Consider the following 57,671-nt stretch of genomic DNA (forward strand, 5'->3'; position numbering starts at 1 on the left):
TCGTCTGTTTCGTCTGCGATTCAAATTGTAGCTGCGATTCAAATCGCAGCCTGATCGCAAAAGCCGGCTGAAGCCGGCAGGGATTGTTGTTGACGGAAAGGCCAATGGTGATGATCTATGTCTCTCCAACTCTGCGTCTTTGAAGATGAGTATTGCAGTCAGCTCCATCCTCTCAGCCTCACGCGGCCGGTGTTTGATCTGCGCTGCGGCATGACCTCCTTGCTCGAAAAAGTCGTACGGCATTATCCCGGCGCCGGTTTGCATCTATTCGTGCGTGCGTATTTGGTGGAATTGGTGCGGGAGTCGCGGCCGCAGGCAAGGATCAACCAAGCACCGTCCGGGCCGTGTCTTTTCGTGAATGGCCGCTTTTTGTTTGAGACCTGGCCGGCTGCGGAAGGCCGGCCGGCGATTTGGCGCCATGCCGGCAAAATCGTGGCCATGTGCCTGCCGGAGGGATTCTCGGCGACAAGCGTGTTGGCCGCGTCTCCGTTTGCGCTGCCCCCAACCCCGGCCAACGCCACAGAACATGAAATCGCGGGACGCTTCGTCGATTACCCCTGGGATTTGGTCAACAATAATCCCAAAGAATTGGCGCGGGATTTTGCAGAGGCGAATCTCGGCGGGCAGATTCTCGGCAGCATTTGCCCCGGCGTGACGCTGCTCGATGAAAAGAACATCCACCTCGCCGCCGGCGCGACGATCAAGCCCGGCGTTGTGCTCGATGCGGAAGAAGGCCCGATCTTCATCGACGCCGGCGCGACGATTATGGCCAATGCTTCCCTGCAGGGACCGTTGTATGTCGGCAAAAAATCCATCATCAAAATGGGCGCGAAGATTTATGAAGGCACAGCCATCGGGCCGGTGTGCAAAATCGGCGGGGAGGTGGAAGAGACGATCGTGCATGGCTTCAGCAACAAACAGCATGAAGGTTTCCTCGGCCATGCTTATCTCGGCGAGTGGGTCAATATCGGCGCCGACACCAACAACAGCGATTTGAAAAACAACTATAGTACGGTGAAAGTCTGTATCAATGGTGTGATGGTGGACAGCGGCTCGTTGTTCGCGGGTCTGTTCATGGGCGACCACGCCAAGACCGGCATCAACACGATGTTCAACACCGGCACGGTGGTGGGCGTGATGAGCAATGTGTTCGGCGCGGGCTATCCGGACAAATTCATCCCCTCGTTTACCTGGGGTGGCGTGGAGGCGAGCGAAACATATGCACTGAACAAGGCACTGGAGGTTGCGAGGCGGGTCATGGCCCGCCGCAAGCAAGCGCTGACGCCGGCACAAGAGAACGTGTTGCGGACCGTGTTCGAGATGACGGCGCAGGAACGCGCGGACTTCAGTGGTGGATAGGCTTTGCAAGGTAACAGAGGACTCACCCAAGTCCCACTGCAGGCCCAAGAGTCCTCCGGCATTTCTCGACACAGCCCGGCCGGCATTCTGTTCGCGCCGGGCGGTTTTCATTTGACAGCAGAGTTGTGGCCCGTCGGCGCCGTCGGAACGAAATGGATGTTCGGCAAAGCGTGTTCGAGACTGCGGTGCCGAGGTTGCTGCCACGAACGCGGCATTCGCGGCAGAGCCTGCGGCCATCTCACTTCGAGGCTGTCGTCCGGGGCGACACCCGCGGCGTTGCTGCGGTCGACGTCGTGGTCGTTGCCGGGCCGGCGCCGGCCGTGCGCACCACCACCACATCGCCGGCCATCGCATTCAGGCTGTCAGCCGCGCTGTCGAGATTGCGCGCCAATTCCAAAAAACCTTGATGATTCAAAATCAAAATGAAAGCGCCCCGGGCAGCAGCGCCGCGGCGCTCGACGAAGGTCGCCGGAACGAACTGGCCTTTCACCAGGCATTCCAGCTCCATGCCCGCGCGCCAGCCCGCCTTTGCCAGCATCGGCGCCTGGATGTTGGTCACCAGATTGCCGTAGTGATCGCGATGCAAAATTTCCCCCGTAATGCCGGTGTCCGTGAAGCTCGCCGGCGTGCGGTCAAACTGCACCGGATCGAAAATCTGCTTGCCGGCATCGCTGATTTTTCTCCCATTTGACAAATGCGCTGCCGCCGGGCCGAAGATGTCGCGGCCCTCGAACGTGGTGGAGGTGACGCCGCGGCGGTACCACAACACATTGCTGATCTCCACCGCGCGTTTCAGTCCGGAAGTCTTAATGACGTCGGTGAATACGCCGTTGTCCGGGCCGACGAAGTACTTCTTATCCTGCGTTTCGACGATGATGCGCCGGCGGCTGCCGCCGGCATCCGGATCGACCACTGCCAGGAATACCGTGCCGGCGGGAAATTCATTGGCCACTGTCGCCAGCATGTAACTCGCTTCACGCACGTTATAATCCGGCGCCGCATGCGTAATGGTGGCCACCCGCGCCTCGGGGTTGATCGAGAGAATGGTGCCATACAACGCGCCGACATAGGGGTCATTCCAGCCGTAGTCGGTGAGCACGGCGATCGTCGGCGGGGAGCCGCAGCCGTAACCCAACAGCAACGCCATTACCCCCGCCGGGAGAATTCGGGATAACATGTTTTCCTCCAGTATGGTGGATCCAAGGGCCGCTGCAACGAACCGGCGCAGCGCGCCCTGCCGCCGGCACCGGCCAGCGCCATGCTGGCGGTGCGGGCCGATTCAGGCTCGTTCCCGTATCGTGTTGTCGTGCTGAGCTGTGGTGGGGAAGGGGGAGCATTGACGATTCCGGCCGATCTCCGGAATCGCGGCACAGATTGTCGTCAAGAGAGGACAGCGGCGCTGCACCAGTTTGAGCCGGTAGTCAGCGCAGGAATTTTTTCAACAATATTTCCTGCATGAGTTGCTGCAAATCGAGCTTGCGGTAGTCCGCCGGCAGCTCGAATTTCGCCGCCGCCACGGCTTGCGGCTGGATGCTGGTGATTTCGAGCACATGCATGCCGCCGCGCTGCGAGATTTGTTTGGCGAGAATCGGCACGCCTGCGATCGCCTGACGCCACCAGGCCTCGCTTTGCCAGCCGGCGAGATCGCCGAGCTTCATCTCGCTGAGCAGAGTGTCGAAGGCGCGGCGCAACCCGGGATGCGCCGCGGTTGCCCAGAGCTCAGCGGCTTGTCCCGGACCTTTGGCGAGATAGCGCAGGCAGGGCAGGCCGTTGATCGTGGCCTGTTCGCCGGTTTTTTTGAATTCCGGCAGTTCGTCGGCGCTGGTGGAAGCTGAGCCTTGCTGCGCCAATCCCTGCAGCACGTCTTTGGCTGAAATGAGCACGGACTCGCCTTCTTCCGCGCTCAACTCCAGGTAAGCCTGCTGCGCCGGCAACAGCACCCAACTCTGTTTCTGCTGCGGCCGGGCAAGGTAGATGATCTTTTTACCGAACAGGCTGTGGCCGCTGTTCAAATCGACCTCCACCCGCACGCCGCTTTCGCCAAAATAGTAGGTGAACTGATCCGCCGGCAGCGCGGCCCCATTTTTTCTTGCAGCCGCGCGCAATTGCTCGAGCGGCTGCTGCAGCACTTGGGCGGGCGAGAAACCGAAAGCTTCTTCCTCCGGCGTGGGCGTGCCTGCAATGCCGCCGGCCAGCGTAAACAGGATTTCGCGCGGCACGGCAAAGTGGCGCTGTTGCACAATGCCGGTAAAGGTTTGCGCCCGCTGCGCAGACGTGAGACCGGCGGTCAACATCAAGAGGGCGAAGCAGCTTGTCGCTCGCATGCAGCACTCCGGCAAAGTAAACTCCTGACGCACGAAAGGCCAGCGCGGTGGCCTCGCTGGCCTTTGGAATGAATCACATCGTTGCGGCGCGCATGGCGCTGGTCAATTCATCGTCTCCAAAACCTTTTTGATGCGCTCGAAGGCCCAGTCCAGATCTTCACGGGAAATCACCAGCGGCGGTGCGAAACGAATCACGTGTTCGTGGGTCTCCTTGCAGAGCAGCGCTTCGTGGCGCAACGCTTCGCAGAAGCGGCGCGCGCCGCCGGCCTCGGGCTTCAATTCCACGCCGATGAACAAGCCGCGGCCGCGCATTTCCTTCACGTGTTTGCTCTTGATGGTGCGCAGGCGCTCGAGGAAGTAGTGGCCAAGCTCGGCCGAACGTTCCACCAGTTTTTCCTCCTGCAAAACCCGCAGCGCTGCGCGCGCCACGGCGCAGGCGAGCGGATTGGCGCCGAACGTGCTGCCGTGATCGCCGGCGCGGAAGTTTCCCAGAATGGCTTTGCTGGAAACCACCGCGGACACCGGATAGAAGCCGCCGGACAGCGCCTTGCCCAAAATCAGCACGTCCGGTTTTACGCCGGCTTCGTGTTGATAGGCGAACAGCTTGCCGGTGCGGCCCAAACCGGTTTGAATTTCATCCATCATGACCAACACCTTGTTCTGCTGGCAGATCTCCTGCACTTTGGCCAGATAGCCCTTGGGCGGAATCAAGATGCCGCCTTCGCCCTGAATCGGCTCCACCAGAAACGCGGCGGTGTGCGGCGTGATGGCCCGCGCCAGGGCCTCGCTGTCGCCATAGGGCACGAACACAAAGCCGGGCGTATGCGGCCCGAAATGCTGGCGGTATTGCGGCTCGGAGGAGAACGAAATCACCGTGGTGGTGCGGCCGTGGAAATTGCCGGTGCACACGATGATTTCCGCTTGATTGTCCGGAATGCCCTTGCTCATGTAACCCCATTTGCGCGCGGTTTTCACCGCGGTTTCAACCGCTTCCGCGCCGGAGTTCATTGGCAGCACCATTTCCATATCGCACAAATCCGCCAGCTCTTTGTAGAGCAGGCCGGTTTGATTGTTGCGAAAGGCCCGCGAAGGCAGCGTCAGCTTCTTCGCCTGCTCCACCAGGGCCTGGTAGATGCGCGGATTGCAGTGCCCCTGGCTCACCGCAGAATATGCACTCAAGAAGTCGAGATAGCGGTTGCCCTCGACGTCGTACACCCACACGCCCTCGCCCCGCTCCAATACGATATCGAGCGGATGGTAAATGTGGGCGCCATAGTTCTCTTCCAACTGAATGTATTCTTTTGCCGTCACCTCGAGCTCCTTTCTCTGTTGCGGGTTCGCCACTATCCGTCTTCCACTCTTGCTAGGTGCATCGCCTCGCGAACGCGCCCCCAGCCGTTTGGATTGCCAGAATCCCGCGCGGAGACGATGTTTTTTAGGCCGATCAATGTAAGGCAAGCGGCCACAAAAAGCAAAGAGGAAAATACCCGCCAGTTATGTGGATCGGTGAGCCGCGGCGCAGTTTCAGCCTGGAATTTTGTTGCGCAGCATTGCGAGACTATGCAGGCGGCGGCGTGCACAAATACCTCGCACCGGCTGGCTTTTCAGTTCCCCAGCGCGCGATCGATCACCACATAGATGGTCGCCACTTGCGCCATCACCGTTATCACATCGCGCAGTGTTCTCCAGGTGCTGCCTTCGCCGCGCGTCGGCACCCAAATAGTATCGCCGCTCGCGAGCGTACCGGCGGCTTTCTCCTCCACGACTTCGCCGGTGGCGCGCACCACTTTGATGCGGTTGTGGCCGGCGTTCCAGCCGAACCCGCCGGCGCGGGCAATATAGTCATGCACCCGGCCGCCGGCAATCAGCGGCACCCCGCCGGGCTGTCCCACCGCGCCGGTTACATACACCAGCCGGCTCGCGCGCGGGAACTCGATGAGGTCGCCCGGCTCGAGCAGAACATCCTCGCGGCTGTCGGCCGCGCGCAGCAGTTTTTCGAAATTCACGCTGACGAGCGTGGCCGCTTCCTGGTTGAATTCGAATTTCAACCTTTCCTGCTCGAAGGCCGTGAGCATCTCGACCGGAATCGGACTGGCGACGGCACTCTGGCCTTGCGGGCTGTTGCTGCGGCGATGCAAGCGCGCTTCGCGCAGCGAGGCCTCTGGCGTCGGGCCGCCGGCCCGGGCGCAAATCTCCGCCAGCCGCGTTTGCCCCCATGCGATCGCATAGAAGCCGGGGAATTGCACTTCGCCGCGCACTTCCACCAGCGGACCGAGGCGCCATTCCGGAATGCGGCGGATAAAGACCTGATCATCCGCGCCCAAAATCGGACCAGGCGTTGCCAGCGCGTCGTCTTTCCTGGCGAGCGTGATGGTCTCGTGCTGCGGCGGTTGGCCGGGATCGATGCGCACCACCTCTGCTTCCAGCAAATACGCGGCGCGTGTCAGCCCGCCGGCGCGCTTGATCAAATCACCGACGCGCAAACTCTCTTCAAAAGCATACACGCCCGGAGAATTCACCTCGCCGTAGATGGCAACCGTGGCGCGTGCGATATCCTGCAATTTTGAAAAGATGATGACGCGATCGCCGTGGCGCACGCGCACACCGCCGCTTGCGGCCAGATCGATCATCCGGGTTGCGCGCCGGCCGTCCGGCTCGAGGCGGCTCCATTCAACCTGCTGCCAATTCGCCAGGGCCGTGGTGCCGCCGGCCAGTTCGATCAGCCCCGCCAATGAATCCGACGCATCATCGCGCAACTCGAAGATGGCCGGCCGATGTACCTCGCCGGCAACTGCGGCCCAGCGCTGTGCCGGCGGCACGAACAGCCGATCGCCCGCCTGCAACAAAAACGGCGCCGCCGGCTGCAATTGCAAAAGAGTCTGATAAAGATCGGCGCGCGTTTCCGCGCCCAGCCGGTTTTGCACGCGAATGTTGCGCAAGGAGCCTGAAGGCAGCACGCCGCCCGCAAGCTGTATGGCATCGAGCACGGTTTGCAGGCCGCTGAGCGAATGGCGGCCGGGATGGCGCACTTCACCGGCCACTTCCACGACCACGGTTTTGGCTTGCAATAGCGTGGCGGCAAACTCGCGCGTGTTGAAATAGCGCGACATCTGCTGGCGCAGCCGTTCACGCGCCTGCGTCAGCGTCAAGCCGGCGACCTCCACCAGCCCGGCGGCGGGAATGTAGACCGCGCCTTCGGGCAGCACCGGCACCTCGAAATCACGCTGCGCCTGGCCGAGCAAATAAATCCCCAGCACGTCGCCCGGCCCGAGACGATAATTCTCCGGCAGCAGAATCTGGCCGAGAGCAGGCGGGCGAACGGGCGCCGGAGAGAAGAGATTCCCGCCAAAAACCACCAACTCGCCGCGGGGATTCAACCCAATGCCCGCCAGGCGTTGCGCCAGAAATTCACGCCGCGGATGCGAAAAGACCGAATCTTCTTTGGCAGAGGGAGATTGTGCCTGGACGGCAACGGCCAACCCGGCCGCGGGCAGGAACAACAGAATCATTCGCAGTACACCAGCGTGGCACTTGGAGAGTCGCATGGCAACTTTTCGAGAAAGGTGATCCGGAGTTTCGTACGCGCGTGCGCCCGCAGCCGATTCAAAGTGCTTTGGCAAGCACCACCACCACCGCCTTGCCCGCCAGCACGTGGCGATTCTCCCCAACCGAGATGAGATTCTTTTCGCCATACAACGTTTGATGGGACTGAAAACGCGCCGGCAAAACCACCTCTTGCGGGGTGAGCACGCGATTGAACAAACACAGAATGCTCTCGCCAGCGTGGTTGCGACTGAAGGCGACCACATGGTCGCTGCCGCCGGCTTCCTCAAAGCGGTGATCACCGCGGCGCAGCGCTTCCTGCGCGCGGCGCAGCGCCAACAGAGTTTGGTAGAAGTCGAACAAATCCCAATCGAAATAAACCAAATCCTCCGGCCGTTCGCCGCCATCGGGCAGCGCCTGCTCCGGTGCGTAGATCAGATCCGGCCACACCATGGGCTTGCGGTTGTCGGGATCATCCGCGCCCCACATGCCGGCTTCATCGCCATAGTAAATCATCGGCGCGCCGGGAAAGAGCATCTGAAACGCGATGAGCAGCTTCTGCGTCTCGCGCTCTTCCGCCGTGGGCCTGCGTGTTTGAAAGTTGGAATGGCGCTCCACACCGCTGTCATGATCGATCACGCGATTGGGATTCACCACCATCGAGGCCAGCCGCTCGGTGTCGTGGCTGCCCAGCAGGTTCATCATTCCCGCGTGCACCGCGGCCGGATAATCCGTGAAGATCTGCTGCAGATGTGCCTGCAAATCCCGCGTCGCGTAACGGTTGTGCGTGTCGACGAAATACCGCAGCAGTCCGTCGGCAAAGCGGTAGTTCATCACCGCGTCGAAGATGTCACCCTGCAGCCAGGGCGCGGCGTTGAACATCTTGTTTTGGCCGTAATCCTCCCACCACACTTCGCCGGTGAGATAGGCCTCAGGATTGATCGCGCGCACCCACTGCCGAAACTCGCGCCAGAAGCCCTTGGGCACCAATTCCGCAACATCGAGGCGCCAGCCGTCAATGCCGTCGGAGGGATCGCCGTCGCCGTTGGGATCCATCCAGCGCTGCACCACCGCCTGAAAGAGCCGGCGCGGCCCGGCGGCGAGATTGTCGCCCTCGCGCCGCACCTCCGGCAGGTCTTTCACGCCATACCAGCCTTGATACTCGAATTCGTTCGCGGGTGTGGCCGGGTCATCCCAGCTTTTGATGATGAACCAATCGGCATAAGGCGACTGCCGGCCGTTCTTCATCACGTCACGAAAAGCCGGATGGGTCACGCCCATGTGATTGAACACGCCGTCGATGATAATGCGCATGCCGCGGCGATGCACTTCCTGAATTAGTCTGAGAAACAGGGTATCCGCCGTACTCCACTGCCAGGTGGTGGGGTCCGCGAAGTTTTCGCTGGCCCAGAGGGCACGATCGCTCTCAGGACGCGGACCGAAATTGTTGTCGATGTGATGATACAGTTCGGTGTCGTATTTGTGCAGCGTCGGCGATTCGAACATGGGATTCAGATAGATCGCGGTGACGCCCAGCTCGTGCAGATAATCCACTCCGTCGATGATGCCCTGCACATCGCCGCCGAACCGGCGCCGGCCGGCGTTGTAGTTGAAGCTCCGGCCGTTGGCTGTTTCCCAGGGCTGAAGCTGGTACCAATCCGCGGTCCATGGACTGCACTGCCAGGCCGACACCGTGTCGTGCGGCCACGAGCCGAAGGTATCGCGAAAGGTGGGATCATTGGCGGGATCGCCATTGCGAAAGCGTTCGGGAAAAATTTGATACCACACGGCGCCCCGGGCCCATTCCGGCACCTCGGGACCAACTGGCGGTTTGTGAGATTGGCAGGCAACCAACAGAAAGCTCAGTAGCAGGAACGAGGTGCGGCACAGCGGGAGTGCGCGTCGGCAGCGGCAAAAGGCGGGCATCGGTCAACCCTCCGGCGTGATTTCATCCGTGAGAAATTTGCCCTCAAGATATTCAAGCAGCATTGAAAAAGCAACGGCAATGACGGCGCCGGCAAGCGCCCGCACGCTCACGGCCGTGAGCGCAGTTTGCCGCAACTGCCGGTAAATATCCTGCAACTTCCCACCGCCGCAGAAGCGCACGGGCAGCGGACGGCTTGGCCGTTGGCAGGCGACAATCTCTGGACACCAACACATGCGAACCCTACTCACGCTGCAAACACTCGTTCCGGCGGGAAATCCCCGGCCGGTTGCATTCGGCACGATCGTGACGGGCCTGCTGCTCGCGCTGTTACTGGCAGCGCCCGCCGGCCGGAGCCAGTCTGTTTCACTCACCAAGCCGCAGATCGCGGTGTTGAACTTGGAAAGCCGGGGCGTTGACGAAAACGAGACCGCCACTCTGAGCGACCGATTGCGCAATGAATTGGTGAAAACGGAGGCCTTTGTGGTCGTCGATCGTGAGTATATGGATCGGACGCTGGCGGAGCAGGGCTTTCAAATGACAGGCTGCACCCTGCAGCAGTGCGCGGTCGAGGCGGGCCAGATTCTGAATGTGAGAAAGATCGTCATCGGCTCGATTGGCAAAGTGGGCGGCACCTACGCCATCAATATTCACCTGATCGATGTTGCCTCGGGCCGGATGGAGCAGTCCTTCAAACAGGACCATCGCGGCAGAATCGACGGCTTGTTGCCGGTGCTGGAAAAACTGGCAGTCGAGATGGCCGAGAAGGCGGCAGGCTCCTCCCCAACGAGTGGCCAGGCACAGCGCAAGTATCGCCTCAAGATTTTTTCCCACCCCTCGGGCGCGGAGGTGATTATCAACGGCAAAGCCATGGGCAAAACGCCGTTGGCCGGCAATGTGCCGCACGCGCGCAAACTCAATCTCGTCATTCGGCGCGCGGGCTATACCGAGTGGCAGAAATCAATCACCATGGAAGATAATCTGCAAGTGAATGCCGAGCTGGCGCCGCTCAAGACAGGATCATCCAAGACTTGGTTGTGGGTGGCGGGCGGGGTGGGCGCCGCGGCGCTTGGCACGGCCGCGTATGTGTACCTTGCCGGCCGCGAATCAAACGGAGGGAACAACGAAAGCTTGCCGGCCTTTCCCTGGCCGCCGAAGTGAGGTAGCTGGAGTCCGAAATCGCGAATTCTTGAGAAAACGTTCCTGCAACGGCTTGGCCGTGGCATCAAAATCCACAAAGTTTCCGCGGCACTTGAAATTTTGAAAACCTTGGCTTAACCGAGGCGGGGACATTTACGGACGGACACTTACTACGCGCTGAACAGAGCCCTGGTATCAAATGCGCCTTGTGTTGTATTAAGCGGCAGCTTCAGAATTCAACAGCAGCTCTGCGGCGGCTCAACACTATAAGGGAATTGATGCGGATTACCAAAATGAGCACATTGGAAGTCCCCAAATTCAACACCTACGAAGAAGAAGCCGCTTTTTGGGATAACCTTGATACCGCGCCCTGCATGGAAGATGGCGGCGAGTGGTTTCGCTTTGAGACGCCGAACAAGCGGGCGTTGCGCGTGGCGATTTTGCCGGATCTTGCGGCGGAGTTGGCGCAACGCGCGCGGGCGCAAGGCGTTTCGCTTGAGACATTGGTCAACACACTGCTGATCGATCGTGTGCGCGAGTCGACTCTTTCGAGTTGAATATGAGACTCAAAAAATCAAGGCGAATCCAACAGCAAGCTGTTTTGTCTATTCATCTGTTTGCCATGAGGTGAAGCATGTTGTCGGTAAAGCTGCCCAAAGCCGTCGAAAAACAATTGCGGGAAGTCGTGCAAGACAGCTATCAGGGTGATCTGAGCCTCGCGATACTGGCCTTCCTGCGATGGCACGAGAAGTATGGCTGGAAAGAACAATTGCATGACGACATTCGCTCGGTGCGCGCAGAAGTTCGCCGCCGAGGCGGCATCAAGGCAAAAACCATCGATGCTGCGATCAAAAAGCATCGTAAGCATACCAGCCAAACGCACATATGAGATCCCTGCGCGTCGTTATCGATACCAACCACATCATTTCGGCCATTCTGAGTTCGCGGGGCGCTTCTGCATAATTGATAGATTGGATGACGCGCGAAGATGATTATTTTCAGTTGTTGCTATCCCAGCCGATTTGGAGTGAATATCGCGCTGTCGCCGATTGGCTGATCCCCGCGTCAAAACAACCGGAGAAGGATCGCATTTTGGAGATTTTGCGCCTTCAAGCCGCCTGGATTCAACCAGCCAGCCGGCTGCAAGCCTGCTCAGACATTTCAGACAATCGTTTTCTGGAATGTGCTGTTGACGGCAAAGCGGATTACCTTGTAGCAAAGAATATTCGTCATTTTCCTCCGCAGGAATATGCCGGTGTGAAAATTGTTCGAATCCGTAAATTCCTGGAGGTTCTCGAAAGAATGGAGAAGGAAATTTCATAACTTTGAGCCATTACGTACACCGGCCTTTCTCGCCTTGCAATAGCGCTATCTCACCATTAACCAACTAACCGTCATCATATCCTCCCGCGAGCTTCACCATTTCTCCAACCGGCAGACTCCGCTTCATCAAAAGAACCCACACAAACGCCCGGCTTTGCCAGGTTTCTCACACGCATTCGCCCACTTTTGCGGATATACTGTACCACAGTTCAGGGTGAATTGGGATCGCGTGGAATCGCCGTTTGTCCGCCAAAGCCGTGATAAATTTGCTGTTGTTTCAATGACTGCTTTGGGAAATGGCTTGCCTTTTGATGCTCCGATTGCTACTTTGCTTCCGGCATGACAAGCAAGGATGGACTGCGCCAAAACAAAATGACAGCCTCACGAAGCAAAACGGAGGATGCCGATGCTAACGACAGTTGAAGCGGTGATTGACAAGAACGGCAAAGTGTATTTGCTGGAGAATATTACGATAGCCAAGCCGCGGCGCGCTCTGGTCACGATTTTGGATGAAGAAGCGCTCGACGAAAGCGTAAACATGACTGCCTTGTTGAGCGAGCAAGCCTTAGCCGTTGATTGGAATCGACCGGAGGAGGACGAGGCATGGGCGCACTTACAGCAGGGACAGTAGTTTTGGTTCCCTTCCCTTTCTCGGACTTGTCGAAATCAAAACTGCGGCCGGCGGTCGTATTGGCGGGAGCAGGACATGATGATTGGATTTTATGCCAGATCACCAGCAATCCTTATTCTGATCCCAAGGCTGTCATGATTACTGACGACAGCTTTGTTCAGGGTTCCCTGCACAAGATAAGCTATGCCCGTCCTGGAAAACTCTTCACGGCTAATCTCCAACTTATCAAGAGCGAAGCTGGCTTCTTGAAAAGAGAAACGCTGGAGAGGGTTATCGATGAAGTTGTTGGAATCCTCAGAAATGAACCTGCCAAGCATAAGAGCGTCCCTTAAGTACTCATCTCTGCCGTAACCCGTACGTTTCCCCACCACATACACATTCTGTCTGATCAAGGACAACCGCATCCCCGCGCACCGCTCCCATCGTTCCCCTTGCCGAACTGGTCCATCCTCGATCAGGAATGCATAGACAGGCTTTGATCTTGAGACGCGGCTCTCGAACAGATATGATATGTGCAAGAGGCAACTTACCGCATTCTCACTTTTTTGCGCGGATATTTTTCGGCAGTTCAAGGTGAGCTGGGATCGCGTGGAATCGCTTTCTGTCCGCTAAAACTGGACCCTTCCGGGGCTTCGACTCTTCAAACTCTGTGAGGGCGCCGTGTTTGTCGCGGCAAATTCAAAAACCCAACTAGCTGGATGATTGTTCTTGTGACTCAAGGCGGGAGAGCTGCGTCACGCGGAAAGGTGTTTCTGCCTTGCCACGTATTCATCGACGAGGCGGCGAATCATCTTTTGATACTGCGTATGATGCCTCTCGGCTTTCTCTTTGAAGAAATCGAGGCTGCTCTTGCTGAGCGCAATCGTTATCTTGACGGTTTCTTCCTTGAAGGCGAGTTGTTCCGGTGAGGGGAGGGAGTCCGCAATAACCTCGGCCTGGTTCATCGGCTCGTCGGTATACTTGATTCCTTTTCGCGTTTTGCTCTTCATCGATTTTCCCACCTCTGTTTCAGGCATTTCAAAATCCCGCTCAAAGCCAGATTTCTTGATCTTGTGACGAAGCTAAAGCGCTAGCTGAGAAGATGCAGTATCTTTGTGAGGCCAGGCTGGCTGCTGGACAAACGCCCGGCTTTGCCAGGTTTCTCACACGCATTCGCCCACTTCTGCGGGTATACTGTACCTCAGTTCAGGGTGAATGGGATCGCATGGAATCGCCCTTTGGCCGCCAAAACCGCGCTCTTCCGGGGACTCGACTCATCAAACTCCGCGAGGGGTGCCGTGTTTATTGCTGCAAATTTTTCTTGTGAAACATCACAGCCGCCTGGGCGGTGGAATTGTGCATAGCTTTAGGTGGCAGGTGAGGTAAGCCTTTGGTGATTTCAGAAAGTGCCAGTTGATCAGGTTATTAATCAAGCCAATTTTGGCAAGGGTGTGGCATGATCTACGTGAAGTTCACAGAATTGCCATTTAATAGCAAGGCTGCAGAAAGACTGAAGCAGATTTACGCTGTGCTTTATTTCATGCGACAAGGACATTCTCATACTGAGGCAATACACAAGGCAAAGGCCAGCTTCCCCAATGTGGCTGACTATCAAACAATCACAGACAAATGCGCCCGGCAGTTCGCCGGTGATATAGGCACTTTCGTGGAATGGTACAAGGCGGGTGTTATGTTGTCCAAGCTAATTGAACTAAACCGACTTGATGAATATGACAAACAAATATTTGCCGAACTGCTGAACGGAACAAATCAAACCATTGCGAAGGGTGTCAATCAACCAACCTCACCAGCATCGTCTCAATTGACAGACTTTGCCACGGAGGTTGATACGGCCTTTGAGATCGTTCTTGAGGAAATCGAAAATGCCATTGAAGGGCTGAATCGAACTGGTGCAAAGGCTTTCGAGTCCAGTGACTATGATCTAGTCCAGCGTCTTAGACAAACAGGATCGCAGATGACTAGCTTTAGAGACAAAGTCTATACCCTTCAGAAGGAATGGAACAACATTTTTGTCGTGGAGAAAGCACATATTCCCCGAAAGATCAACAAGCCAAGACGCCGGACGAAACTAAGTCAAGGGCTGCGTACTCGCGAAGCTGCATTTCGCATTCCTATTCTTCAGGCATTAGTCAAAGCAAACGGTTCGGCGACTTCGACTCAGGTTTTGAACGAGATCATAAAGCCCATGAAGGCCGTGCTGAATGAATACGATTTGTCCAAGCTTCCATCTTCTGGAGTAGCAAGATGGGAGAACACGGCACATTGGGCGCGTTATGAAATGGTCAGAGAAGGATTGCTGGCGCCAGACTCTCAGCGAGGGATCTGGGAAGTCACGGACAAAGGCAGATCGTGGTTGGCATCCTTTAATGATGGCGCTCAACCATCGATCCCAAGATAGCAGTACTAATGCAAGCACGGTTTCTTCGATTGAACAAATCAGTTTTGATATGCGAAAGACGATACCTTTGTACCATAGCGGGGTACTAATCCATGGAAATTTTGGCGCTCAAACTTAGATCCTATCTGGAGATTTGTAGAACAATCTTCGATAAATATCGGATCAGCAATTCTACCAATAAACCACTCTCAGAAGAATGGAGGCTTTCCGAAAACAACCGGTCAAATTTTAGAAATGCTGTCGTCGCGGCAGAAGCTACTGATGCGTTTGCAGCCTTTGCACAAGACCTTGATTCGCACTGTCTCTCAGATGATTTGAATAGACTTTCCAACGAAGAGAATGAACGCAGGGTCAAACGACAAACATCAGGCTCACAAAGAAACAGAGTCGATATAGACATCAGCCAATGGCGTAATTCTGAAGTTCGTAAAGCGGCCCATCATTTCTTTGTGAATACGGGCGCATATTTGTCAATTTGGAGCGGAGAAGAATTCGACGAATCAAGATTACTCCAAAGCATCGAATCGAGTAAGATTGATTCAGAATATCTTCGGCTGTTTGTGTTTGATGGTTTTGTGTTCTACGATGATGAGAAATTGCTTAAGAATATCAGCTTGCCAGTAGGAGACCTCAGAATTTATGACGAGAAAGAGCTGGCTGATCTGTTCAGATTGCCCAAAATTTCCTGGCATGACCACAAAGATACACTCTTACTGCAAAAAATAAACTCATGGCACGTTCTAACTGTACGAAAGCATGAAGAGTATCGAGGAAATGTGAGTTGGTGGCACAACCTATTTGATGACACGTTTTCGAATAGCGAAAGCGACATTGGATTCATTGCACCAATTTTTTTATGTGTTGGCGAGATTGCAAATCTTGCTGAAGAGATTCGAGTTAGAACAAATGTGTTTGATGCTACGCCTGTTGACAGAAATCCAAGAAATGGTTATCTGACTTGGGACGATTTCGATTCTGAAGGGAATGAGCGTCCAAGACGGGTCATTAAAAGTATTGGCAACGAAGGTATTGTCCTCCGAAAATTTTTTAGCGTATGGGAGGCTGTGAATCGTTTGTCAAGTAAAGGATTTCTACTTTATCCTAGCCAAAGTTATGTTCGGTCACTGATGAATTGGCATACATCGAATAATTTCATGGATATTTTTGTCAGCTTAATAACTACGATGGAGTCGTTGCTCACTCATGGAGATAGTGCAGACTTAAGCTATAAATTAGCTATACGCGCTGCTGCTCTCTTATCCCATGATGCCACGAAAAGGATGGATATGTTTCAGAAATTAAAGGAATGGTATAGGATTCGATCAAAAATCGTCCATGAAGGTCATAGCAAAGGAAAAGACCCGTATGAAATAATTAAGCCAGATTTGCTGCGTATTTCACGACAATTATTTTTGAGATACATTACACTGCTTCACTTGGCAGGTGAGAATGACTTGCAAAACTCTTTATTGCCGAACGCTGAATTTTTAAAAAATTGCAAGAAGAGACCTGAAGCGGTATCCAAAATTCTTGACGCAGCTGTTATTGATCCTCGCTTAACAATTAAGATAGAGGAAGCCCTTGAACAATGGGGCATGGACGATTGCTAATAAATGAGAACTCAAGTCTCTCCAGCAAGGCCCTTCGAGTTGTGGAGTTTCAACGGCGACTGGCAGCTCAATCGTGCGGGGCTGGAGCCGTGGCAGGGCTATGCCATTCGCCTGAATCGCGCGGCGACACTGTTCCTCAGTCCGGGCGTGGCGGGTTTGAGCGAGGGCGTTGCCGTGCATGCGGTGGCAAACAACGAGGGCGAGAACTGGCTGCTGCAAATCATCGCCAGCAATGGCCGCAGCGAGAGCCGCTTCAACTTCGCGGGCCAGCATGCGGATGCCGCAGGCGAGGTTGATGCTTGGGATTTACACCAGCCGCCGCGGCTGGCAGATGAGATGCAAGTTCAGTTTCGGCGGAGTGAAATTGCGGGCGGGTTGAAAGCGGATGTGCGCCAGCCTTCGGACGAGGGGCACACGTGGGAATTTGCCTGCATCGTCAATCCTGAAGATGAATTGCTGCGGCTGACATTCGAGGGCGTGAAGCAAATTCCTGCTGGATTTGAAGTATTTCTGGTTGACGAGGAAACCGCAACTGCTTTTGATCTGCGCAGCAATAATCAATTGGAATTCGCCATTAAAAACCTGACTGAAAAGAAATTCAAATTGCTGGCGGGCAATAAATCATACGTGACCGCGCAAGCGCGCGAGGTGGAGCTTTATCCGCAAAACTACGTTCTCTTGCAGAACTTCCCGAATCCGTTCAATCAGGCAACGCAAATCATCTATTCGCTGCCGGAGGCGGGAATGGTGGATTTGAGCGTGTACAACGTTCACGGCCAGCTCGTGGCGAGACTCGTCAATGAACTACAAAGCGCAGGCTCGCACACGGCGGTGTGGCAGGCGCGCGGCGCAGGCTCGGGCGTGTATTGGATTCGGTTGCAGGCGGGGAAGGTGAGGGTGTTGAAGAAGTGTTTGTTGATCAAATGAAGACGATGATCGCCATTTCGGCACACCGTTACCAATAAGAAAGTCTTTGTCTGTGTCTGTTGATCGTTGTGGCTTTAGCGCGGGCTCGGTCGAAAGAAAGAATCTTGTGAAAATGCCGTTCGGGCAATAGATTTCACAAGATTCCTTCGGAATGACATATTCGATGGAGCATTGACTCACGGCTTGAACAATCCCTTCAGCTTCTTCTTCGCCTCTTCTTTCAATCGCTCCGCTTCTTTTTTCGCGCTGTCGGCGGCGGCTTGCTTGCGTTTCTCCAGCTCCAGCTTCTGTTTGGCGAGCGCGGCGCTCACCGTGTCGGCGGCGGCCGCCTTTTTCTCCTCCGCCTTCTGCGAGAGCAGCGAGGTCACTTGCGCGGTCGCGCCTTTGATGACATCCGCTGCGGAGAACTTGACCTGCGGATCCGTCACGCTACCGCCGATGTTGCCCACCAAATCGACATAATCATTCTGCAGCAAGTCAACTTTGCGATTCAAGAGATTGCTCACCACGGCGTTGGTCTGCGCGTTCATCTCTTCCGCAGGCACGCGCAGCTTGACGGAATAATCCACGGATTGGTCGATGCCGTTCGAGCCGGAGACGACGAACGCCATGTTGCCGACGTTGAATCCCAGGGGCTCGAGGAAAAAGCGGCCGTCACGGATTTTGTACGAAGGCTTGAGATCGACGAGCGCGAGCTGTTTGAGACGATCGAGCTTGAGCACTTCCGCCATTTTGGTGAGCGGCTTGAAATCCTGCAGCGCGGCGTTGGCAATGCGCAACGAGCCCAGGCTGGTCAGGGTTTTCATCACCGGCGTCAGCGTTGAATCCAAATCCGACATCAACTCGAAATCCGCGCTGAACGTGCCCTGCAGGCTCTGCGCGATCGGGGCGAATTTCTGCACGGTCACAAAACTCTCGAAGGTCTGCGGGAAGCCGAGGCCGGCCACTTTCATCGCAAAGAACGAGCGCGGCAACGCGTGCTCGGGCGTGCTGTAGGAGCCGTTGGCCAGCACCGACCCGCCCAGCATGTTCATGTTCAAATCGACGAGATTGAGCGTGCGGTCTTTCAACACCAACACGCCGCTGACATTTTGGATCTTCAACTTGCCATAGGAGATTTCGCGGAACGCCGAATTCATGGTGAATTCGATATTGCCGGGCAGGGGCACGGCCTGCAACTCCGAGCTTTCGCCCGCCATCCAGGGATTCAAGTCGAAATAGTCCGATTGCAGCGAGAGGGCGCCTTTCAGCGTTTGACCTTTCATCACGAAGGGCAGTACATTGTCGAGCGTGCCGTGGGCGCGCAGATCACTGTTGCCGAGCCGGCAGTCGAATTCGCTGAGCGTGACCTTGGCGGGTGAGAGCGCCAGCCGCGCCTGTCTGATCTGAACTTTCACCGGCAGGTCAGCGGTGTTGTAAACGAGATTCGTGACGGCAACATTGCCGGCTGCCTGAAATTTGTCAAACTGATTTTTTTCGATGCTGGAAAGGTTGCCGTTTACGTTCAGATCCAGATTGACCAGCCCGCCGAGTTCGGTGCCCGGCGCGAGTTGAACCAGATTCCTGATTTCGTCGAGATTGATCCTGCCCCTGGCGTTCGCCTTGACATGCGGATCGGAAACCGGCGTTTGTACCAGTGCCGTGGCGTCGAACGGATCCCTGCCCAAGTCCACGTGGAATTTTTTGAGATCGATGATCGTGCGGTCGGGATCGCCGCCGGGATTGTTCACCAGCAGATCGACGTTGACGTTGTTCACCGCGGTGGGCAGTTGCGGATACTGAAACATGCCGTCGTTGATCTGCAGCTTGATCTCGAAAGCTGGCACTTGTTTCTCGTTGTAGAGGCCTTTGGCCTTGCCCGCCAGTGCCAGTTGTCCGGAGGATTTCAAGGAAGCGAAGTCTTTGCTGTAGATCACGGGTATGAGCGAGATGATGTTCTTGAAATCCGTTTGCGGCGCGCTGAAGGTGAGATCGAGATCAGTGTCTTTGCCTGCCATGGCGATCGTGCCGTCGAATTTCAGCACGAGTTCGTTGAGGCGCAATTCGTTCTCGGTGAGGGTGTATTTCTGGTTGGCGGCGTCAATGTCGAAATCAGCCTTCAGGCGGGTATGCACGTTGTTCAAATAGTTCACGCCGCCGGCGCCGAAGGTCACCGCGGCGATGTCGGTGTTGGTGCGCAGGCGGAAGCGCTCGCTGGTAAAATCGCCGCTGCCGCGATGGTTGAGGCCTGCGATCAGGGCCGTGGTGCCGGAGGTTTCGTCGATATAGCTGAGATAGCCGTTTTCAATCGCATAGGAACGCAAGGCGAGCTGATAGCCGCCGGCAGCGGTTGTCTCGGGTTGCTCTTGCGCCGCGGCTTGCATGATGTCCCAATTCGCGGTGCTGTCTTGCAACATGATCAGTTGCAGGCGCGGCTCGGTCAAAGTAAACGAGCGGATTTCGAGCGGGCCGCCGCCAAACAAGCTCATCAGGTTGATGCTGGTTTCGAAATTCTTGAGGGCCACCAGCGTATCGCCGGCAAAGGGGGCACGGTTGACGAGGCTCAGCTTTTCGAGATTCACCGTCAAGGCGGGGAAATTCTGAAACAGGTTCAAGCCGAGATCTTCGAACTCCAGCGTGGCGTTGAGGTTCTTGTTGGCCTCGCGCTTGATCAGGGCGACAATGTCATCTTTGAAAAAGATCGGAATGGCGATAAGGGCAAGCACAACCACGGCCAGCGCGAGGCCGGCGATCAGCAGCAATTTCTTCATGACTTCTTCTCCAAATCAAGTCAACTCATGGCTCGTTTTTTCGCCCCGTCCGCTGCGGCGCCAGGCGATGCCGAAATGCCATGCCGGGGGAATTCTGCGGTGCTCGGCGATGCGCCTGCCTCTTCACAAGATCCCGCCGGGATGACGGCGGCGGTGGACCTCGCTGGCGGCGCCACAGCACGCTAGGGTTTGGACTTCTTCACCCATTCGCCTCCGGCGAGCTGGATCCATTCGCCCGGCTTGGCGCTCTCGCGGTTCAGATTGGCAAATGCCTGTTCGACCTCCGCCTGATCCGAGGCCTCGATGGCCGGGTTGATATCGATGATGCGTTGCATGATGAGGCGGCGATCGCGGTTTTCCTCGGCCAGGATCTTTTCGAGCAGGCGGGCACGTTCGGGATCGGCGGCCACGCGCTGCGGGTCGCGGATTTCGAGATAGCCGCGGGCATTCTCCCCCACGAGACCGGCGCGCTTGAACTCGTCGACATCGTCTTTGTTGAATTCGCGATTCTGAATCGCGGTGAGCACCAGGCGCTTCTCTTCCGAAAGCACAATTTGGCTGTCGGGGCTCACGGCGCGCACGGAGGCCACCATCCACACATCTTCCTTGACCTGGTTGTAGGTGCCCAGGATTTGGTTTTCCAGCGCGGTCTTTTCGCCGGTGAATTTCATTTCCGGGGTGTAGATCGAGCAGGCCGCGCTTCCCAACACCAACAACGGCGGCAAGCAGGCGGCGAGTTTCCTCCGGAGGCGGCGGGTCCTGGAATCATGATCTGGCATGGCGTACGCTCACTTGTTTTTGCAGCAGGCTATGTCACGGGCAGCCGCCGGCGATTGGAGTGATTGAACCGGCTGACGCCCGGCATTTCCAGCGAGAGAGATGATAATGACCGTGCGGTTGTCAAGCAAGAGTTTTCATTTGGAGGGAAGAGTCGAATTGGCTATTTTCCGCCATGTGACCGCATGGTAACACCTCGCACGATACGGAAACAGAAACATGGCCACCGCGATGCAGTCTGTTGCCCTCTTCATTCCCTGCCTGGTTGATCAACTCTATCCTGAAATCGGACTCAGCATGGCGCAGGTGCTGCGCCGCGCCGGGTTGCAAGTCACCTATGACTCGCGCCAAACCTGTTGCGGCCAGCCGGCCTTCAACACCGGTTATCACGCCGAGGCGCGCCGGGTGGCGGAACATTTCATCGAAGTGTTTCGCCAGGCGCAAGTCATCGTGGCGCCCTCCGGCTCTTGCGTGGCCATGGTGCGGAATTTTTTTCCGGAACTGTTTGCCGGCCATCGGCGCGAGGCGGAGGCCAGGGCATTGGGCAAACGGGTTTTTGAGTTTTCCGAATTTCTGGTCAAGCAGGCCGGCGTCACGAAGCTGGGCGCGCGCTATCCCCGCAAAGCGGTATTTCACAATTCCTGTCACAGCTTGCGCGAACTGCACGTGCAGGCCGAGCCGCTCGCTTTGTTGCGGGAAGTGGCGGAGCTGCAGTTGCTCGAGCTGCCCGGCGAGCCGGTGTGCTGCGGGTTCGGCGGTTTGTTCTCGCTGAAGTTTGCAGCGATTGCCAACCGCATGGCGGACAGCCGGCTCGCGCAATTCGAAGCGTTGGGCGCGGAGGCGGTGATTTCCAATGATCCGGGCTGTCTCATGCAAATGCGGCAGGAGGCCCGCATGAAAGGCAGCACGCTGGAAATCCTGCATCTCGCGGAAGTGCTGGCGGGCACAGTGGTGAGGAGTTGAGTCCTGCTGCCCGGGGCGGCGCGGTAGATGGTCTGGCCGTAGAATCTTGTGAATCGCTGGGCGCTGTACCAGACCTTCACAAGATCTTTGCTGGATGACAGGGGGCTGAGGTTGTTTCGAGAAAAGTGGGCTGGACACCAAGGCATCGGGCCTTTTCTGGGTGCTGGGCAATGGAGCATTGCGGCGAATTCTCGGCATGCTCTGCGGCATGCTGCGACAACGCCTTGCGGAGAAGACATGTCTGAACCTCGGCAGTTCCTCGCGCGCGCGGCGGTGAAAGCCCGCGACGACCAACATTTCTATCAGCTCGGCAAGGCGATTGCCAGCTACGACGGCATGGTGAGCCAGACCAAGAGCCGGCAATTTCAAAATTGGACGCAGGCGCGCGCGCTGGCGGCGACGATCAAAGACCATGTGCTGGCTCGCCTGCCCGAGTTGCTGGAGCAATTCGAGCAGAACCTGCTGGCGGCGGGCGGCAAGGTTTTCTGGGCAGAGACTGCCGAAGATGCCCGCTCTTATGTGCTGGCACTGGCGCAGAAACACCAGGCGAAACGGGTGGTCAAGTCCAAATCCATGGTGACCGAGGAAATCGGTTTGAATGAACATCTCGAAAAGCACGGGGTGGAAGTGTGGGAGAGCGACCTGGGCGAATTGATCGTGCAGCTCAATCAGGAGAAGCCCTATCACATCGTGACACCGGCGATGCACAAGAGCAAGGCGGAGATCAGCCGGTTGTTTCACGACAAGCTGCAGGCGCCGCTCACCGACAGCGCCGAAGAGTTGACCATGGTGGCGCGCCGGCATTTGCGGGACGTGTATCTCAGCAGCACCATTGGCGTGACCGGCGCGAATTTTTTGGTGGCGGATCTCGGCGCGGTGGTGGTCACGGAAAACGAGGGCAATGCGCGGCTGACCATGGCCTGTCCGCCGGTGCACGTGGTGATTGCCGGCCTGGAGAAAATGCTGCCGCGGCTGTCGGACTTGAGCCTGTTTCTGCCGCTGCTGGCGACCAGCGGCACCGGCCAGGAGATTACCAGTTACAATTCCATCATGCTGGGCCCGCGCCACGCGCATGAAAGCGATGGCCCGGCCGAGATGCACGTCATTCTGCTCGATAACGGCCGGTCCGCGCTGTACCAGCAGGCGGAGTTCCGCGAGATTTTGCGCTGCATTCGCTGCGGCGCGTGTTTGAATGCCTGCCCGGTTTACCGCGCCATCGGCGGGCACGCCTACAACACCACCTATCAGGGGCCGATTGGCGCAGTGATCACGCCGCATTACAGCGGCTTCGGCAAGTATCAGCATTTGGCCTATGCCTCTTCGTTGTGCGGCGCGTGCAGCGACGTGTGTCCGGTGCAGATTGACATCCATCATTTGCTTTTGAAGAATCGCCGGGCGGCGGTGCGCCGGCGTGAGCAGCCGTGGTTTTGGCGCGCGGCGTTGCGCGTCTATGCCTGGGTGATGGCCGATGCGGCGCGGTTGCAGCGGGCGCGGCGCTGGCTGCTGCGGTTGTGGCCGTGGCAGCGGTTGTTGCGCCGGCCCAACGAGCAGTTGCCGCCGCTCAGCCCAAAATCATTTCGGGAATTGTGGAGCGCACATGAAAACCAGCCGTGAGCGGATTTTGGAACGCTTGCGCGCCGGCCGGCAGGGCAGTCATTTTCTGCCGTCGCGCAGCGATGCCGACATTTTCACGTGGCATGCGCGCGACCGCGAAGTGGCGATCGCGGCCTTTGCCGACAAACTCACGGCGCTCAAGGCCGAGTTTTATCGCGTGCCTCATGCCGCTGCCGCCGCGCAGCAACTGAAGACTCTGCTGCTGCCGCTGGTGAGCAGCGACGCCGACGCGCGGCCGCAATTTTTGCGACATGCCGCGGAGTTGTTGGAAAGTGTCGTGGCGCAAGAGGCGTGGCTGCAGACGGCGATTACCGTGCTGGAGGCGGACCTGCCGCATCGGGAATTCGCGAGCTACAAGGCGGGCATTACCACCGTGGAATTTTTGGTCGCGCGCACCGGCAGCCTGGTGGTCAGTTCGGCGGGCAGTGGCGGCCGCCGGCTCTCGGTTTTGCCGCCGTTTCATATCGCGATCGCGACGGCTGAGCAAGTGACCAGCTCGCTGGAGGAGGCGCTGGCCGGCTTCCGCAAGTCCGGGCGCGAGCATTTGACCAGCGGTTTGACCATCATCACCGGGCCGAGCCGCACGGCAGACATCGAGAAGATTCTCGTGCTCGGCGCGCACGGGCCGAAGCGGCTGGCGGTGATTTTGATTGGATAGGCTGGGCCGATTGCGTGGGAGACAGAGCTGCGAAGCGAATTGCGGGCGGTTAGGGGGAATGAAATACCTGCGATTCAAACTGCGAATCAAACCTGCGATTCACCTGCGATTCAAAACCTGCGATTCAAATCGCAGGCTGGTAGCAGAAGTCGGCTGAAGCCGACTGGGATGGCGGTGGTTGGTGCAGCCAGAAGAAGAATCCCATGAAAGGCCTGCGATTCAAATCGCAGGCTGGTAGCGCAAGTCGGCTGAAGCCGACTGGGATGGCGGTGGTTGGTGCAGCCGAAAGAAGAATCCCGCGAAAAGGCCGATTCAACCTGCGTTTCAAACTCAAATCGCAGGCTGTTAGCGCAAGTCGGCTGAAGCCGACTGGGATGGCGGTGGTGGATTAGGCCAAAAGAAAAATCCCACGAAAGGCCTTTGCCTTTTCGTGGGATTTTTGTTTTCGTCGCATCTCTGTTTCGGTACTCGAATGAGTCCGGGCCTGTCACAAGGCAGGATTGATCTTGCGTGCCGTCCGGCTCAGAGTGTCAAGGACGCTTTGATGCCCGCCAGCGCCTGTTGCGTGCGCGCTTCACTCTGAATCAACGCAAAGCGCACGTGGCCGTCGCCGTGCTCGCCGAAGCCGAGGCCGGGCGATACCGCGACATTGGCCTTGTCGAGCAGGTATCGGGCAAATGCCAGTGAGCCCAGATGGCGAAATTTCTCGGGAATAGGCGCCCAGACGAACATCGTGCCTTTGGGCGGCGGCACCTCCCAGCCGATCTGTTGCAAACCGTGGCACAAAGCATCGCGGCGCCGGCGGTAATTCTCCACGATTTCGTGCACGCTGTCTTGCGGGCCATTGAGCGCCGAGATGGCCGCGATTTGCAGCGGCTGAAAGATGCCGTAGTCGAGGTAACTCTTCAAACGCTCCAGCGCCGCCACCAGCGCGGCATTCCCCACCACAAAACCCAGACGCCAGCCCGCCACGTTGTAGCTTTTCGAGAGCGAGAACAGCTCAACGGCATGTTCCTTGGCGCCCGGCACCTGCAAGAGCGAAGGCGGACGATAGCCGTCGAACACGAGATCAGCGTAAGCAAAATCATGAACCACCAGCAGACGGTATTCCCGCGCCAAATCGATCACGCTCTGCATGAAGCCGAGATCGACGACTTCCGTGGTGGGATTGTGCGGGAAGCTGATGATCAAAAAGCGCGGCGTTGGCCGGCCGGCACTGCGCTCGCGTTGAATGGCAGCTTCGACATTTCCCAGAAAACCGGAAACCGGCGAAACCGGCACCGGACAAATGCGGCCGCCGGCAATGATGGGCGCGTAGAGATGAATCGGATAAGAGGGCGCCGGCACCAGCACGGACTGATCGTGCTGCAGCGTCGCCAGCATCAGATGGGACAGGCCTTCCTTCGCGCCGATGCAGGCAATCGCTTCATGTTCGGGATCGAGGGTGACGCCAAAACCGCGGCCATACCATTCGCAGATGGCCTGGCGCAGATGGTTGATGCCCCGCGAAACGGAGTAGCGATGATTCTGCGGCACCTCGATGGCACTGTGTAATTTTTCCACCAGATGGCGGGGCGGCGCACCGTCAGGGTTGCCCATGCCGAAGTCGATGATGTCGCGGCCCTCCTGCCGGGCCTTGTCCATCAGGACCGCGACCTGGCGGAACACATATTGCGGCAGTTTTTGCAGGCTGGGGAATTCGGGAGTCGGGTTCATGTGGCTCATAGTTCGATCCGTGGCAAAACCTGGTCTTGCAGTGAAATGAATTTCAGGTGAAAATAAGTCGCCCACAGAAGCGGAATCACGGGAGAAAGCGGCTGCGAGCCGGCTGTGGAAGATTCTGCTTCGGTGGGCGAGGGATGATTGCGGCAGCTTTGCCGGGCCGCCGCGAAACACGTTGCATAATGTAGAAGCAAAGCCCGGTTTTTGGCAATTTTCGGCGCCGCGATTGGCCGGGCAATAGGGCTGATTTTCGCCGAAATAAATTTCCGCAATCTTTCTGTTAGCTCGTACTTGCACTACATAGACAGGAGAGATTGAACTCTCCCTTGCTGTCTGCGGCGAGACCGGCGCTGCCTGTTTCGCCGCGAATTGCTGGGTAACCCGGACCGCTGCCCGCGCACGCCAACACGCACTCCACCTTGCCAGCGTTCCACTGCCAGCGCATTACTGGAGGCTCAAGGATGAGGCTTCGAGAAATCTTTCGGTCGTTGCAGCCGCCGATTTGGTCCACTCTTTCCCTGCCCCGGCTGGCGTTGCCGGCTGCGGCCCTCTTGGTCACGAGTTATTTTCTATTCGCGTTCAGCCCGCAGCTCCTGCAGCCGGTCGTGACCTGCCTGGTTCCCCTCGCAGGCATCGGGCTGGCCATGGCGATTGTCGCGCGTCTGGGCGAGCCGCTCTCTGCTGAAATCGAAGCGGCTCCGGAACGGCTGCGGCCGCGCGCCCGTTTGGGCCGCATTCTGCATCGCATGGCCGGCCTGCGCGGCCCGCACGCGACGGCCCCGGAAAAACGTTTCCTCCACGCCTTTCGCAAAGCCCGCGACTTGATGTTTCTCGCCAACGGCGAGATGCAGTTGGTGGAGGTCAATGACAGCTTCTGTGAATTGTGGGGCCGGCGGCGCGCCGATTTGCTGCGGTGCTCCCTCGCGGAAGTCATGGCCGAAACCAGTCTTGATCAGGAAGATTTCAGCGCGCTGCTGGCCGCCGCTGATTTTCGCGGGGAGATGACCGTCACGCAGGCCGACGGCGCCCTGCGCGTTTTCGATTTGATCGCCACCCCGCTGTCGCGCGAATTGTATCTCGGGATCGCGCGGGAAGTGACGGAACAACGCCTCTATCAAGATGAATTGCAGCGCGCTGCCGAGTGGCGTGAGCTGGTGTTGCGCAACCTCGATGACGGATTGTTGGTGATGGATGGCGAAGGCCGGCCGGCGATTCACAACCGCGCGGCGGAAACGCTGCTGGCCCTGCGCGCGGAGGATTTCGCCGGCTTGTCATTGGTGGAGGGCGAGCTGCGGCATGCCTCCCAGCGCTGGGCCTTGCGACCGGCGGAAGGGCAGGGTGATCCTTTTCAGCTTGCGCTGCGGCAGGCCGCCAAAGTGCAGGATCGCCGCGTGTGCGTCTGGCGGGAAGGCCGGCGCGAACGCGAGCTGGCGATCAACCTTTCCCCGCTCTTCGACGCGCGCCAGGAGTTGATCGGCGCCCTGGCCAGCCTGCGCGAAGTGCGCACGGCGGAGCCGGGGACCGGGAATCAGCATCATCTCGCCCGCCTGACGGAATTGGTGGATCTCGCTGCTCACGCCGGCCATGAGATCATCAATCGCATGACCGGCATCATCAGTTACGCCCAGCTCCTGCACGAGCGCATGCCCGCGGAAACCGAAGAGGCCGGCCTGCTGCGCGGCGTCATTGCCGAAGGCGAGCGCGTCACCGGCATCTTGCGCCATCTTCTCGCCTTTGCCCGGCCGCGGCCGCAGGAGCGCCTCACCACGCCGCTGGAGGGTGTCATTGCCGCCGCGCTCAGTTTGATGCAGCCGCGTCTGGCCAAAGACGGCATTCGGGTGAACAACACCGCGACGCCGGATTTGCCGCCGGTGAGCTGTCACTGCCAGCAGATTCAGGAAGTCTTCGTCAATCTGCTGAGCAATGCCCAGTATGCCCTCAATCTGAAGTATCCGGGCGAGCATCCGGAAAAGGTGATCGCCATTCACACCGCGCTGGTGGCCAAGCCGGACGGCAACAAGCGGTTGCGCGCCACGGTGGTGGACGCCGGCATCGGCATCGCGCCCGAAAATTTGCCCCGCATTTTTGCCCCCTTCTTCAGCACCAAACACAAGGATGAAGGCACCGGCCTGGGCCTGAGCTTGAGCCAGCAGATCGTTCGCGATCACGGCGGCGAGATTCAGGTGGAAAGCGAATTGGGGAGCTACGCGAGATTCATTGTGGAATTGCCTGTCGCCGAGAACGCGCTGGAGGAAGCATAGCCGGCGCGCCACGGCACCACCTCAAATACAAAGCCCCGCCCGATTTCCCTGGGAAACCGAGCGGGGCTTGTTTATTGCGCTTGCTGCGAATCCGGCTGTCAGGCCACCACCTGCTGCTGCCGCGATTGCGCATGCGTGTGCAGCAGAATGAGAAACGTGAGATCGATGAGCGCCTTCTCGCGGTGGCGCGGGCGATAGTAGAGCTTGCGGCCTTTGGCAAACGCCAGGAAGTTGAGCAACTGCTGATAGAGCGTGGCGTAATCCAAGCCCGCCCATTCCGAGTCGGAGCGCCGGTTCTTCAAGATCGGCGCGATGCGCTTGAGCAGCAGATCCGAAACGTGCTTGCCGTTCTTGACATCGCCGAACATGCTCACCAGGGCATCCGAAACCGTCAGCAGATCATTCGAGCTTTCGCGCAGCCGGTCGAGCACTTCGGGATTGGTGAGCGGCAGCGCCTTCTGCGCCAGGCGCAGCGACTTCTGCGTGCGCGGTTCCATCGCAACGGCGTAGTAGCTGCCGGCGCCGGAGGCCCTGTCATAACTCCACCACCGCCGCAGCAACTCCGTGCCGGATACGCGGTAGATCTTCGCGCGACGGCTGCTGCCGCGCTCGGGGTCGAGCACGAAATACGAGCGGCTCTTCGAGCCGGCCACCAGAATCCAGTGCTCGAAACGATCGACACACAGAATCACCGGGTGGCCCTGGCTGTGTTCTTCGCGCACCCAGGCGAGCGCCTGCCGGCCGTGGCTCTTGCGATCCCAGCTTTGCGCCCTGCCTTCATAGCCCAGACGGCGCAGGCCGCGTTGCAGACCGTTTTCCGTGGTGCCACTGGTAGGGCGGGTGCCGCACGCCTTTTTGATGCGGCCCAAGGAGATATCTGCATTGCCCAACAAGCGCAGCGCATTGTAGATGCACGTCGGGCCGCAGCTATAGTCATCAGGTTGGATGGCGAATGCCATAGTGGTCTCCGTCACCGGCGAACTGTTAGATGATCCTAAGAACTCTCACCTGGTCATAACGCGATTCAGTCTCGAAAACGCAGCAGCAGGAGTACAGTTTCAAATGCGGGCCAAAGGGTGTGCTTATTGTTTTTTAAAGACTTTGATGAGAGAACCATCCATCCGCCCAACCCCCATTTTTTGCGTGGCGCAATATAATACGCCCCCGGTTGAGAAGCAATGGATTAGTTGGTGATCAAAAGTTGCATGGTTTGTATCTGAAGCTTTTCCAGAGGTCTAGTTTTGCTAAATTTTTTTTCTTGCGGTGGGTGGGCGAGATAGGGCTGCGGGCTTCGCCAGATTGGCAAAGAAACGCAATATCTACTTTGTCAACATCTTAAGGCAGGCGCTTGGAACCGGAGTTGTCTGGCTTTCAAAGTTAGCAACAGGTATCACCGTGGCATGTGAAGTTTGGTGCGCGTCGAACACTTAAAAGATTATTTTGAAACTTGACAATGAGTACCAAAATTGGTACATATGCCGATGAGCATAGAATTCCGCTTAACAGTCATATTCTACAAAAGTGAATCAGGTAATGAGCCTGTTCGAGAATGGCTCAAGAACTTGCCCCGTGGCGACAGAAAAATCATTGGAGAAGATATGAAAACGGTGCAATTGGGATGGCCGTTGGGAATGCCTTCAGTCCGAAAATTGGATGTTGGTCTTTGGGAGGTTCGCTCAAAATTAGGCAACCGAATTGCTCGCGTCCTTTTTACGGTTGAAAAGAATGTGATGGTGCTCCTGCACGGATTCATCAAGAAATCAGAGAAGACACCATCAGATGATTTGAATCTCGCGAAAAAACGACTGTCGAATTTGTGGAGTTGAGTGATGAATAAGAAACACTTGGGCAGCAATTTTGATGATTTCCTCAGCGAAGAAGGCTTGCTTGCCGAAGCTGAAGCCGTCGCGGTCAAGCGCGTGGTTGCTCTTCAAATTGCGAAATTGATGGAATCCAAGAGTATTTCAAAAGCCGCTCTGGCAGAGCGAATGCAGACAAGCCGTTCAGCGATTGAGCGTCTGCTTGATCCTGCCAATGATTCCGTTACTTTGCAGACTTTGGGACGTGCGGCACTGGCCTTGGGAAAGCGGCTTCAAATCGAGCTGATTGATTGATCCCTGACCTCAGCGCGATTCTGGCGGATAGTGATAACGGAAATGCCTGGCGCACTGGCTCAATTCGGCGCGATTCCTTTCTCCGCCACCGCAGGACTCGGCGGCGGCTTCATCGAACTTCATCCCGAGCTCGAGGCGGCCGGACAATTCATCCCGAGGCGTTCTATGTGGAACAAGCCAAAACTTCCGCGGCTTCGAAGTGGATCGCGACCTGGATTGGCAGCCCAGGCGCTTCGGCGATATCCCCTGATCCCGCCCGCCGCCGCATTCGCTCTTTCCGCCACCCAATAAAAAAGGCCGGAGGAAAACACCTCCACCGGCCGACCGACCAACCCATGCTGCGCGACTGATTCCAGCGCAACCTCTCGCTCTTTCCACGCACACCCCCGCGGACACCTCCCGCCCGACAAAAACTCGGGGAAACGGACGCCGGCTCTGCTGGCGAGCAACCGGCCAGGGATACCCGAGTGCCGGTGATTGAGTCCTTACTCAACCACCTTTTGCGGGAAGACCCCCTTCGTGGTCTTCCCGTTTTTTCTTTTCCGACCCAATCATTGGCGCATGCCTTGAAAAACGCAACCATCGTGCGCCCCGGCGCCACCATTTTTCAAAAAATTTTCGAGGTTTCTACCCGGCACCGAGGGCTGCACACAAAAGAAAATAATCAAATGATTCAAATGACCAAATGATCAAGATTGTCCGGAACGCACCGCACGGACGTAGCAGGGGACGCCCGTGAAGTAGCGGTGGCACGTGCCATCGGTAAAAGAAACGTTCCACGCCTCGCCCAACTTGTCTTTGTCTACCGTCCAGATCCACTCCTGCCTCTTGTCAAATACAGAATTGAGATATGAGCCTGTTAAGCCATTCTCCGGGGCCATCAACGACATCGCCTCCTCGAGCGTGGGCAGACGCCAATCGCTATAGCCAGCAAATTCCTGTCGATTCAGCAGATCCAAGTAGACTTGCACTGCCGAGAATCTCATCGGATCATCAGACCCACCCTGCTGCCACGTAAGCCCGGTGGCATCGTCTATCACCAGCAACTGTCCCTTGCTTGTAGTTGACCGGAACTGATGAATGATTCCTTTCCCACGAGGATTGTCAGAACTGTCAAAGAAATCATTTGCCACAAGCATACGTTTTACTTCATCATCGGAAAGCGTGGCGCCAGCGCTTCGAAAACGCAGACCGGGCGATGGAATAACCGGCGGCAGCGTCGGAAACAAAAACTCGCCCTGTTCATGACCCGGCAAGGTGGCAAACCCCGGCGTTTGCAGCCGGCTGGTGGCTGCCGGGGTGATATAAGCAACCAGTTCACTGAAGGTGATCCAGGAATCCTTATTGAAATCAGCCAAGCCTTGCTGAATACCTTTGAGCAGATAACCGGTAAAGATGCTGTGACCACCCGGCCCGCCGTCTGTCACTTGCTGGTTTTTGCCGCCGGCCGTCAGAATTTGCCGGGCAACACGGGTGCTCACTTCTCGCAGGTAGTTTGGGATGTTTTCCGACAACTTCACGCCGCGCACGCCGAGCTGGCCGCCGTAGCAACAGTCCATGATGAACGCCTGGTGTTTCGCCCGACTCATCTTAGCGGACAGCGTGCGCAGCTCTTCCATGGAAATCAGCGTCGAGGCTTTGTTGGTGGCATCGTAGGGGACAATGTAGCCATAATCCTCGTCGTTGTATCGCCGCGTCGTGCCATGGCCGGCGAAGAAAAACAGAATGGCATCGTTGGCCGCCAGGCTCGGCGCCAAGTCGTCTTCCAAGAGTGAGACAATCTTGGCGCGCGAGGCGTTGGCGTCATAAAGCGGATAGACCGTGAACCCCAGCTCCTCGAGCAGCTCACCAAATCCCGCGGCGTCCTTTTGGGCATAAGATAGCTTCGGCCAGTGTGAGTGCTGATAGGTGTTGATGCCGACCACCACCGCATAACGTTTGCCGTAGAACGGCGTCTGCGCGTTCGCCGCTGCCGTCCAGCATACGAACGCCAAGAGCACGTGCCAAGTCCATCGAACATGTCCCGATTGCATCATGCTTCACCACCCATTTTGAGCAAGCTGTTGCAATTGCGAAGTAGTTCAGTAATCTGAGGTCCTAAATGACCAAATGATTCAAATGACCAAATGATCAAGATTGTCCGGAACGCACTGCACGGATATAGTAATTAGTAGTGGCAATACTATTGTTGTTGCAGCGGCCTTCATTGAAGTTGGCGTCCCGAGCTTCGCCCAACACTGGCACATCTGCAGTTCGAATCCATCGCTGAGTTCCATCAAATTCTGGATCAATATGTAAGCCACCATTCTTTTTTGTTGGCTCCATCAATGATATTGCTTCCTCCAGTGTCGGCAGGCGCCAGTCACTGTAGCCCCCGAATCGATCTCGATTCAGTTGTTCGAGGTATTGTCGCGCTTCTTCAAAGACTATGAGTTTCTCGGATCCCGCTTGCTGCCATATCAAACTGGTCGCGCGGTCAAATACAAGCTTGGCGTTGTTTTGTTCAATAGCCTCGTATAGATGTTGCAGCCCCTTGCCCATCTTGTTCAAACCTGCATCAAAGAAACCCATCTCTATGAGCATGTTTTTAACATCTTTCCGCGAAAAATTGTGTCGAGGACGGGAACGTAGCCGCACTGGTTTCATCAGGTTGGCGTACGACTTCGTCCCACTCGTGGAGAGATTGCCCACTTTCTTGGAAAACCTAAGGGACCGACCACTGGCTACAGATGCATTGGCTTGCCTCCGCTTACTTGTTTTCGGTTCGGCGCGTATGGCACGACAGATCTTGTCCAAGCCACCATCGTCAAACAGATTACAGTATTGCAGTTCACGAAAACGGTCAGGGACTGAACAATTGTCGAGCCGTATCGGAATCACACAAATCTGCCCTTCGGGAATCTCTTCCAGTATCTCCAAAGCTAATTTGAATTCTCTTTGTACATATCCTCGCTTAGACACTGAAATTTGAGAAAGGAAAATCAAAACAAAATCCGAGGCCTGCAGGGCTTTGGGGATCTCCTCGTCCCAGCGCTGCCCCGGCAACAAATCTTCCTTATCCAGCCACGGCTTGAAACCCTGCTGCTGGAGGAAGCGATAGACTTCGACGACCTTCGGCTTGTCTTCGCTGGCATGACACAAGAAAATCTGCACCGGCTTGCTCATGGAAAAACCTCGATGAATCGCCCCGCTCTCGGCAAGACAAGCATTACGCCCGCATGCGTGCAGTGCTGGCGTGTCTCGCATCTGGCTGCTGGTGGATCACCCGAAAATATCCAAAAAACATCCTTGCAGTGAATCGCGCGGAAGCCGCGTTTGGCTTCGCATTCCATCTCAATTCCTCGCCACTGCTTTCTCCCCCACTGCAGAACTCGGCGGCGGCGCCTCGGTTGCGGCCGGGCTGGCCGGTTCGCTCTGCTGGCTGGGCGCGGCGGGCGGCTCCGGCGTGGCCGTGGGTTTGCGCGCCGCCGGCTTTTTCCCCGGCAGGCCTTCAATCGCACCGCTCTCGCGCGACAGCTCGAGATGGGATTTGAATTCGACGCTGTAAATGTCCAAAATGGTCAGAAAGAAAACCGCGATCACCGGGCCGACGATGAAGCCCATCACGCCGAACACGCTGATGCCGCCCAGCGTCGAGAAGAAGATCATCAAATCGTGCATGCCGGCATCGCGGCCCACCAGCCGCGGCCGCATGAGATTGTCGATGTTGCCGATCACCACCATGCCCATGAACGCAATCGCGAGTCCCGCCCACACGCTGCCGGTGGCGACCTGAATGACGGCAATCGGCACCATCACCAGCCAGGCGCCCACCGAGGGCAGAATCGACAGCACCACCATGATCACGCCCCACAGAATCGGCGAGCTGATGTCGAACAGCCACAACGTCAAGCCGCCGAGAAAGCCCTGGATCATGCCGATCAGCAGCGTGCCCTTCACCGTGGCGCGCGCCACCGAGGCAAAGCGCAGGATCAATGCTTCTTCATAAACGTCATCCAGTGGGCTGAGGTATTTCAACCGCTGCACCAGCCGCTCGCCGTCTTTGAAGAAGTAGTACATCGTGAACAGCATCACGAACAGATTGGTGATCAGGGCGATGGTGCCCTGCGAAGTTTCATTGATGAATTTTGCCAGCCAGGTGCCGATGGTCTTGGCGCTCTCCTGCAGGTAGGCGTGCCAGTCGATTTCCTGGAGATTCAGGAACTTCGCCAGTTGTGAGTCCATGATCCGGGCCAAAACGCTGGCTTCGCCTTGCGCGAGGATCTTTTGAATTTCCACCTGCGCGGTTTGGAAGAAGGCAATGGCCTCCTGGGCCACCATCGCGGCCAAAATGTAAACCGGGATCAGCAGGCCCAGCAGCAGGATGACGCAGCAGGCGAATGAGCTGAGGCTGCGATTACCCCGGAAGAGCCGGCGCAGCCGCTCATAGAAAGGATAGAACAGCGTCGAGAAGACCGTGGCCAGCAGCACCGGCAGCAGAAAAATCTTGACGACGTTGTAGAACATAAACATCGTGCCGACCAGGACGATCAGCAGAAAATAGCGGCTGAACTTTTCGGCCTTCAGCTTGCGGTACAGCAGTCTGCGCTCATCCGCGTGGGTGGGGGCGCCAGTAGCCATGATCTGAGCTTCCGTTTGTGACATTTGCGCAATCAATGCTCACAACTCGCGCCAAGATAGCGCCGGGTGAAAGTGAAAGCAAGTGAAAATCAGGCCGGCACAGCGTTCATCCGCGTTTTGTTGTTGGCTGAGAGGCCAATGCCGCTGACTTTTCGGCGTGGTTCTTTCCACGGCTGCGCCGTGGAATGCTGTCGGTGGATCCGCGTTGCAAAAACGATCACAAAACCCTGGCCCAGCCAAGGTTGGAACGGATTCTCCCTCAAAAGTTGACGACATTGGGCTGAGCGGCGGTGCGCGCCTCACAGTCCGCGCAGCAGCGCCAGCCAGGCGTGATTGACTTCCAGCCAGGCAAAAGGCGGCCGTTGCAGGAAGCCGGGCGCGCAAATCAGCCGGCCGAGCAGCTCTTCCTCCTCTGCGAGATCGAGCGTGAGCTGCGCGAGATCCTGTTCTTCAGCGAGCGCCACTGCGAGCGCCTGCAACTTGTGGCTGTAGTTGCGCACCACGTTCATCGCTTCCGGCAGATTGCCCACCCAGCACAGCCGCACGACCCGAAATGCCACGCGCTGCGCGAGATCGCAATCCTCCGCCGCGACTACGGTCCACGCGGTGTCCGGCGGTTCGTAGAGCACGACGTTTTCGCCCGCCGCGCGTTGCGCCCGCCATTCGCCGCGCCATTGCTGAATCATCGCCTTTTCCGCCAGCGCCCAGCCGCCGGCCGGCCAGCGGCTGGTTTCTTCCGCCAGAATGCCGGCGAAATGCAGGGCAAGATTTGCCACCTCGTCCCACGTGTCCGCAATGACGAGCACAACTTGCGGGGATAGGCAGCCTTTGCCGTCGAACATGAAGTAGTCGTAGGCCAATCGGCGCAAGGTTTCAGGCCGGGCAGCAGAGGCCTGCAGCAGCACTGCGCTGAAGCGATCGCCCAACGGCACATACTGCGGCGGCGCGACGGTGCGTATTTGCGCCACGGTGTCTTCATCCCCAAAAGCGACCACCGCGGGCTGAGCCGCGAGCACCGTTTGCGTGAGGGCAGGTTGCGTGCGCGGCCAGCTCAGCGCGGCCAGGCGTCCGGCAATCGCTTCATCTTGTTGCGCCAACGTGGCCAGCAGCGCAGGGAGCAGATGGGACTCCTCACTGGCGTTTTTGACCAAAGTGGGAATGCCGAGCAGAGAAAGCTGCACCACCGGTTGCAGGGCAACGCCGGGAATGTTGCCTGCCGCAATGATGAACGCCAAGTCCGGCAGCGCTTTTTCGGGCGTGACGCCGGCGCGCGCCTCGCGGATTTCGGCCAGCCAGTCTCGCATGTCATCCGCCACCAGCACGCGAAAATGATTGGCAATACTCTCGCGCAACACCGCCCGGCTCATGCGGGTCGCGGTTTCGAGCTGAGCCAGGACTTTTTCTGCGCCCGGAAAACTCCAATTCTCCCAGGCGCGGGCCACGGCGTGCCAGGCGGCGAGGGCACGGCGCTGCCAGGAGTCTGAGTCGGAACCAAAGCCAATCGTGGGCCGCTGCAAAGCTGCAACGAGCGCGGCCACTTCAGCCGGAGAAGGGTGTTGGAAGTCACCCAGTTTGGCGAGCAAGGGTGGTACGAAAAACGGTTGCGGTGGGATTGCGGTGTTTGCAGAATTCATGGTTGCAAGCTAGCCTGGCGCTTACTATATTTCACAACAATCGCATCACGTCAAACAGATGGAACGCATGCCTTTTGAGCCAAGAGTCCGTTACGGTTTCGAGCACGAAACCATGGAAGCGAAGATTCGCTGGTTTCTGCAATTCACGCCGGGCGAGCGCTTCGAGATGATGATGGCCGCCATCGAGTTGGCGCTGCGGGCGCAGGCCTCCCTACGAGAACAACATGCTCGAAAAATATCTGGAGCTGCTGCAGGCGCTGCACGAGGCGAGGATTAGATACCTGGTGATCGGCGGCTTTGCAGCCATCATGCACGGTATCCCTCGTTTCACAAAAGATCTGGATCTTGCCATCATACCCGACCTCCAGACCTGCGCAGGCATCTTGACTGTCCTCAAGAGCCTGCGTTTCGGAACGGCCTACCTGACGACGCCGGAGGATTTTGCAAAGAGCAAGATAACCATTTTTGAAGACTACTTGCGGTTGGATGTTCTCACGGAGGTCCCGGGGCTAGATTTTGAAGCCGCGTGGCTCAGGCGTGAGGTCGCCTACGTAAAAGAAGTACCGGTTAACTTGGTTTGCCTTGATGACTTGATTGCATTGAAAGCCGCGGCCGGCCGCAAGATTGATCTTGAAGGCTTGGAATATCTTGAAAGAATTCGCGCCGGCAAGTTTTAGATGGGTAGGATACGTTTCGTTCAAGCTCTGTCTCATTGTCCCTGCCGTTGCGGCTCGCCCTTATTGGGATGACAGGGCCATGATAGCCTGCCATCAGCAAACCACGATTCATTTCTTTTCCTGCTGCGCTTTCTGCCAAGTTCTCTAGCCCTCAGCCGCGGCGAAATTTCCGCCGGCAATTCTTCACTCAATCCTCTCCGTCAGCAGCGAGCAGCCGCGCAATTCTGCCGCGCTCGCCCGGCCCTCCAGTTCGATGCGATCCTGCCAGGCGCGGCCCACGTCTTCGGTTTGAATCGCCATCACCGAATCAATGTTCGCCAAATCGAAAATGCGCAGCAGGCCGGTTTCGCCCGGCGGCAGCGGCTGCAGGTTTTCCGGACCAACTGCCAGCACCCGCACCCACGGCGGCATGAACTTGACGTTGGGGTTGTGATCCTGCAGCGGCACGCCCGGCAACCGGCTGGCATAGAATTGCGAACTCAATTCGGTCATGCCGTATTCATTCAACAAGCATTCCGGCGGCACACCGAAAGCCGCGCTCAGCATTTGCTGAAATTCCTGCCGCGGTAGCTCGCGCGTCCGGCCTTTGTAGCCGCCGGTGTCCAAAATGCGGCTGTGCGGCGGCAACTTCGGCTCGAAGTCCTCGGCCACAAAGGCCTCGAGAGCTTCCAGCAGCGCGAAGGCCGTGCCCAGCAGGAAGATCGGCACCCGCTCCTGTTGTGCGCGCACAATGGCGCGGCGAAGCCCGGCTAGATCAAGTCCGGCGGGCGTCATGAACGCAGCGCTGCCGCGCGCGCCCCATTCCTCGCGAATCGCTGTGAACATGCAGCCCAGCGAGGAATGGGGAAAGTGTTCGGCGGTGGGACCGAGGAACAGCATGCGCAACTGCGGCCGATCGGGCAGGCAATAAGCTTGAAAGCTGCGCAAGGCCGCGGTGCGATAGTATTCCAGCGTGCGAAAGTAATGCTTGCCGCTGCGCGCTTGCGTGGTGCCGCTGGTGTGAAAGATGAATGCGGCTTGTTCGGTTGGAAAACACACCAGAGGCACCTGCTTGAAGGCGCTGGTGGTGACTGCGGGAATTTCCAGCCAGTGGCGGGGAGCAAGCGCGGCCGGTGCAATCTGTTCGCAATACTTGCGGTAGACCGCGTTCTCCCGGATTTGATGGGCAAAAATTTTCAGCGCCAACCGGTTGAATTGGGCCTCATCAAATGCGGTGAGGGGGACCGTGGAAATGAACTCGAGCAACTCGGCATGCGGACGCTGGGCGGCGGAAGAATGGTGAACTGCCGGCGGTGAGGAACGTTCGCCTTCCACTTGCCGGCCGGCCTCCGTGGCCTCGAACTCTCTCACGTTCATGCCTCTTGCAATTAGTTTGACCAGGTTGCAGCGCTTTTCAATTGGGTGGCAGGTTTGTAGTCCCCGCCCCTGGTGGGCGGCTGGCAAAGCCAGTAAATTCGCGGTTGCCATAGTGCCCCACGAGGGGGCAAGGCTACGATTCCTGCGCACGCATTCGAAAAACGCGCTAGGTTGGGAAACTCGCCCCGTAACGCGAAAAATCTCTAGCTCAAAGAAAATCGCCAACCGATAGCAACAACCCAACCGAGGGAAATGACTTGTATCAGTTGGGTCGTTTCGATCAGTTGGAAATACTTCTTTGCTTTTGAGGCAACAATTTCACCTTGCAGGAGCCAACTTCCCCTCTTCTTGAACGTGCTCAAATCGGATCAGACGCACTCCTGTTCATCAAGAAGCGCCAGGGCGGTGGTGATTGCAGACGGACACCAATCAGGCAGGCGATTGCTCCGTGCCTGCCGGTTCCACCCACTTGCCATGTGCCTTGATCAGCTCGATCAGCCGCTGGTCCGCCTCTTCTTCGGGAATGTTGCGCTGCACGCATTCCTTGCCGACGTACAGGCTCACCACTTTCTGGCCGGTGCCCACGTAGCCGAAATCGGCATCAGCCATCTCGCCCGGGCCGTTGACGATGCAGCCCATGATCGCGATCTTCACACCCTTCAAATGGCCGGTCTTGGCTTTGATGCGCTCGGTAGTGGTTTGCAGATTGAACAGCGTGCGGCCGCAACTCGGGCAGGAGATGAATTCGGTCTTGGAAATACGCAAGCGCGTCGCCTGCAGCAGATTGTAGCTGAAGCGCAGCGCTTCCGCCGGTGCGATCGCGCCCGCGATGATCAGCGCATCGCCCAGGCCGTCGCACAACAGCGAACCGAGCTGGCTGCTGGCATCGAGGCGCCAGTCCTGGCCCTCGGCATCCGCCTTGGCCCTCTCGCCGGGAATTTGATAGCGCCACACCAGCGGCACGCTCACGCCGATGCGCTCGAGATAAGCAACGAACATGCGCACCAAGCCAACCTGGCCGAGGCGATTGCCGGGAATGGTGAGGCCGATCGACCACGGGCACTCCGCCGCGAGCAAGCTCTTGAGCAAATCCACCTGCGCGAAGGCGGAGCCAGCGGCAATCGTTTCCGTTGTGAATACGGCCTGCACGTGGCCGCCGGTTTTTTGTGCCTGCTGCCGGCTGGCACGAATCGTTTCCGCGGTGGCCGCAGCCATGGGCAGCAAGACGATGATTGGCTCCTGTGCGCCAGTCACGTTCTGCCAATTCGAGGCGAGCGGCGCCTGTTGCCGGGTGGCTTTCAGGCAATCTGCGGCGCGAGGCAAATCCCAGCTCTGGCCGCCGGTCTCGAGCCACTCGGCGAAATTCTCCGCCGGCGGCTCGGGCGCGCCCAGCACTTTGAATTTTCCCAAACCCGCGGCAGGCACCAGGCTGCGCACTTCTTCCGCCGCGACCTGGTTGTGTGCCAGCGAAATTCCCACGCGCACCAGCTCCTTGCCGCCGAAGGTCAAGCCGGGCATTGTCCCCGGCTGCGTGACACGGCGGTTGTACTCGTAGGGTTTCACCACGCGGCCGAAATCCTCCGGCGAAACCGGAGCATGGAGGACACCGGCTGGAACTGTCTCTGTGCGCGCTGCCGCGGCGTTGAACTTGCGCACCAGCGCCTGCGCCACCGGGATTTCGTAAATCGAATCCTCGGTCAACGACACGCGAATGGTATCGCCCAGCCCGTCTTCCAGCAGCGCGCCGATGCCCACCGCGGATTTGATGCGGCCGTCCTCACCGTCGCCTGCTTCGGTCACACCGAGATGAAAAGGATACGTCATGCCCAGTTCATACATGCGCGCCGCGAGCAGGCGATAGGCCTGGATCATCACCTGCGGATTCGAAGATTTCATCGACACGACGATGTCCCGGTAGCCGTGCGCCTCGCAAATGCGGAGGAATTCCAGCGCGGACTGCACCATGCCCTCGGGCGTGTCGCCGTAGCGGTTCATGATGCGATCGGCGAGCGAGCCGTGATTCACGCCGATGCGCATGGCCACGCCGTTGGCCCGGCATTTCCGCACCAGCGGCGTGAAGCGTTCGGCGATGCGCTCCAGCTCGGCCTGATATTCCGCGTCGGTATACTCGCGCACCTCGAATTTCTTCTTGTCGGCATAGTTGCCGGGATTGATGCGCACTTTTTCGACGATCTCGGCCGCCACCAGCGCGGCATTGGGCGTGTAGTGAATGTCCGCCACCAGCGGCACGCGAATGTTCTGCCGCCGCAGCTCGGCTTTGATGGCGCGCAGGTTTTCCGCCTCTTTCATCGAGGGTGCGGTGATGCGCACGATCTCGCAGCCGGCTTCGTAAAGCTGGATGGTTTCCCGGACGGTGGCGGCGGTGTCCATGGTATCCGCGATGGTCATGGACTGCACACGGATGGGATGGTTGCCGCCGATGCCGACCTCGCCGACTTTCACTTCATGCGTCGGCCGCCGGCGATAGAAAAAAGGATGCTCACAATATTGCAGAGGGGTTGCGATCATAAGGTGCTTCCAATGTTCATTTACTCTCCCAGGTAGAGTTTGCGGTGGTATCGAAAACCGAACAGACGGTGCTGCACCATTACCTTGAAAAGCTCGCGCCGGTCGCGGTCACGATCCACCAGCAGCACGCCGGAGTCGATGATGTGGTTGTGCAAATAAAGATTCTCCAAGCGATCTAGAAACGTCACCTTGAGATTCTACAGGCCGGTCTTCTTTCCCAGCCGTTGCATGATGGCAAGGCGTTCGTCCAGGCTCAGCCGGCGATCGGGATGAATGGCCACGTCGACATCGCTCAGGACCGAAGTTTCGCCGGTCACGGTGGAGCCGAACAGTTAGGCAAACACGATCTCTGCCTCAGTGGCCAGCGCCTGTTTCAAATTTTGAAGGTTGAGTTGCGTCATCGTCATCGTTCCGGGAATCCTGCCGTCCGGCGGCCTTGGCAAGGCTGCCGCAATTTTGCGGCGGTGGGCGAATATAACATTTGTGAGCAGGATAGTCAATGAGGCGCGTGGCGTGATTCCTCCCGCCCTCATGGTGTCATGCCGCAGGTCTCTTCCCCGGCATGAGCACTCGTCCGAGGTGGGGGACGCCGTTCTGAAAACTATTTGCGCTTGACGCCAATTTTTGCTAATGGGACACGTGAAATTCACCATGAGGAAGGACAACTCCTGCAACGCAACAACGCTCTGCTTGCCCCATCGGACGGCGCACGCGAACTCTTCATCTCCCATCATATGCCCTCATTCAAAAATCTTCTACTGAGTTTTTTCTTCCTCACGCTGGCTGTTGCCGGCCGGGCGCAAGATCAGGCCTGGGTCGAGAAGACGCTGGCGGCGATGTCGCTGGAAGAAAAAGTCGGCCAGCTCTTTGTCGCGGATCTCGTGGCGCTCTACAGCCACCAGCAGAGTCCCAATTTCCGCTACGCCAAAGAAATGGTGCAGCGTTATCACGTCGGCAGCTTCATTCTCGGCGGCGGCACGCTCACGGACATCGCGCTGATGACCAACGCGCTGCAGCGCGCCGCCAAAATTCCGCTGCTCATCAACTCCGATCTCGAAAGCGGCCTCACTTATCATTTGCCCTGGTGGTGGACGCGCGGCCGCATGCCGGAAGTGCCGCGCTTTGTCTCCGGCGGCGGCACCGGCTTTCCTTCGATGATGGCGTTCGGCGCGACCGGTGATCCCCAACTCGCGTATGAATTCGGCCTGGCCATGGCGCGTGAAGCGCGGGCAGTGGGCATTCATTGGACGAATTCGCCGGTCGCCGACGTCAACAGCAATCCCGACAACCCGATCATCAACACGCGCTCGTTCGGCGAAGATCCGGCGCAAGTTGCCGAATTCGTCGCGGCCTGTGTGCGCGGCTTGCAAGAGGGCGGCATGATCGCCACCCTCAAACACTTTCCCGGCCACGGCGACACCGAGCACGACACGCACATGGGATTGCCGGTGTTGCCGTTCGATGCCAGGCGGTTGGCCGCGCTCGAGCTGGTGCCGTTTCAAGCCGGCATTGCCGCGGGCGCCAAGGCCGTGATGACGGCGCATATCGCGCTGCCGCAATTGGATCCTGCAGGCCGTCCGGCTACTTTGTCCGCTCCGATTTTGACCGGACTGCTGCGGCAGCGACTGGGTTTTCAAGGAGTCATCATCACCGACAGCATGGTCATGCAGGGCATCACCGATCACTACGGCGCCGCCGCGTCAGCGGTACTTGCCTTCGAGGCCGGTGCCGACGTTTTTCTCATCGCGGCAGATTTCGATGATTCCTTCAACAGTGTGTTGCACGCGTTGCAATCCGGCCGCCTGAGCATGACGCGTTTGGACGAATCCGTGCGCCGGGTGTTGCTGGTCAAGTCGTGGTTGGGCCTCGACCGCTCCCGTGTCGTCGAGATTGAAAAAATCTCGGAGATCGTAGCGGCGCCGGAAACCGAGGCGTTGGCGGATAGAATTTCGAACGCCTCGGTGACGCTGTTGCGCAATCAAGGCGATCTGCTGCCTTTGCCCGCGACGGCGCACCTCAAGATCATCGCGGTCTCGGACGAGCCCAATGCCGAATTCGGGCGCGCACTGCAGCATCAACTTGAATCCCGCCTGGCGGCAGTTTCCCTGGTGCGATTGTCGAATGAATCGCCGCGCGAGCTGGTGCAGGCAGCGGCGCAAGCTGAAGCCGGGGAGGTGATTGTGCTTGGCATTTATCTCTCGATCGGCGCGTGGAAGGGCAAAACCGGATTTTCGCCGGCATTGCAGGAGTTGCTGGCAGGCGCGGCGGTATTGCCCCAGCCGGTCATCACCGTCGCGTTTGGCGATCCTTACGTGCTCGCCAAGCTGCCGGCGACGGCGGCGATCCTGACGCCTTACAACGGTGCCCGGGTCGGCGAGGCCGCCATTGCGCGTGCGCTCACCGGCGAAATCAATCTCACCGGCCGCTTGCCGGTCACGATTCCCGGCAGGTACAAAATCGGGGAAGGGCTGCAATTGCGTTCACGCTGATGGCGATTTTACTTTTTTGCGAAAGTGCTTTATGGACTCGGACAAACTCAATGCCTGGGCGGGCCTGCTCGCAAAGATTTTCTGGTTGATTGTTGTACTCCTTGTCGCCGCCGCGCTGGGCAAATGGTGGCTGGGCCGCGAAGTGGCAGTGCCCGCACGCGTGACCAAGCCGATTCCGGCGCCGCCGATCGACTGGTCACAAGTCGATGCGGCGATCGTGGCCTCGCTCCGGCAGGCGCATGCCGCCGCGGAAACCACGGCAACGCAAAAGCTCGAGGCCTGGAGCGCAGACTTGATGTGGCGGGTCGATCATGATTTTCTCGATTGGTATTTCGGCTATTGGAATCAGCAGAAACTGGGGCTCAAGGCGCTGGGCTACGCGGTGAAGCATTATGTTTTTGCCGACGAACCGGACGCGGCCGCGCGCATCACCGAAGAAGTGCAGCAGGAGTTTGCCCAGCGCGTGCTGCGCCCGCAAATCGCGCAGTTGGAGCTGGAGCGGATCACCACCGAAGTTTTGGAGGTGTACGTGAGCCGCTTGACCGCCGGGCTGGCCGGCATTCCGGAAGAATACAAAATTCCCCAGCCGGAGTGGGAGCGCTATCTCAACGACATCGCTGTGCTGACGACGCAGGTCGAAGGCAATCGTGAAATCGCGCTTTCGCTCAAAGCCGCGACGGTGGCTTCGGTGGGCGGCGGCGTGTTCTTGGCGCAAACGCTCAGCCCGGCGCTCACCAACCTCGGCAGCAAAGTATCGGGCAAGCTGGCCGGCAAAGCCGCGGGCGAAGCGGCCGCGGAAGTGGCGGCGAAGACCGGCGGCAAAGTGACGGCGAAGACCGGCGGCCGACTGCTGGGGTTGATTGTCGGCTTCGGCATCATCATTTGGGACGTGTGGGATCACTATCAAACCGAAGAAATCGAGCGGCCGAAACTGCGGCAGACAATTGCGGACTATTTTGTCGAAGTCAAACACAGCCTGCTTTATGAGCCGGAAACCGGCATCATGTCCCTCATTCACGGCATGGAAGGCAACATCGTTTCCTCGCTGCGCACGCAGCCGCCCGCCGCACAACCTTGAATTCTTCTCATGCGAAGCGACATGTCAGACAACCGCAAAACTGCTTCCTTTTGGCTCCTGCTGGGCGGAGCGGCGCTGTTCTTTTTGTTGATTCTGATTATCGGAAACATACTGGTCATCGGCGCCAAACTCGGCGCGCTGCATCCGGCAGCGGAAGCCGGCTTCTATCTGCTGACGCTGCTGCTCGCCTTTTTTCTCTTCGTGCGTCCAGTCTTGGCGGTGCTCAAAGCGCCGGCCATTCCGCTGCAGGCCTTTGCCGCGAACGGTAATGTGCCGGAGGCCGCAGCCTGCCGGCGCGTGGCCCGCAGGCTGCTCAAACACGGCCGCTTGAGTGCGGAAGAACGCGCGCATCTGCAGGAAACCCTGCAGTTGGGCGGCGATCTGTGCGAGCCGTTGCGCGCCCTCTTCGCGCAGCGCGCACAATTGATGACGGCGTTGGTGGCGCGCAACGCCAAGCTGGTGTTCGTGGCCACCGCCGTTTCGCAAAACGGCCGGCTGGACGCCGTGATGGTGATCGCCACCAATTTTCGCATGCTGCGGGAGTTGGTGGAGTGTCTGGGTTTTCGGCCGCCGCTGCCGCAGTTGGTCAGAATGTATGCCACGGTCCTGGCTGCGGCCTTGATTGCGGAAGGCCTGGAAGACCTGCAGTTGGAGCAGGTTTTCCCCAATCTCGGCATGGGCGTGTTGGGCGCGATTCCCGGATTTCAACTGATTGCCGCTTCGCTGTTGCAGGGTATCGCCAATGCCTTTCTCACCCTGCGGCTGGGCGTGCTGGCGAAGAATTACCTGCTCGCCGGCGGGCAAAACTTCGTGCGCCAGCAAGCGCGCCGTGTCGCCAATCGCGAGGCCGTGAAGCTGCTCAGTCCGGTGGTGAAAGACGGATTGGTGATGATGCCGGTGTCGCTCAAGGAGGCGTGGGGAAAGTTGTTTTGAGTGAGGCGTGTGCTTGGAGACAAGAATCACCGCGGCGAAGCAGAGTCGGCTGGGCGCAAGGACTGGAACGGCGCCAGGAGGTGGATTCCTTTCACCGGCAACCGCTGCCCAGGCTTGCTCGTTTTTCGACAGACAGCGATTCCGCCGGGCAGCACAGAAATTTTCCAACGAATAGAAAAAGACCGATCGATGGAAAGGATTTGTATCCGTCGGGTCGTTTCTATCAGTTGGCAAGAGAATTTGGAATTCGATTTCAACTTTGACAAGCCCAACGCCTACCCCAACCTCTCCAGCATCGAATAAAGCTTGCGGCGGGTGATGCCGAGCAGTTTGGCGGCGCGGCTCTTGTTGCCGCCGGCTTTTTCGATCGCGCGGTGCACCAGCCGCCGCTCCATGTCTTCCAGGTTGATGCCTTCCTCCGGAATGTCGAATGACGTCGGCAGCTTTTGAATGCCCTGCAGGTGCGGCGGCAAATCCGCCATGCTGATGGCCTGGCCGCCCGCCATGATGAGCGCGCGCTCGATGACGTTCTCCAATTCGCGCACGTTGCCCGGCCAGGAATACAGACGCAGCTTTTCCATGGCCTCGGGCGTGATTGCCGCCGGCGTCTTGCCGGCCTTGGTGAGAAAGTGGCCGATGAGATCGGGCAGATCTTCCAGCCGGCGGCGCAGCGAGGGAATCGTGATCGGAAAGACATTGATGCGATAGTAGAAATCCTCGCGAATCAACCCGCTCTTCAAGCCCGCTTCCAAATCGCGATTGGTGGCGGCGATGGTGCGGCTGCGAATGGTGATCGCCTCGGTGCCGCCGAGGTGGATGATCTGGCGGTTCTGCAGCGCGCGCAGCAGCTTCACCTGAATGGCCGGGGAGATTTCGCCGATCTCATCGAGAAAGATCGTGCCTTCGCCCGCCACTTCGAACAGTCCGGGTTTGCGCTTGTCGGCGCCGGTGAAGGCGCCTTTTTCATAGCCGAACAACTCACTCTCCAGCAGATTCTCCGGCAGCGCCGCGCAGTTGATGGTCACAAACGGTTTGTCGGCGCGCGGGCTGAGATAGTGAATCGCCTGCGCCACCAGTTCCTTGCCGGTGCCGCTTTCGCCGCGAATCAACACCGTCGCATCGCTGGGCGCGACTTTGTGAATCATCTTGTAAACTTCCTGCATCGCGCCGCTCTTGCCGATCATGTTCTCCACGGAGTAACGCTGCCGCAGCTCGCGCTTGAGGCTGCGGTTCTCCTCCGCCAGCGCCCGGCTCGCGGCCAGCCGCCGGATTCTGAGCTTGAGTTCATCAAGCTCGAAGGGTTTGATGATGTAATCATACGCGCCGCGCTTCATCGCCTCGACCGCGGTTTGCGCCGTGGCGTAGGCCGTCATCAAGATCACTTCGCACTGCGGGTGGCGCTGCTTGGCGAAGACCAGCACGTGCAGGCCGTCCGGCCCTTCCATGCGCAGATCGGTCAAAACCAGATCAAAGGCGTGCGTGTCGAGCGCGTTCATCGCCGCGGTGCCGCTGGTGGCGGTGGCGACGGCATAGCCCTCCGGTTCCAGCGCCGCCTTGAGCACGGCGCACATGCGCGCTTCGTCGTCGACAATGAGAATGCGGTAATCGTTCATGCTGGATGCTGGACGCTTGATACTGGATACTTGATACTGGATACTTGATACTGGATACTTGATACTGGATACTTGATACTGGATACTTGATACTGGATACTGGATACTGGATACTGGATACTGGATACTGGATACTGGATACTGGATACTGGATACTGGATACTTGATGCTGGATACTTGATGCTGGTCACTGATCCTCCGCTGGTAGCCAAATGTGCATCGTTGTCCCCCCGCCTTTTCCTGATTCCGCCAGCAGCCGGCCGTGGTGTTTTTCGATGATTTGTTTGGAGACGGCCAGGCCGAGGCCGGCGCCTTGAGTTTTGGTGGTGAAAAATGGCTCGAAGATTTTCTCCGCCGGCGCCGGCAAGCCCGGGCCGTTGTCTTGAATTGCGAGATGAACCTGCTTCTTCGCGGGACGCAGATCCTGCAGTTCTACCGCAATGCTGCCGTTGCCTGCCAGGGCTTGCGCGGCATTCAAAAACAAATTCATCAAGACTTGGATGAGCGCGTCTTCATCATGCGCCACCACCACCGGTCCAGCCGGCGCGAAGCGCCAGGCGAGGCCCACCGCTTGATCCTGATTGCGCGCCAGCGCGATGGCCCTGGCCACCGTCTGCGCCAGATCGCTGCGCTTAAGCACGAGTTCGCGGTCGCGCGCAAACGCCAGAAAGTCGGTGACCAGCCGGTTCAGCCGCCGCACTTCCGAGGGAATGAACTCGAACAACTCATCCGGTGGCGCCGCGGTGGCATACTTCTGCCGCAACACTTCGGCGGTGTTCTTGATGATGCTGAGCGGATTGCGGATTTCATGGGCAACGGTCGCGGCCATCTGGCCCATCGCCGCCAGCCGCTCGGCGCGGCGTAGATTTTCCTGCGTGCGCAGAAACCAGGCAATCGCGCTCGCCAGCGAGGCCGCCAGCACGAGCAGCGCCGCCAGGCTGAGAGCGCCGATCAAAACCAAACCCCGCCGGAATCCCGCCAGCAGATCGAAAAAATCAGCGTTGGCTTCCACCACCAAAATGCAGATCACTTCCTCCGCGGCGCTGGTGACGGGCGCATAAGCGGTCTTGAAGCGCGAATCGGCGATCACCCGCACTGCCGAAGCGCTCACCGTGCCTGCCCACGCCGCCGCGACTTCCGCGCTGTCTTCGCGCAAATAGATCACTTCCCGGCCGGCTGGAAACAACTCCGGGTCGCTGCTCGCCAACACCCGCAGCCCGCGATCGACGAGATACATTTGCTGCACACCGATGGCCGCCGGCATGCGCTCGAGAATGGGCTGCGCCAGCAGGCGCGCGCTCAACTCCTGGCCGCGCTCGAGATAGCGGGGGAAGGCGCCGCTTTCGACCAACTCGGCGCTCAAGCGCGCCACTGCCTGCAGCCGCGTGCCGAGCTCCTGCTCCAGCGAATCTTCGATGCGGTTGATGAAGAACCAGCTCCCCAGGTTGAAGATCGCCAGCACCAGCACGATCATCACGCTGACCAGTATAACCAGGGCGCGCGAGGATTTCATCAGAGGAATGGGCATCGGTCATGCGAATTGAAATGCCGCAACGCCGGGCCGTTCAGGGCAGGCGCTGATTGAGCGCATGCCAGACTGCCGGCAGCACGCGCAGCGGCAGCAATTGCTTCTGGCAATTCAAGTGCTGCAGCGGGCAGAAATTTTTGTGACACGGCCGGCAGTCGATCGTGAGATCCACCGCCACATGGCCTTTGGCCGTCTCATAAGGAAACCAGATTTCTTTTTGACTCGGGCCGAACAGGCCGACCGTGGGCGTGCCCACCGCCACGGCAAGATGGAGAATGCCGCAGTCATTGGACACAAACGCCGAACAGCGCGCCTGCACTGCCGCGGTTTCGCGCAGCGACAGCACCGGCAGCACCGTGACGCCGGGGGCTTGTTGCTTGACGGCGGCAACGATCAACGCTTCTTGCGGACCTTGCGTCAAGAGAACTTGCACACCCGCGGCCAGCAACGCCCTGGCCACCTCGCCAAAGTGGCTCGCGGGCCAGCGTTTGTTCGGCCAGGTCGCGCCCGGGTGCATGCCGACGAGCGGCCGGGCGGGATCGATATCCTGCATCGCCAAGAAGCTCTGCGCCCACAAGCGCTCCTCCGGCATCAGAAAGAACTCAGTGCGTTTGTCGCGGGCGGCAATGCCCAGCATTTCCAGGCTGCGCAGATGAAAGGCGATGGCATCGGGGTTGCCGGTGGACGCGGGCACGCGATGGCTGTAGAGCTTGCCGCGGCCGCGAAAATCGCCGCCCACGCGCACCGGCGCGCCGGTCAGCCAGGTCAACAGCGCCGTGCGTGGATTGCCGAACAAATCGATGGCCAGATCAAAGCGCCGGCGCCGCAAGCTGCGATAGAACTGCGCTTGCGCTGCCGCTGAAGCGTGCGGCGGGAACGCCAGGACTTCGTCGAGATGAGGGTTGTGTGCCAGCAGGGGCGCATAGGCCGCTTCGGTGAGATAGACAATCTCCGCACGCGGGAACACTTCGCGCAGCCGGCGCACCAGCGGCGTGGTGAGCAGGACGTCGCCGAGAAAGCGCAGGCGGCTCACCAAAATGCGCTGAAAGTCGCGGGCCGGGCCGTTCAGCGGTCTGTCAGAAATAATTGGGTGCAATGGCAAAGCAACTGGCGATCGTGAGAGGCTTTCCCCGGTTTCACTTTCCCCGCATTTCGAACACGCCGTCCCAATTCTTGGGCGGCGGCGATTGCAGGGAGATTTCACAGCGCTGCAGCAGGGTCGCGGCCGGCCCGTCTTTCTTGTGCAAGTGCAGCACGCGGCGGAATTCCGCAATGGCCTTTTGCCACTGCTGTTGCCGGTAGAATTCCAGGCCGCGGGCATAGTGCGTGAACACCGCAGCGACCTCCTGGCCGATGCCTTGATCGCGCCGCGCGATCAATTCGTAGATCTTGACCGGCCGCTGCTTGCCCTTGACGCGGATGAAATCAAGCTCGCGCGCGATGACTTTGGTCTTCACCAACTCGTGCGTCTCTTCGCTGATGATGATGTTGGTGGCGTAGATCTTGTTCACGCCTTCCAGCCGCGAGGCGAGATTGACCGAGTCGCCGATCACGGTGTAATCGAAACGCTCGCGGCCGCCGATGTTGCCGGCAATCATCGCGCCGGAGTTGATGCCGATGCGCGCCTCCAGCAAGGGCCGCTTTTCCTTTTCCCACTGGCGGCGCAGCCGGGCGAGCTGTTCTTGCATGTCGAGCGCGGCAAAACAGGCGCACTCGGCATGATCCGGCTGATCCACCGGCACGCCGAACACCGCCATGATCGCATCGCCCTCGTACTTGTCGAGATAGCCGCCGTACTGCAGCACGATGTCGGTCATGGCGGAGAGGTATTCATTCAACTGCCGGATCAGCGCCTCGGGCGCGAGCTTCTCGGAGATGGAGGTGAAATCTTTGATGTCCGAGAAAAACGCGGTGGCCTGCTTGTGCTCGCCGCCCAACCGCAGGCGCTGCGGATGGCGCAACATTTCCCGCACGAGATTGTCGGAGAGATAATTGCCGAACATGCCGTAGATCAGCTTTTTCTCGCGCTCTTCGTTGAGATAGCGGAAGATCATGGCGAGCAGCAGCGCCAGCACCATCACCTGCACCGGTTCCACCACGATGAACCAGGTTTGGCGCTGCACGAACGCCCAGAAGCTGAACCAGACGTAGGCGCTGCCGCACACCAGCGTGAACAGGATGCTCATCCAGGGGCTGAGCAGCACGGCGATCACCCCCGCCAGCACGCCGACAATGGCGAGCGTGAGCACGCGCGCGGCAAAAGACTGCTCGGCGAGAAATTCCTGCGCCAAGATGTTGTGGATGATGTTGGCGTGGATTTCCACCCCCGGAAAATCCGCCTGAAAAGGAACGACGCGCAGATCGTACAAGCCGGGCGCCGAGGTGCCGATCAGCACGATCTTGTCGGTGAAGAAACCGGCGGCCAGGCGCTGTTCGAGCACATCGACATAGGGAACGTAGCGAAAGCTGCCGAAGCTGCCGGCGTAGTTGATCAGCATGCGCCCCGTTGCATCGATGGGAATGCGGCGGTTGGCGCCGGTTAGGATGACTTCCCGGCCGGGGTGAACGATGACTTGCTCGCCGCTGGTGCCGGTCGACTGCATCACCACCGCCAGCGGGAGGGAGGGGTACGTGTGCCCGGCGAAATTCATGAACAGCGGCATGCGGCGAATGGTATCGTCATCTTCGGGAAGAAAATTCGCAAAGCCCACGCGCGCGCTGTTGTTGTAGAGCGTGAACAACTCGCCTTCAAAGCGGTCTTGTTGCGGCAAATTGCGGCGGACGCCGGCGGGCAGATCCAGCGCGAAGCGCGCCGCTGCGAAGGCTGGCGGCGGCTCGGTCATGGCATAGCGGAAGCGTTCTGCATCCGCGGCGGTGAAGACCACGGCATTGACGACATTGCCCGCCTGCTGCACTTGCGCCGCGAAAATGCTGTCCGCGGCGGGCGCGGCCGGGTTGGGATTGAGAAACAGAATATCGAAGCAAACCACGGCCGCGCCCTCGGCGCGCAAGTATTCCAGCACGCGGGCGTGATGACTGCGTGGCCACTGCGCGAAATTGCCGAGTTTCTCCTGGCTGCGCTCATCGATGTCAACGATGACCACGTCTTCGAGCGGTGCGCCCTGGCGCTGGTCCTGCAAATGCCGGATGCGCGCGAGATAGCGCAGGTCGAGCGTCTCGGCTTCGAAGCGCTGCAACGTGCGGGCGGTGAGCGGCAGCAGATGGCCGAGGGTGAAAATCACGGCGGCGGCAAACAGGCCGAGGCCGGCGCCGAGCAGCGTTCGTTGCGTGAGCGTGAATTTGAGATTCATTGGAAGAACTCGCCCGCGAATACCATTTCAACCCGGCCGGTCAGCCGCGGACGATTCGTCTCCGGCTCGCAATCGACCTCGAGCTCGCCGCCCGGCACCTGCAGATGAATCGGAAACCTGGCGCCCCGTACGCGCTGGGCGATCCACGCGGCCGCCACCGCACCGGTGCCGCAGGCGAGGGTTTCTTCTTCGACGCCGCGCTCATAGGTGCGCAGCTTGAGCTGATCCGGCGCGTTCATTTCCACAAAGTTGACATTGGTGCCGGCCGGCGCAAACGCGGCATGATGGCGCAGCTCCTGCCCCCACGGCGTCACGGGAATTCGTTCGACCTGTTCCACAAACACGACATAGTGGGGCACGCCGGTGTTGACGAATCCGCCTTCGCGGCACGGCCCGAGTTCTCGGCCTGCCAAGCCGGCCAGCGCGCCCACTTGCAGCCGGAGGTCGCGCGGGGCCGGCATGCGCAAATGCACCCGCTCGCCCTCCACCGTGGCTTGATAGCGGTCGCCGCTGACTTCGAATTGCATATGCGCAGCAGCAAGGTGATGCCGGTGAGCATGATAAGCGCAGGCACGGGCGCCGTTGCCGCACATTTCGGATTCGCGGCCGTCGCGGTTGAAATAGCGCATGGTGAAGGCACAATCCGGCAGCCGGGGATTTTCCAACAAGAGAATGCCGTCGGCGCCGATGCCGGTGCGGCGCTGGCACAGCCGGTGAAACAATTCCCGGTCCAGCGCAGGCTGCCGGGGCGCGCGATTGTCGAGTAAGATGAAATCGTTGCCGGTGGCAGAGTATTTGATGAAGGGAAGTGGAGCAGACATGTAATCGAGCTGCAATCAGGGCACGACTTCGCAAGCCCGTCACCTGGGCATGGCAACCGGCGGATTGCTTGTGGACCGGCCGCAGGCGTTGGGTTGCGCTGGCGATTCATCAATAAAGGCGGGCGCAATATAAACAGGCAGCGACTGAAAGTCAAAGCGTTTGCAGGCAAATTCTGCGGGCGTTTGCGCGGCACCGCCGCCGAGAAAATCCTGTTGACTCCCATGCTCATTTTCGAGATATTGCGCCGTTGCCGGTCACACCGTGAGGCCAGATCATGAAACCTTCTTTTCGAGTTCTCTGCGCGAGTGCGGGGGTGTGCTTGCTGGTGTTGTTCAGCTTCTGCTCCTCGCGCGATCAGCGTCAGGCCGTCTTGATGAAAGTCAAGTCGATTCGAGGCAGCATCGAATCCGGCGAGATGATTTTGATTCTGCAGGAGGAGCGGGGCGTCCGCATTCTGCCGCTGTCGGTGGGCGGGGAGCAGGCGCTCGCCATTCATCTCGGCCACCAGCATGTCACCACGCCCCGGCCCATGACTCATGATTTGATGGCCAACATCTTCAAGTCCCTCGAGATTCGGGTGGAGCGCATCACGATCACAGAATTAAAGGAAGGAACCTACTTCGCCGAGATCGTGCTGCAGAACGGCGGCAAGACGCATCGCATCGATGCCCGTCCCAGTGACGCCATTGCGCTCTCGCTGCGCGTTGGTGCGCCCGTTTATGCCATGCCGGATTTGTTGCTGGATCAACAGCTCGAAGCGGGCGAAGAAGAAGACGCAGATGTGGCAACCACGGATCCGGCCGCACAGGAATGGGGCTTGTCGGTGCAGGAGTTGACGCCGGCGCTGGCCGACTTTTTCGGGGAACGCGAAGGCATTTTGATTTCCGATGTCGTTACCGGCAGCCCGGCGGAACGGGGTGGACTCAAAGCCGGCGACATCGTGATGCAAATCGATCAGACGCCGGTGCGCACCGTCGCGGATTTTCTCGCCGCGCTGGCCCGCCATGAGACATTGCAGAACCCGCTGCAGTGCGAATATTGGCGGGACGGCCGCAAGCACACCACCGCACTGCAGCCATGAAGCGGTGACGCTGTTTTGCTCGGTAGACCTCCTGGCAACAACCTCTTTTCACCTCACCGTTTTGCGACCTCCTCGCCACGTGCCGTTTGATTTCATTCATGCTGTGCTACTGCAGGGTTGTGACAGCCTGGCGGCTTGCTCATGCGCGGCTGCCGCGTTGCTGGATTTGCCGCCGGCCGGACCAGGGGCGGGGGCGGCGCAGCGTGTTGACTGTCCTGCCTGACTGAGTCTCAGCCAGAAACATTGTATCAGGGGGAAACATGCGGCCGGTGAATCTGCGCGGTTTGTAGGCTTCGGCGTGCCAGGCTGGTGGGACAAATGCTTGTTTAATCGTGGGAACTGGCAATCCTGGCTTCTGTCTTCTAGGCATAACGTTTGCTAAAATGGAGCGCATTGCAATCAAATCATTGAAGGCCATCGGAGATGGCCTTTTGGCAAATCCACTGGCACTGTTCACGCAACTTTGAGACGCATCAGATGGACTCCAAGAAACTTTCCTACCTAATCCCGAGGATTGTGAGAGGTGGATATTCCCAAGGGGAGCTGGTTGAATTCATCAATCTCGTCCAGAAAATTTCCCTGAGCTACTTGAAGTATCAAGAGGTGATCGGCAAGCACATTCGGTGGGAACGCCGGCGCAAGAGCGGTGAGCTCGATGATCTTGCCATTGATTGCGTGGCCGGTTTGTTCATGCGCAACGATAACAATGAATTTGTGCAGTTGCGCCGTTATTTTGGCCCCTATCTCGATGCCCAGGAGAATCCCAACGACGTCGAACTGCTGATCATGTTGCGGCGGTTGGTGATCAAGAAGACCAAGCAGGAGTTGTCGCGCATTTTCAAAGAGCGTGATCCGGAAGGCGCCAAGATCATCCGTAACATCCGCGTGGCGGTCAAGAACGCGAACGATTTGGGCACCTTTCGCGAGATGGGCCGCGAGTATATCTTTTTGAAGAAGGCGCGCAGCAGCCGCTATGCCGCCTCGGCGACCAGCATCGCCACGGGCGAAGCGCAGGTTGAGCCGGTGGCGACGGTCGCCAATTTCACCAAGGAAGATTTGCATTACCTGCGCAAAGCCAAGCCGAGCATACCGGAGAAGGCCTTGAAAAACCAATACCTCGATCTCTACACCCCCAAAGATCACGTCTCCACCACCATTCGCAAGATGCTGTCGGTGGTGACGGTGGATGAGCGCTATCAGAATTTCCTGCCCACCGACGTGGTGGCGCGTCTCATTCGCCACACCAACCTCGAAGTCGTGCGCAATCGGCTGATCGCGCAAATTGATGACATGTCGCCATTGGATTATGTGCGACTGAAGGAAATTGAACAAGCCAAACAAAAGGTGCTGCAGCGCGTTCGCGTCAAGATACAGAACCAATATGTCGCCAGTGCGAAGATCTCCGAGGAAAAGGGCGAGGTTTATTATCGCACGCTGGCGGATGTGCTCGAGGACATCACCCACAGCAAGAAGATCGAGTCCTACTTCCGCCATCTCAGGAAATACATGCCGGACCTGACGCAGCGGCGCTACCGTCAGGAAGAACGGACGATCTTCGAATATTTGGGCAAACTGACCAAGAAATGGTTCCGGGAGTATTTGAAGGAATTGCTGTAAGCTCTTGATTTACAAGTGGGCAAAATCCTGTCTTTTTTTGGCGTAGGTGCGGAAATAGTTTTTCCGTGAATTAGGGCTTTTGTCAGTATAGAGAGAGTACAAAATTGAAAGATCGGCGTTCGCGAGTGAGACAGTCGGTCGCCGCGCCGATGGACAAAACCCTAACCACTCCTTTTCTTGTGTCAGGACGGCAACCGCAGGGAAAGGCGAATCTTCACAACGGAAACATGAAGAAAAACTATCATCGCCAGTGGAACAGGATCCCCCGTGTGGTCGGGGCGATCAGGGAAGAGTGCCTAGACGCCGAGTCGTTGGAATTCGTACTCCTCAGTGCTTCCCAAAACCGTGGTTTATACGACACGTTCGAGGAGCATTTTTTGACTTGCGAGCGTTGCCAGCGCCGCATCCGTGTGCTGCAAGCCTATTACCGCATTCTGGAAGCCGAACTGCGCCGGCCGGTCTCTCCCAAAGTCGTGCAGATGGCTCGCAAGTTGGCCGAACCGGTCGAGTAATTCGCGGACACCCCGGACCTGCGCCCGGCGGCACAGGTCCATTCCCTCATTCCGGTGAACCGCCGGAGGCCCAATCCGGGTTCTCTTCGCATTCCACCCGAATCACTCGCGTGCGTCCGCACCTGCCGCGCCCTTCATTCCTTCCCGAGCCGGCGAGCGATCCTATTGTCACCAGAAAAAAACTTGACAGGGGTGTTGATTTCCAGTATATTCGAGCGCTTTTTTGATCATCTCAAATGATGATTTTGAATAGTGTTGCGCCTTGAGCAAGCGCTGGCGCGCGGCGACCAAGACATTGGCTGGGCGGGGCACCGGAGCCACTTACGGCCAGCAGCAGTAACACCATTCGGACCTCATACAAAATCGACCTGCGGCAAACGGGAGGTAAGTTGCCGCGGGCCAAACTCAACACGCAGCGGACTTCTTTGATCAGATCATGTTTGCCGAGCGGCGACCCCGCGCCGGCGAACGGCATGAGGCTCAGAATTCCCCTAAGGCGAACCAGCGGTGCGCTTCATGGACAATCCAACCATTCTTGTCGCAGACGGTGACCCCAAGAACCTTCAGATCCTGCGCGAAAATCTCGAGGCCGCGGGCTTCGAGGTGATCATCGCGTCCGATGGTCTGCAGGCCTGGCAAAAAATTTCCACCGGCGTGCCGGATCTTATCCTCTCCGAAGTCAACCTGCCCAAGCTCGACGGCTTTCAATTGCTGGAAAAGCTCAAAGCCGACCCGGTGACTTCCTCCATCCCGCTGATGTTTCTCACCAACCGCCGGGAATTGCAGGATCGCGTGCGCAGCTTGCGCGGCGGCGTAAAAGACTACATGATCAAGCCGCTGCACATCAAAGAAGTGCTGGCCCGCATTCGCATGATCCTGCGCCGCATGGAGCGCATCAAGGAGGACGACGCCGAAACCGCCAAGAAACTCGTCGGCCGTCTGGAAGAATTCAGCCCGGTGGACTTGATCGAAAGCTTCGGCGTCGAGCGCAAGACCGGCGTGCTCACCCTGCACAATGAAAACAACCGCAGCGGCGAAATCTATTTTCGCGACGGCGCCGTGGTCAACGCCTCGCTCGGCAATCTCAAGGCCGAAAAAGCCGTCTATCAAATGTTGCCCTGGAAGCACGGCCACTTCACCATGGTGTTCAAGGACATCGTCGTGCCCGACGAAATCTCAGTCAGCAATCTCGGCTTGCTGCTGCAGGGCTTCAAACGCATGGAAGAGCGCGAGCGTCTGTTCCGGCTGCTGCCCTCGCCGGAGACCACTTTCATCACCACCGACACGTTTCGCAGCATTCTGCAGAAGCGCGAGCTGACCACGGAAGTGGCCCGCTTCATCGGGTTGATCGACGGCCACCGCGACATTCTGCAGATCATCGATGAGAGCACCTACGACGACATCAAGACGCTCGAGCGGCTGGTGAAGCTGTATCAACAAGGTTTCATCAAACCCGCGAAAACCACCATCACCTCCGAAGAAGAGGAACAAGATCTCTCCGCCAATCTCGCGGAGCCGCAAATTCTGCAGCGCATTTCCGTTGAACCACAGCCCACCACCAGCTTCCGGGTGACGGCCGTGCGCAGCGAAAAGGCGGTGACGACGCCGCCCGCGACCACACCCACGCCGCCCGCGCCTGCCAAACCGGCGCCGATGCCTGCCAAGCCGGAACCGCCGCCCCCGCGTGCGCCGCTGACAGAGGAAGAGGACATGTTTCCTCCTGAAGAAGAACCGGAAGAGCCGGCGACCGCCTCGAGCGTCGCTCCCGTAGACACCGCCGAAACGCAGAGCTTCAAATTCCCCGAGCCCACCAGCTCGCGACCGGAGGAAGAC

52 protein-coding genes (1 of these 52 running past the window's edge) are annotated in these 57,671 nt (G+C 58.4%); 27 read left to right on the forward strand and 25 right to left on the reverse strand.

What is annotated here, in order from left to right; translation table 11 throughout:
- Positions 1 to 117: 117 nt before the first annotated feature.
- Complete coding sequence (locus L6R21_05720) at positions 118 to 1,359, forward strand: GlmU family protein (protein ID MCK6558679.1); 1,242 nt, start codon at positions 118 to 120, stop codon at positions 1,357 to 1,359.
- Positions 1,360 to 1,597: 238 nt separating this feature from the next.
- Here the strand turns inward: L6R21_05720 and L6R21_05725 are convergent, their stop codons facing one another.
- The 6 genes from L6R21_05725 to L6R21_05750 form a co-directional block, all read right to left on the reverse strand.
- Entirely contained in the window at positions 1,598 to 2,536 is a 939-nt protein-coding gene (locus L6R21_05725) for an SAM-dependent chlorinase/fluorinase (GenBank protein ID MCK6558680.1), read from the reverse strand.
- Positions 2,537 to 2,780: 244 nt separating this feature from the next.
- On the reverse strand, positions 2,781 to 3,683 hold the full coding sequence (locus L6R21_05730; protein MCK6558681.1) for a DUF4412 domain-containing protein: 903 nt from the start codon (positions 3,681 to 3,683) through the stop codon (positions 2,781 to 2,783).
- Positions 3,684 to 3,785: 102 nt separating this feature from the next.
- The gene (rocD, locus tag L6R21_05735; protein MCK6558682.1) at positions 3,786 to 4,994 is read right to left on the reverse strand and encodes an ornithine--oxo-acid transaminase; all 1,209 of its coding nucleotides are present in this window, start codon (positions 4,992 to 4,994) and stop codon (positions 3,786 to 3,788) included.
- 293 nt (positions 4,995 to 5,287) lie between these two features.
- Positions 5,288 to 7,192, reverse strand: coding sequence for an SLBB domain-containing protein (locus L6R21_05740; GenBank protein MCK6558683.1), 1,905 nt, complete (start codon positions 7,190 to 7,192; stop codon positions 5,288 to 5,290).
- A gap of 94 nt (positions 7,193 to 7,286) precedes the next feature.
- On the reverse strand, positions 7,287 to 9,152 hold the full coding sequence (locus L6R21_05745) for a glycoside hydrolase family 13 protein (GenBank protein MCK6558684.1): 1,866 nt from the start codon (positions 9,150 to 9,152) through the stop codon (positions 7,287 to 7,289).
- 3 nt (positions 9,153 to 9,155) lie between these two features.
- Complete coding sequence (locus L6R21_05750) at positions 9,156 to 9,386, reverse strand: hypothetical protein (GenBank protein MCK6558685.1); 231 nt, start codon at positions 9,384 to 9,386, stop codon at positions 9,156 to 9,158.
- On the opposite strand from L6R21_05750, the gene L6R21_05755 reads away from it, so the two are divergent.
- The 6 genes from L6R21_05755 to L6R21_05780 all read left to right on the forward strand — a co-directional run bounded on the left by L6R21_05755 (position 9,385) and on the right by L6R21_05780 (position 12,576).
- Positions 9,385 to 10,311: a PEGA domain-containing protein gene (locus L6R21_05755; protein MCK6558686.1), complete on the forward strand. Its 927-nt coding sequence runs from the start codon at positions 9,385 to 9,387 to the stop codon at positions 10,309 to 10,311. The two genes, L6R21_05750 and L6R21_05755, sit on opposite strands and share 2 nt — an antisense overlap.
- Before the next feature lie 272 nt (positions 10,312 to 10,583).
- On the forward strand, positions 10,584 to 10,847 hold the full coding sequence (locus L6R21_05760) for a BrnA antitoxin family protein (protein ID MCK6558687.1): 264 nt from the start codon (positions 10,584 to 10,586) through the stop codon (positions 10,845 to 10,847).
- Positions 10,848 to 10,924: 77 nt separating this feature from the next.
- Entirely contained in the window at positions 10,925 to 11,179 is a 255-nt protein-coding gene (locus tag L6R21_05765; GenBank protein ID MCK6558688.1) for a hypothetical protein, read from the forward strand.
- Positions 11,180 to 11,265: 86 nt separating this feature from the next.
- The gene (locus L6R21_05770; protein MCK6558689.1) at positions 11,266 to 11,613 is read left to right on the forward strand and encodes a PIN domain-containing protein; all 348 of its coding nucleotides are present in this window, start codon (positions 11,266 to 11,268) and stop codon (positions 11,611 to 11,613) included.
- Positions 11,614 to 12,019: 406 nt separating this feature from the next.
- Positions 12,020 to 12,244, forward strand: a complete 225-nt coding sequence (locus tag L6R21_05775) for a hypothetical protein (GenBank protein MCK6558690.1) — start codon at positions 12,020 to 12,022, stop codon at positions 12,242 to 12,244.
- Entirely contained in the window at positions 12,217 to 12,576 is a 360-nt protein-coding gene (locus L6R21_05780) for a type II toxin-antitoxin system PemK/MazF family toxin (protein MCK6558691.1), read from the forward strand. Before L6R21_05775 ends, L6R21_05780 begins: the two co-directional genes overlap by 28 nt.
- A 402-nt stretch (positions 12,577 to 12,978) precedes the next feature.
- Here the strand turns inward: L6R21_05780 and L6R21_05785 are convergent, their stop codons facing one another.
- Positions 12,979 to 13,233, reverse strand: coding sequence for a CopG family transcriptional regulator (locus L6R21_05785; GenBank protein ID MCK6558692.1), 255 nt, complete (start codon positions 13,231 to 13,233; stop codon positions 12,979 to 12,981).
- A 446-nt stretch (positions 13,234 to 13,679) separates the two neighbouring features.
- Between L6R21_05785 and L6R21_05790 the strand changes: the two genes are divergently transcribed.
- The 3 genes from L6R21_05790 to L6R21_05800 all read left to right on the forward strand — a co-directional run bounded on the left by L6R21_05790 (position 13,680) and on the right by L6R21_05800 (position 17,179).
- Positions 13,680 to 14,642, forward strand: a complete 963-nt coding sequence (locus tag L6R21_05790) for a winged helix-turn-helix domain-containing protein (GenBank protein ID MCK6558693.1) — start codon at positions 13,680 to 13,682, stop codon at positions 14,640 to 14,642.
- Between the two features lie 92 nt (positions 14,643 to 14,734).
- Positions 14,735 to 16,252 (forward strand): hypothetical protein, encoded by a 1,518-nt coding sequence (locus tag L6R21_05795; GenBank protein MCK6558694.1) that lies wholly within the window; start codon positions 14,735 to 14,737, stop codon positions 16,250 to 16,252.
- Between the two features lie 3 nt (positions 16,253 to 16,255).
- On the forward strand, positions 16,256 to 17,179 hold the full coding sequence (locus L6R21_05800) for a T9SS type A sorting domain-containing protein (protein ID MCK6558695.1): 924 nt from the start codon (positions 16,256 to 16,258) through the stop codon (positions 17,177 to 17,179).
- 176 nt (positions 17,180 to 17,355) lie between these two features.
- On the opposite strand, the gene L6R21_05805 is transcribed toward L6R21_05800, so the two are convergent.
- Complete coding sequence (locus L6R21_05805; protein ID MCK6558696.1) at positions 17,356 to 19,929, reverse strand: AsmA family protein; 2,574 nt, start codon at positions 19,927 to 19,929, stop codon at positions 17,356 to 17,358.
- Between the two features lie 182 nt (positions 19,930 to 20,111).
- Positions 20,112 to 20,708: a YdbL family protein gene (locus L6R21_05810; GenBank protein ID MCK6558697.1), complete on the reverse strand. Its 597-nt coding sequence runs from the start codon at positions 20,706 to 20,708 to the stop codon at positions 20,112 to 20,114.
- Between the two features lie 217 nt (positions 20,709 to 20,925).
- On the opposite strand from L6R21_05810, the gene L6R21_05815 reads away from it, so the two are divergent.
- From L6R21_05815 to L6R21_05825, 3 genes are all read left to right on the forward strand, one after another.
- Positions 20,926 to 21,669: a (Fe-S)-binding protein gene (locus L6R21_05815; protein ID MCK6558698.1), complete on the forward strand. Its 744-nt coding sequence runs from the start codon at positions 20,926 to 20,928 to the stop codon at positions 21,667 to 21,669.
- A 237-nt stretch (positions 21,670 to 21,906) separates the two neighbouring features.
- Positions 21,907 to 23,283 carry a LutB/LldF family L-lactate oxidation iron-sulfur protein gene (locus tag L6R21_05820; protein MCK6558699.1) on the forward strand — a complete coding sequence of 459 codons (1,377 nt, stop codon included), beginning with the start codon at positions 21,907 to 21,909 and terminating at the stop codon, positions 23,281 to 23,283.
- Positions 23,267 to 23,941, forward strand: coding sequence for a lactate utilization protein (locus L6R21_05825; protein MCK6558700.1), 675 nt, complete (start codon positions 23,267 to 23,269; stop codon positions 23,939 to 23,941). The genes L6R21_05820 and L6R21_05825 overlap by 17 nt, the downstream gene beginning before the upstream one ends.
- 522 nt (positions 23,942 to 24,463) lie before the next feature.
- Here L6R21_05825 and L6R21_05830 read toward each other — a convergent pair.
- The gene (locus L6R21_05830) at positions 24,464 to 25,657 is read right to left on the reverse strand and encodes an aminotransferase class I/II-fold pyridoxal phosphate-dependent enzyme (protein ID MCK6558701.1); all 1,194 of its coding nucleotides are present in this window, start codon (positions 25,655 to 25,657) and stop codon (positions 24,464 to 24,466) included.
- A gap of 467 nt (positions 25,658 to 26,124) precedes the next feature.
- Between L6R21_05830 and L6R21_05835 the strand changes: the two genes are divergently transcribed.
- Positions 26,125 to 27,924: an ATP-binding protein gene (locus tag L6R21_05835; protein MCK6558702.1), complete on the forward strand. Its 1,800-nt coding sequence runs from the start codon at positions 26,125 to 26,127 to the stop codon at positions 27,922 to 27,924.
- 98 nt (positions 27,925 to 28,022) lie between these two features.
- Here the strand turns inward: L6R21_05835 and L6R21_05840 are convergent, their stop codons facing one another.
- Entirely contained in the window at positions 28,023 to 28,883 is an 861-nt protein-coding gene (locus L6R21_05840) for a cysteine peptidase family C39 domain-containing protein (GenBank protein MCK6558703.1), read from the reverse strand.
- Between the two features lie 522 nt (positions 28,884 to 29,405).
- Between L6R21_05840 and L6R21_05845 the strand changes: the two genes are divergently transcribed.
- From L6R21_05845 to L6R21_05855, 3 genes are all read left to right on the forward strand, one after another.
- The gene (locus tag L6R21_05845) at positions 29,406 to 29,750 is read left to right on the forward strand and encodes a type II toxin-antitoxin system RelE/ParE family toxin (GenBank protein ID MCK6558704.1); all 345 of its coding nucleotides are present in this window, start codon (positions 29,406 to 29,408) and stop codon (positions 29,748 to 29,750) included.
- 3 nt (positions 29,751 to 29,753) lie between these two features.
- Positions 29,754 to 30,038: a helix-turn-helix domain-containing protein gene (locus L6R21_05850; protein MCK6558705.1), complete on the forward strand. Its 285-nt coding sequence runs from the start codon at positions 29,754 to 29,756 to the stop codon at positions 30,036 to 30,038.
- 467 nt (positions 30,039 to 30,505) lie between these two features.
- Positions 30,506 to 30,727, forward strand: coding sequence for a hypothetical protein (locus L6R21_05855; protein ID MCK6558706.1), 222 nt, complete (start codon positions 30,506 to 30,508; stop codon positions 30,725 to 30,727).
- Here L6R21_05855 and L6R21_05860 read toward each other — a convergent pair whose 3' ends face one another.
- The 4 genes from L6R21_05860 to L6R21_05875 all read right to left on the reverse strand — a co-directional run bounded on the left by L6R21_05860 (position 30,728) and on the right by L6R21_05875 (position 36,292).
- A complete protein-coding gene (locus L6R21_05860) occupies positions 30,728 to 32,074 on the reverse strand; it encodes a DUF1566 domain-containing protein (GenBank protein MCK6558707.1) in 1,347 nt (448 codons plus the stop codon).
- A 94-nt stretch (positions 32,075 to 32,168) separates the two neighbouring features.
- On the reverse strand, positions 32,169 to 33,203 hold the full coding sequence (locus tag L6R21_05865) for a TIR domain-containing protein (protein ID MCK6558708.1): 1,035 nt from the start codon (positions 33,201 to 33,203) through the stop codon (positions 32,169 to 32,171).
- A gap of 168 nt (positions 33,204 to 33,371) precedes the next feature.
- On the reverse strand, positions 33,372 to 34,658 hold the full coding sequence (locus L6R21_05870; GenBank protein ID MCK6558709.1) for an AI-2E family transporter: 1,287 nt from the start codon (positions 34,656 to 34,658) through the stop codon (positions 33,372 to 33,374).
- A 299-nt stretch (positions 34,659 to 34,957) separates the two neighbouring features.
- Positions 34,958 to 36,292: a hypothetical protein gene (locus L6R21_05875; GenBank protein MCK6558710.1), complete on the reverse strand. Its 1,335-nt coding sequence runs from the start codon at positions 36,290 to 36,292 to the stop codon at positions 34,958 to 34,960.
- Between the two features lie 58 nt (positions 36,293 to 36,350).
- Here L6R21_05875 and L6R21_05880 point away from each other — a divergent pair, with 58 nt between their 5' ends.
- A complete protein-coding gene (locus L6R21_05880; GenBank protein MCK6558711.1) occupies positions 36,351 to 36,569 on the forward strand; it encodes a hypothetical protein in 219 nt (72 codons plus the stop codon).
- Positions 36,517 to 36,969 carry a nucleotidyltransferase gene (locus L6R21_05885; GenBank protein ID MCK6558712.1) on the forward strand — a complete coding sequence of 151 codons (453 nt, stop codon included), beginning with the start codon at positions 36,517 to 36,519 and terminating at the stop codon, positions 36,967 to 36,969. Before L6R21_05880 ends, L6R21_05885 begins: the two co-directional genes overlap by 53 nt.
- Before the next feature lie 183 nt (positions 36,970 to 37,152).
- Here the strand turns inward: L6R21_05885 and L6R21_05890 are convergent, their stop codons facing one another.
- From L6R21_05890 to L6R21_05910, 5 genes are all read right to left on the reverse strand, one after another.
- Positions 37,153 to 38,325, reverse strand: coding sequence for a long-chain fatty acid--CoA ligase (locus L6R21_05890; GenBank protein MCK6558713.1), 1,173 nt, complete (start codon positions 38,323 to 38,325; stop codon positions 37,153 to 37,155).
- 429 nt (positions 38,326 to 38,754) lie between these two features.
- Positions 38,755 to 40,854 (reverse strand): (E)-4-hydroxy-3-methylbut-2-enyl-diphosphate synthase, encoded by a 2,100-nt coding sequence (gene ispG, locus L6R21_05895; GenBank protein MCK6558714.1) that lies wholly within the window; start codon positions 40,852 to 40,854, stop codon positions 38,755 to 38,757.
- Positions 40,855 to 40,874: 20 nt separating this feature from the next.
- Positions 40,875 to 41,042, reverse strand: a complete 168-nt coding sequence (locus tag L6R21_05900) for a hypothetical protein (protein ID MCK6558715.1) — start codon at positions 41,040 to 41,042, stop codon at positions 40,875 to 40,877.
- Between the two features lie 9 nt (positions 41,043 to 41,051).
- Positions 41,052 to 41,171 carry a hypothetical protein gene (locus L6R21_05905; GenBank protein ID MCK6558716.1) on the reverse strand — a complete coding sequence of 40 codons (120 nt, stop codon included), beginning with the start codon at positions 41,169 to 41,171 and terminating at the stop codon, positions 41,052 to 41,054.
- 15 nt (positions 41,172 to 41,186) lie between these two features.
- Complete coding sequence (locus L6R21_05910; GenBank protein MCK6558717.1) at positions 41,187 to 41,588, reverse strand: hypothetical protein; 402 nt, start codon at positions 41,586 to 41,588, stop codon at positions 41,187 to 41,189.
- On the opposite strand from L6R21_05910, the gene L6R21_05915 reads away from it, so the two are divergent.
- Genes L6R21_05915 through L6R21_05930 form a run of 4 tightly spaced genes read left to right on the forward strand, consistent with a single transcriptional unit; the run spans position 41,589 to position 45,657 of the window.
- The gene (locus L6R21_05915; protein MCK6558718.1) at positions 41,589 to 43,343 is read left to right on the forward strand and encodes a glycoside hydrolase family 3 protein; all 1,755 of its coding nucleotides are present in this window, start codon (positions 41,589 to 41,591) and stop codon (positions 43,341 to 43,343) included.
- Positions 43,344 to 43,374: 31 nt separating this feature from the next.
- Complete coding sequence (locus L6R21_05920) at positions 43,375 to 44,421, forward strand: hypothetical protein (protein ID MCK6558719.1); 1,047 nt, start codon at positions 43,375 to 43,377, stop codon at positions 44,419 to 44,421.
- Between the two features lie 21 nt (positions 44,422 to 44,442).
- A complete protein-coding gene (locus tag L6R21_05925) occupies positions 44,443 to 45,354 on the forward strand; it encodes a YcjF family protein (protein ID MCK6558720.1) in 912 nt (303 codons plus the stop codon).
- 9 nt (positions 45,355 to 45,363) lie between these two features.
- Positions 45,364 to 45,657 carry a hypothetical protein gene (locus tag L6R21_05930; protein ID MCK6558721.1) on the forward strand — a complete coding sequence of 98 codons (294 nt, stop codon included), beginning with the start codon at positions 45,364 to 45,366 and terminating at the stop codon, positions 45,655 to 45,657.
- Here the strand turns inward: L6R21_05930 and L6R21_05935 are convergent.
- The 5 genes from L6R21_05935 to dapF form a co-directional block, all read right to left on the reverse strand.
- Complete coding sequence (locus L6R21_05935) at positions 45,630 to 46,967, reverse strand: sigma-54 dependent transcriptional regulator (protein ID MCK6558722.1); 1,338 nt, start codon at positions 46,965 to 46,967, stop codon at positions 45,630 to 45,632. The two genes, L6R21_05930 and L6R21_05935, sit on opposite strands and share 28 nt — an antisense overlap.
- 187 nt (positions 46,968 to 47,154) lie before the next feature.
- Positions 47,155 to 48,495 (reverse strand): ATP-binding protein, encoded by a 1,341-nt coding sequence (locus L6R21_05940; GenBank protein MCK6558723.1) that lies wholly within the window; start codon positions 48,493 to 48,495, stop codon positions 47,155 to 47,157.
- Positions 48,496 to 48,532: 37 nt separating this feature from the next.
- Entirely contained in the window at positions 48,533 to 49,528 is a 996-nt protein-coding gene (locus L6R21_05945; protein ID MCK6558724.1) for a glycosyltransferase family 9 protein, read from the reverse strand.
- 103 nt (positions 49,529 to 49,631) lie between these two features.
- Positions 49,632 to 51,806: an adenylate/guanylate cyclase domain-containing protein gene (locus L6R21_05950; GenBank protein MCK6558725.1), complete on the reverse strand. Its 2,175-nt coding sequence runs from the start codon at positions 51,804 to 51,806 to the stop codon at positions 49,632 to 49,634.
- On the reverse strand, positions 51,803 to 52,627 hold the full coding sequence (gene dapF / locus L6R21_05955) for a diaminopimelate epimerase (protein ID MCK6558726.1): 825 nt from the start codon (positions 52,625 to 52,627) through the stop codon (positions 51,803 to 51,805). Before dapF ends, L6R21_05950 begins: the two co-directional genes overlap by 4 nt.
- Positions 52,628 to 52,902: 275 nt before the next feature.
- Here dapF and L6R21_05960 point away from each other — a divergent pair, with 275 nt between their 5' ends.
- From L6R21_05960 to L6R21_05975, 4 genes are all read left to right on the forward strand, one after another.
- On the forward strand, positions 52,903 to 53,709 hold the full coding sequence (locus tag L6R21_05960; protein ID MCK6558727.1) for a DUF151 domain-containing protein: 807 nt from the start codon (positions 52,903 to 52,905) through the stop codon (positions 53,707 to 53,709).
- Between the two features lie 477 nt (positions 53,710 to 54,186).
- Positions 54,187 to 55,326: a hypothetical protein gene (locus L6R21_05965; GenBank protein MCK6558728.1), complete on the forward strand. Its 1,140-nt coding sequence runs from the start codon at positions 54,187 to 54,189 to the stop codon at positions 55,324 to 55,326.
- 227 nt (positions 55,327 to 55,553) lie between these two features.
- Entirely contained in the window at positions 55,554 to 55,838 is a 285-nt protein-coding gene (locus L6R21_05970) for a hypothetical protein (GenBank protein ID MCK6558729.1), read from the forward strand.
- Between the two features lie 516 nt (positions 55,839 to 56,354).
- Positions 56,355 to 57,671, forward strand: partial view of a response regulator gene (locus tag L6R21_05975; GenBank protein MCK6558730.1) — the 5' portion only. It continues 1,197 nt past the right edge of the window; the window shows 1,317 of its 2,514 coding nt (coding positions 1–1,317); it begins with the start codon at positions 56,355 to 56,357; the stop codon falls past the right edge of the window.

It is taken from the genome of bacterium (assembly GCA_023150945.1).
GTDB lineage: Bacteria > Zhuqueibacterota > Zhuqueibacteria > Zhuqueibacterales > Zhuqueibacteraceae > Coneutiohabitans.

Coding starts and splice junctions, on each gene's coding strand:
- L6R21_05820 (MCK6558699.1), top strand. CDS start 21,907: ATGTCTGAACCTCGGCAGTTCCTCGCGCGCGCGGCGGTGAAAGCCCGC.
- L6R21_05815 (MCK6558698.1), top strand. CDS start 20,926: ATGGCCACCGCGATGCAGTCTGTTGCCCTCTTCATTCCCTGCCTGGTT.
- L6R21_05920 (MCK6558719.1), top strand. CDS start 43,375: ATGGACTCGGACAAACTCAATGCCTGGGCGGGCCTGCTCGCAAAGATT.
- L6R21_05915 (MCK6558718.1), top strand. CDS start 41,589: ATGCCCTCATTCAAAAATCTTCTACTGAGTTTTTTCTTCCTCACGCTG.
- L6R21_05970 (MCK6558729.1), top strand. CDS start 55,554: ATGAAGAAAAACTATCATCGCCAGTGGAACAGGATCCCCCGTGTGGTC.
- L6R21_05870 (MCK6558709.1), bottom strand. CDS start 34,658: ATGGCTACTGGCGCCCCCACCCACGCGGATGAGCGCAGACTGCTGTAC.
- L6R21_05935 (MCK6558722.1), bottom strand. CDS start 46,967: ATGAACGATTACCGCATTCTCATTGTCGACGACGAAGCGCGCATGTGC.
- L6R21_05765 (MCK6558688.1), top strand. CDS start 10,925: ATGTTGTCGGTAAAGCTGCCCAAAGCCGTCGAAAAACAATTGCGGGAA.
- L6R21_05730 (MCK6558681.1), bottom strand. CDS start 3,683: ATGCGAGCGACAAGCTGCTTCGCCCTCTTGATGTTGACCGCCGGTCTC.
- L6R21_05825 (MCK6558700.1), top strand. CDS start 23,267: ATGAAAACCAGCCGTGAGCGGATTTTGGAACGCTTGCGCGCCGGCCGG.
- L6R21_05840 (MCK6558703.1), bottom strand. CDS start 28,883: ATGGCATTCGCCATCCAACCTGATGACTATAGCTGCGGCCCGACGTGC.
- L6R21_05845 (MCK6558704.1), top strand. CDS start 29,406: ATGAGCATAGAATTCCGCTTAACAGTCATATTCTACAAAAGTGAATCA.
- L6R21_05960 (MCK6558727.1), top strand. CDS start 52,903: ATGAAACCTTCTTTTCGAGTTCTCTGCGCGAGTGCGGGGGTGTGCTTG.
- dapF (MCK6558726.1), bottom strand. CDS start 52,627: ATGTCTGCTCCACTTCCCTTCATCAAATACTCTGCCACCGGCAACGAT.
- L6R21_05830 (MCK6558701.1), bottom strand. CDS start 25,657: ATGAACCCGACTCCCGAATTCCCCAGCCTGCAAAAACTGCCGCAATAT.
- L6R21_05925 (MCK6558720.1), top strand. CDS start 44,443: ATGTCAGACAACCGCAAAACTGCTTCCTTTTGGCTCCTGCTGGGCGGA.
- L6R21_05720 (MCK6558679.1), top strand. CDS start 118: ATGTCTCTCCAACTCTGCGTCTTTGAAGATGAGTATTGCAGTCAGCTC.
- L6R21_05790 (MCK6558693.1), top strand. CDS start 13,680: ATGATCTACGTGAAGTTCACAGAATTGCCATTTAATAGCAAGGCTGCA.
- L6R21_05800 (MCK6558695.1), top strand. CDS start 16,256: ATGAGAACTCAAGTCTCTCCAGCAAGGCCCTTCGAGTTGTGGAGTTTC.
- ispG (MCK6558714.1), bottom strand. CDS start 40,854: ATGATCGCAACCCCTCTGCAATATTGTGAGCATCCTTTTTTCTATCGC.
- L6R21_05810 (MCK6558697.1), bottom strand. CDS start 20,708: ATGCCAGATCATGATTCCAGGACCCGCCGCCTCCGGAGGAAACTCGCC.
- L6R21_05805 (MCK6558696.1), bottom strand. CDS start 19,929: ATGAAGAAATTGCTGCTGATCGCCGGCCTCGCGCTGGCCGTGGTTGTG.
- L6R21_05965 (MCK6558728.1), top strand. CDS start 54,187: ATGGACTCCAAGAAACTTTCCTACCTAATCCCGAGGATTGTGAGAGGT.
- L6R21_05775 (MCK6558690.1), top strand. CDS start 12,020: ATGCTAACGACAGTTGAAGCGGTGATTGACAAGAACGGCAAAGTGTAT.
- L6R21_05750 (MCK6558685.1), bottom strand. CDS start 9,386: ATGTGTTGGTGTCCAGAGATTGTCGCCTGCCAACGGCCAAGCCGTCCG.
- L6R21_05745 (MCK6558684.1), bottom strand. CDS start 9,152: ATGCCCGCCTTTTGCCGCTGCCGACGCGCACTCCCGCTGTGCCGCACC.
- L6R21_05910 (MCK6558717.1), bottom strand. CDS start 41,588: ATGATGGGAGATGAAGAGTTCGCGTGCGCCGTCCGATGGGGCAAGCAG.
- L6R21_05875 (MCK6558710.1), bottom strand. CDS start 36,292: ATGAATTCTGCAAACACCGCAATCCCACCGCAACCGTTTTTCGTACCA.
- L6R21_05860 (MCK6558707.1), bottom strand. CDS start 32,074: ATGATGCAATCGGGACATGTTCGATGGACTTGGCACGTGCTCTTGGCG.
- L6R21_05725 (MCK6558680.1), bottom strand. CDS start 2,536: ATGTTATCCCGAATTCTCCCGGCGGGGGTAATGGCGTTGCTGTTGGGT.
- L6R21_05770 (MCK6558689.1), top strand. CDS start 11,266: ATGACGCGCGAAGATGATTATTTTCAGTTGTTGCTATCCCAGCCGATT.
- L6R21_05850 (MCK6558705.1), top strand. CDS start 29,754: ATGAATAAGAAACACTTGGGCAGCAATTTTGATGATTTCCTCAGCGAA.
- L6R21_05890 (MCK6558713.1), bottom strand. CDS start 38,325: ATGAACGTGAGAGAGTTCGAGGCCACGGAGGCCGGCCGGCAAGTGGAA.
- L6R21_05885 (MCK6558712.1), top strand. CDS start 36,517: ATGCTCGAAAAATATCTGGAGCTGCTGCAGGCGCTGCACGAGGCGAGG.
- L6R21_05740 (MCK6558683.1), bottom strand. CDS start 7,192: ATGATTCTGTTGTTCCTGCCCGCGGCCGGGTTGGCCGTTGCCGTCCAG.
- L6R21_05760 (MCK6558687.1), top strand. CDS start 10,584: ATGAGCACATTGGAAGTCCCCAAATTCAACACCTACGAAGAAGAAGCC.
- L6R21_05795 (MCK6558694.1), top strand. CDS start 14,735: ATGGAAATTTTGGCGCTCAAACTTAGATCCTATCTGGAGATTTGTAGA.
- L6R21_05835 (MCK6558702.1), top strand. CDS start 26,125: ATGAGGCTTCGAGAAATCTTTCGGTCGTTGCAGCCGCCGATTTGGTCC.
- L6R21_05865 (MCK6558708.1), bottom strand. CDS start 33,203: ATGAGCAAGCCGGTGCAGATTTTCTTGTGTCATGCCAGCGAAGACAAG.
- L6R21_05950 (MCK6558725.1), bottom strand. CDS start 51,806: ATGAATCTCAAATTCACGCTCACGCAACGAACGCTGCTCGGCGCCGGC.
- L6R21_05880 (MCK6558711.1), top strand. CDS start 36,351: ATGGAACGCATGCCTTTTGAGCCAAGAGTCCGTTACGGTTTCGAGCAC.
- L6R21_05755 (MCK6558686.1), top strand. CDS start 9,385: ATGCGAACCCTACTCACGCTGCAAACACTCGTTCCGGCGGGAAATCCC.
- L6R21_05780 (MCK6558691.1), top strand. CDS start 12,217: ATGGGCGCACTTACAGCAGGGACAGTAGTTTTGGTTCCCTTCCCTTTC.
- L6R21_05940 (MCK6558723.1), bottom strand. CDS start 48,495: ATGCCCATTCCTCTGATGAAATCCTCGCGCGCCCTGGTTATACTGGTC.
- L6R21_05785 (MCK6558692.1), bottom strand. CDS start 13,233: ATGAAGAGCAAAACGCGAAAAGGAATCAAGTATACCGACGAGCCGATG.